This window comes from Neorhizobium petrolearium, assembly GCF_029854435.1.
Taxonomy (GTDB): domain Bacteria; phylum Pseudomonadota; class Alphaproteobacteria; order Rhizobiales; family Rhizobiaceae; genus Neorhizobium; species Neorhizobium petrolearium.
On the sequence record NZ_CP123001.1, the window covers coordinates 518,901 to 576,571 of the forward strand.

The 57,671-nt window shown below is 60.1% G+C and carries 48 protein-coding genes and 4 pseudogenes (1 of these 52 only partly in view); 41 read left to right on the forward strand and 11 right to left on the reverse strand.

Annotated features, from left to right (window positions below; all coding sequences use genetic code 11):
• The first annotated feature begins 73 nt into the window (after positions 1-73).
• The 5 genes and pseudogenes from QEO92_RS29315 to QEO92_RS29335 all read left to right on the forward strand — a co-directional run.
• The gene (locus QEO92_RS29315) at positions 74-1,651 is read left to right on the forward strand and encodes an AfsR/SARP family transcriptional regulator (protein ID WP_280107536.1); all 1,578 of its coding nucleotides are present in this window, start codon (positions 74-76) and stop codon (positions 1,649-1,651) included.
• A 75-nt stretch (positions 1,652-1,726) separates the two neighbouring features.
• Entirely contained in the window at positions 1,727-2,176 is a 450-nt protein-coding gene (locus tag QEO92_RS29320) for a hypothetical protein (protein WP_227705627.1), read from the forward strand.
• A gap of 222 nt (positions 2,177-2,398) precedes the next feature.
• Entirely contained in the window at positions 2,399-4,165 is a 1,767-nt protein-coding gene (locus QEO92_RS29325; RefSeq protein WP_227705628.1) for a hypothetical protein, read from the forward strand.
• Between the two features lie 8 nt (positions 4,166-4,173).
• Positions 4,174-5,592 (forward strand): hypothetical protein, encoded by a 1,419-nt coding sequence (locus QEO92_RS29330; protein ID WP_227705629.1) that lies wholly within the window; start codon positions 4,174-4,176, stop codon positions 5,590-5,592.
• Between the two features lie 236 nt (positions 5,593-5,828).
• Positions 5,829-6,447 (forward strand): annotated as a pseudogene (locus tag QEO92_RS29335) (IS21 family transposase); the annotation flags it as partial.
• 62 nt (positions 6,448-6,509) lie between these two features.
• On the opposite strand, the gene QEO92_RS29340 reads toward QEO92_RS29335, so the two are convergent.
• On the reverse strand, positions 6,510-7,403 hold the full coding sequence (locus tag QEO92_RS29340; RefSeq protein ID WP_227705630.1) for an SDR family oxidoreductase: 894 nt from the start codon (positions 7,401-7,403) through the stop codon (positions 6,510-6,512).
• A 94-nt stretch (positions 7,404-7,497) separates the two neighbouring features.
• On the opposite strand from QEO92_RS29340, the gene QEO92_RS29345 reads away from it, so the two are divergent.
• A complete protein-coding gene (locus tag QEO92_RS29345; RefSeq protein ID WP_227705631.1) occupies positions 7,498-8,328 on the forward strand; it encodes a helix-turn-helix transcriptional regulator in 831 nt (276 codons plus the stop codon).
• A gap of 233 nt (positions 8,329-8,561) precedes the next feature.
• Here QEO92_RS29345 and QEO92_RS29350 read toward each other — a convergent pair whose 3' ends face one another.
• Positions 8,562-9,863 (reverse strand): PQQ-dependent sugar dehydrogenase, encoded by a 1,302-nt coding sequence (locus tag QEO92_RS29350; RefSeq protein WP_227705632.1) that lies wholly within the window; start codon positions 9,861-9,863, stop codon positions 8,562-8,564.
• Between the two features lie 303 nt (positions 9,864-10,166).
• Between QEO92_RS29350 and QEO92_RS29355 the strand changes: the two genes are divergently transcribed.
• The gene (locus QEO92_RS29355; protein WP_280107538.1) at positions 10,167-10,409 is read left to right on the forward strand and encodes a hypothetical protein; all 243 of its coding nucleotides are present in this window, start codon (positions 10,167-10,169) and stop codon (positions 10,407-10,409) included.
• 71 nt (positions 10,410-10,480) lie between these two features.
• Here the strand turns inward: QEO92_RS29355 and QEO92_RS29360 are convergent, their stop codons facing one another.
• The 3 genes from QEO92_RS29360 to QEO92_RS29370 all read right to left on the reverse strand — a co-directional run bounded on the left by QEO92_RS29360 (position 10,481) and on the right by QEO92_RS29370 (position 13,331).
• Positions 10,481-11,326, reverse strand: coding sequence for a fumarylacetoacetate hydrolase family protein (locus QEO92_RS29360; protein ID WP_227705634.1), 846 nt, complete (start codon positions 11,324-11,326; stop codon positions 10,481-10,483).
• Between the two features lie 30 nt (positions 11,327-11,356).
• A complete protein-coding gene (locus QEO92_RS29365; RefSeq protein ID WP_227705635.1) occupies positions 11,357-12,100 on the reverse strand; it encodes an SDR family oxidoreductase in 744 nt (247 codons plus the stop codon).
• A gap of 88 nt (positions 12,101-12,188) precedes the next feature.
• Entirely contained in the window at positions 12,189-13,331 is a 1,143-nt protein-coding gene (locus QEO92_RS29370) for a mandelate racemase/muconate lactonizing enzyme family protein (protein ID WP_227705636.1), read from the reverse strand.
• A 63-nt stretch (positions 13,332-13,394) separates the two neighbouring features.
• Here QEO92_RS29370 and QEO92_RS29375 point away from each other — a divergent pair, with 63 nt between their 5' ends.
• The 5 genes from QEO92_RS29375 (at position 13,395) to QEO92_RS29395 (ending at position 18,374) form a co-directional block, all read left to right on the forward strand.
• Positions 13,395-14,093: a GntR family transcriptional regulator gene (locus tag QEO92_RS29375; RefSeq protein ID WP_227705637.1), complete on the forward strand. Its 699-nt coding sequence runs from the start codon at positions 13,395-13,397 to the stop codon at positions 14,091-14,093.
• 111 nt (positions 14,094-14,204) lie between these two features.
• Positions 14,205-15,443, forward strand: coding sequence for an ABC transporter substrate-binding protein (locus QEO92_RS29380; RefSeq protein WP_227705638.1), 1,239 nt, complete (start codon positions 14,205-14,207; stop codon positions 15,441-15,443).
• Positions 15,444-15,515: 72 nt separating this feature from the next.
• Positions 15,516-16,433, forward strand: coding sequence for a carbohydrate ABC transporter permease (locus QEO92_RS29385; protein WP_227705639.1), 918 nt, complete (start codon positions 15,516-15,518; stop codon positions 16,431-16,433).
• A 6-nt stretch (positions 16,434-16,439) separates the two neighbouring features.
• Positions 16,440-17,285, forward strand: coding sequence for a carbohydrate ABC transporter permease (locus QEO92_RS29390; protein ID WP_227705640.1), 846 nt, complete (start codon positions 16,440-16,442; stop codon positions 17,283-17,285).
• A 15-nt stretch (positions 17,286-17,300) separates the two neighbouring features.
• The gene (locus QEO92_RS29395) at positions 17,301-18,374 is read left to right on the forward strand and encodes an ABC transporter ATP-binding protein (protein ID WP_227705641.1); all 1,074 of its coding nucleotides are present in this window, start codon (positions 17,301-17,303) and stop codon (positions 18,372-18,374) included.
• A gap of 261 nt (positions 18,375-18,635) precedes the next feature.
• Here QEO92_RS29395 and QEO92_RS29400 read toward each other — a convergent pair.
• Positions 18,636-18,974: pseudogene (locus QEO92_RS29400) on the reverse strand (S1/P1 nuclease); the annotation flags it as partial.
• 370 nt (positions 18,975-19,344) lie between these two features.
• Between QEO92_RS29400 and QEO92_RS29405 the strand changes: the two are divergent.
• The gene (locus tag QEO92_RS29405) at positions 19,345-19,575 is read left to right on the forward strand and encodes a hypothetical protein (RefSeq protein WP_320443066.1); all 231 of its coding nucleotides are present in this window, start codon (positions 19,345-19,347) and stop codon (positions 19,573-19,575) included.
• Here the strand turns inward: QEO92_RS29405 and QEO92_RS29410 are convergent.
• Positions 19,568-20,500 carry a LysR substrate-binding domain-containing protein gene (locus tag QEO92_RS29410; RefSeq protein WP_227705642.1) on the reverse strand — a complete coding sequence of 311 codons (933 nt, stop codon included), beginning with the start codon at positions 20,498-20,500 and terminating at the stop codon, positions 19,568-19,570. The genes QEO92_RS29405 and QEO92_RS29410 overlap by 8 nt on opposite strands.
• A 202-nt stretch (positions 20,501-20,702) precedes the next feature.
• On the opposite strand from QEO92_RS29410, the gene QEO92_RS29415 reads away from it, so the two are divergent.
• From QEO92_RS29415 to QEO92_RS29455, 9 genes are all read left to right on the forward strand, one after another.
• Positions 20,703-21,413, forward strand: coding sequence for an isochorismatase family protein (locus QEO92_RS29415; RefSeq protein ID WP_227705643.1), 711 nt, complete (start codon positions 20,703-20,705; stop codon positions 21,411-21,413).
• 103 nt (positions 21,414-21,516) lie between these two features.
• Positions 21,517-23,055, forward strand: a complete 1,539-nt coding sequence (locus tag QEO92_RS29420) for an ABC transporter substrate-binding protein (RefSeq protein WP_227705644.1) — start codon at positions 21,517-21,519, stop codon at positions 23,053-23,055.
• 19 nt (positions 23,056-23,074) lie between these two features.
• Positions 23,075-24,022 carry an ABC transporter permease gene (locus tag QEO92_RS29425; RefSeq protein WP_227705645.1) on the forward strand — a complete coding sequence of 316 codons (948 nt, stop codon included), beginning with the start codon at positions 23,075-23,077 and terminating at the stop codon, positions 24,020-24,022.
• Between the two features lie 14 nt (positions 24,023-24,036).
• Positions 24,037-24,924 carry an ABC transporter permease gene (locus QEO92_RS29430; protein ID WP_227705646.1) on the forward strand — a complete coding sequence of 296 codons (888 nt, stop codon included), beginning with the start codon at positions 24,037-24,039 and terminating at the stop codon, positions 24,922-24,924.
• 30 nt (positions 24,925-24,954) lie between these two features.
• Positions 24,955-26,934, forward strand: a complete 1,980-nt coding sequence (locus tag QEO92_RS29435) for an ABC transporter ATP-binding protein (protein WP_227705647.1) — start codon at positions 24,955-24,957, stop codon at positions 26,932-26,934.
• A complete protein-coding gene (locus QEO92_RS29440; protein ID WP_227705648.1) occupies positions 26,924-28,174 on the forward strand; it encodes an MFS transporter in 1,251 nt (416 codons plus the stop codon). Before QEO92_RS29435 ends, QEO92_RS29440 begins: the two co-directional genes overlap by 11 nt.
• A 1-nt stretch (position 28,175) precedes the next feature.
• Positions 28,176-28,937 (forward strand): cysteine hydrolase family protein, encoded by a 762-nt coding sequence (locus QEO92_RS29445; protein ID WP_227705649.1) that lies wholly within the window; start codon positions 28,176-28,178, stop codon positions 28,935-28,937.
• A gap of 68 nt (positions 28,938-29,005) precedes the next feature.
• Positions 29,006-29,728, forward strand: a complete 723-nt coding sequence (locus tag QEO92_RS29450; RefSeq protein ID WP_227705650.1) for an isochorismatase family protein — start codon at positions 29,006-29,008, stop codon at positions 29,726-29,728.
• A 53-nt stretch (positions 29,729-29,781) separates the two neighbouring features.
• On the forward strand, positions 29,782-31,044 hold the full coding sequence (locus QEO92_RS29455; RefSeq protein ID WP_227705651.1) for an MFS transporter: 1,263 nt from the start codon (positions 29,782-29,784) through the stop codon (positions 31,042-31,044).
• 483 nt (positions 31,045-31,527) lie between these two features.
• Here QEO92_RS29455 and QEO92_RS29460 read toward each other — a convergent pair whose 3' ends face one another.
• Positions 31,528-32,652, reverse strand: a complete 1,125-nt coding sequence (locus tag QEO92_RS29460) for an IS110 family RNA-guided transposase (protein ID WP_210058967.1) — start codon at positions 32,650-32,652, stop codon at positions 31,528-31,530.
• Between the two features lie 130 nt (positions 32,653-32,782).
• Here QEO92_RS29460 and QEO92_RS29465 point away from each other — a divergent pair.
• The 4 genes and pseudogenes from QEO92_RS29465 to QEO92_RS29480 all read left to right on the forward strand — a co-directional run.
• Positions 32,783-33,248: pseudogene (locus QEO92_RS29465) on the forward strand (transposase); the annotation flags it as partial.
• Between the two features lie 529 nt (positions 33,249-33,777).
• Positions 33,778-35,037, forward strand: coding sequence for a group II intron reverse transcriptase/maturase (gene ltrA, locus QEO92_RS29470; RefSeq protein WP_210059127.1), 1,260 nt, complete (start codon positions 33,778-33,780; stop codon positions 35,035-35,037).
• 80 nt (positions 35,038-35,117) lie between these two features.
• Positions 35,118-35,405, forward strand: a pseudogene (locus QEO92_RS29475) (transposase); the annotation flags it as partial.
• Between the two features lie 53 nt (positions 35,406-35,458).
• Complete coding sequence (locus QEO92_RS29480) at positions 35,459-35,872, forward strand: hypothetical protein (RefSeq protein ID WP_227705652.1); 414 nt, start codon at positions 35,459-35,461, stop codon at positions 35,870-35,872.
• A gap of 678 nt (positions 35,873-36,550) precedes the next feature.
• On the opposite strand, the gene QEO92_RS29485 is transcribed toward QEO92_RS29480, so the two are convergent.
• Positions 36,551-37,255 (reverse strand): GntR family transcriptional regulator, encoded by a 705-nt coding sequence (locus QEO92_RS29485; protein ID WP_052182553.1) that lies wholly within the window; start codon positions 37,253-37,255, stop codon positions 36,551-36,553.
• 121 nt (positions 37,256-37,376) lie between these two features.
• Between QEO92_RS29485 and QEO92_RS29490 the strand changes: the two genes are divergently transcribed.
• Genes QEO92_RS29490 through QEO92_RS29525 form a run of 8 tightly spaced genes read left to right on the forward strand, consistent with a single transcriptional unit; the run spans position 37,377 to position 45,952 of the window.
• Positions 37,377-38,738 carry an acyclic terpene utilization AtuA family protein gene (locus tag QEO92_RS29490; RefSeq protein WP_227705653.1) on the forward strand — a complete coding sequence of 454 codons (1,362 nt, stop codon included), beginning with the start codon at positions 37,377-37,379 and terminating at the stop codon, positions 38,736-38,738.
• Positions 38,735-39,145: an AtuA-related protein gene (locus QEO92_RS29495; protein ID WP_227705654.1), complete on the forward strand. Its 411-nt coding sequence runs from the start codon at positions 38,735-38,737 to the stop codon at positions 39,143-39,145. Before QEO92_RS29490 ends, QEO92_RS29495 begins: the two co-directional genes overlap by 4 nt.
• A complete protein-coding gene (locus tag QEO92_RS29500) occupies positions 39,138-40,715 on the forward strand; it encodes an ABC transporter substrate-binding protein (RefSeq protein ID WP_037145016.1) in 1,578 nt (525 codons plus the stop codon). The genes QEO92_RS29495 and QEO92_RS29500 overlap by 8 nt, the downstream gene beginning before the upstream one ends.
• Positions 40,716-40,717: 2 nt before the next feature.
• Positions 40,718-41,620: an ABC transporter permease gene (locus QEO92_RS29505; protein ID WP_037145019.1), complete on the forward strand. Its 903-nt coding sequence runs from the start codon at positions 40,718-40,720 to the stop codon at positions 41,618-41,620.
• Complete coding sequence (locus tag QEO92_RS29510; RefSeq protein WP_037145022.1) at positions 41,621-42,565, forward strand: ABC transporter permease; 945 nt, start codon at positions 41,621-41,623, stop codon at positions 42,563-42,565.
• Entirely contained in the window at positions 42,562-43,587 is a 1,026-nt protein-coding gene (locus tag QEO92_RS29515) for an ABC transporter ATP-binding protein (protein ID WP_081952624.1), read from the forward strand. The genes QEO92_RS29510 and QEO92_RS29515 overlap by 4 nt, the downstream gene beginning before the upstream one ends.
• Positions 43,584-44,531, forward strand: a complete 948-nt coding sequence (locus QEO92_RS29520) for an ABC transporter ATP-binding protein (protein ID WP_227705655.1) — start codon at positions 43,584-43,586, stop codon at positions 44,529-44,531. The genes QEO92_RS29515 and QEO92_RS29520 overlap by 4 nt, the downstream gene beginning before the upstream one ends.
• On the forward strand, positions 44,528-45,952 hold the full coding sequence (locus tag QEO92_RS29525; protein ID WP_052182554.1) for a carboxylesterase/lipase family protein: 1,425 nt from the start codon (positions 44,528-44,530) through the stop codon (positions 45,950-45,952). The genes QEO92_RS29520 and QEO92_RS29525 overlap by 4 nt, the downstream gene beginning before the upstream one ends.
• A gap of 459 nt (positions 45,953-46,411) precedes the next feature.
• Here the strand turns inward: QEO92_RS29525 and QEO92_RS29530 are convergent, their stop codons facing one another.
• Positions 46,412-47,329, reverse strand: coding sequence for a ketopantoate reductase family protein (locus QEO92_RS29530; protein ID WP_037145033.1), 918 nt, complete (start codon positions 47,327-47,329; stop codon positions 46,412-46,414).
• 256 nt (positions 47,330-47,585) lie between these two features.
• Here QEO92_RS29530 and QEO92_RS29535 point away from each other — a divergent pair, with 256 nt between their 5' ends.
• The 7 genes from QEO92_RS29535 (at position 47,586) to QEO92_RS29565 (ending at position 55,525) form a co-directional block, all read left to right on the forward strand.
• Positions 47,586-49,034: an aldehyde dehydrogenase gene (locus QEO92_RS29535; RefSeq protein ID WP_227705656.1), complete on the forward strand. Its 1,449-nt coding sequence runs from the start codon at positions 47,586-47,588 to the stop codon at positions 49,032-49,034.
• 18 nt (positions 49,035-49,052) lie between these two features.
• Positions 49,053-49,544, forward strand: coding sequence for a MarR family winged helix-turn-helix transcriptional regulator (locus tag QEO92_RS29540; protein WP_227705657.1), 492 nt, complete (start codon positions 49,053-49,055; stop codon positions 49,542-49,544).
• A gap of 160 nt (positions 49,545-49,704) precedes the next feature.
• On the forward strand, positions 49,705-50,748 hold the full coding sequence (locus QEO92_RS29545) for a TRAP transporter substrate-binding protein (protein ID WP_227705658.1): 1,044 nt from the start codon (positions 49,705-49,707) through the stop codon (positions 50,746-50,748).
• Between the two features lie 130 nt (positions 50,749-50,878).
• Positions 50,879-51,376, forward strand: a complete 498-nt coding sequence (locus tag QEO92_RS29550; RefSeq protein ID WP_227705889.1) for a TRAP transporter small permease — start codon at positions 50,879-50,881, stop codon at positions 51,374-51,376.
• A gap of 4 nt (positions 51,377-51,380) precedes the next feature.
• Positions 51,381-52,679 (forward strand): TRAP transporter large permease, encoded by a 1,299-nt coding sequence (locus QEO92_RS29555; protein ID WP_227705659.1) that lies wholly within the window; start codon positions 51,381-51,383, stop codon positions 52,677-52,679.
• A 24-nt stretch (positions 52,680-52,703) separates the two neighbouring features.
• Positions 52,704-54,428, forward strand: a complete 1,725-nt coding sequence (locus tag QEO92_RS29560; RefSeq protein ID WP_227705660.1) for a thiamine pyrophosphate-requiring protein — start codon at positions 52,704-52,706, stop codon at positions 54,426-54,428.
• On the forward strand, positions 54,428-55,525 hold the full coding sequence (locus tag QEO92_RS29565; RefSeq protein WP_227705661.1) for an alpha-hydroxy-acid oxidizing protein: 1,098 nt from the start codon (positions 54,428-54,430) through the stop codon (positions 55,523-55,525). The genes QEO92_RS29560 and QEO92_RS29565 overlap by 1 nt, the downstream gene beginning before the upstream one ends.
• Before the next feature lie 245 nt (positions 55,526-55,770).
• Here the strand turns inward: QEO92_RS29565 and QEO92_RS29570 are convergent, their stop codons facing one another.
• Positions 55,771-57,671: the 3' portion of a tetratricopeptide repeat protein gene (locus tag QEO92_RS29570; RefSeq protein WP_407722186.1), read on the reverse strand. It continues 343 nt past the right edge of the window; 1,901 of the gene's 2,244 nt are visible here — the last part of the coding sequence; its start codon lies off the right edge, out of view — the gene reads right to left on this strand; its stop codon occupies positions 55,771-55,773.

Below are 57,671 nucleotides of genomic sequence, written 5' to 3' on the forward strand. Positions count from 1 at the left end.
AGGAGACGCGAGCCGGAGCTTTCCGAGCGGGCTTCGCCTCCATGCAAGCGAGACCCTGATCGAACATGCGGTCATGACGGGCAAGGCCGGCATTTTTGAACGGGCGGTGGATCATGTCCGCGGCGATATCGCGAAGCCCGATGTGCTTGCCTGGCACCTTGGCCTCTGGCTAGTTGCTTTCGGCGCGGCCAACGGTCGCTACTTTCGATATTCGAGGCGCGATTTTCCATACACGACAGCAGAGGAAGCTCTGCATGCCGCCATCGACATTGGTGAGCGGGAAGCGCTCAAAGGGGTGGAATTCGGAGCGCTTTATCATCTGCAACTGCAGATGAAACTACGCAATGACTTTTCGGCATTCAGCCGGCTGGTAATGCGGCTCGCCGAAATTGCTGACAGCCGCTACACGACACAAGTTGCCGTCGTCGCCGATTGCCGTGCGGCATTGCATACCTGGCAGAGGAACTTCACCGAGGCTTATCGCGATTGTGAACGCTTCATGGCGGCTATCGAAGAGGGCGATGAACCGCTCGTCGAGCGGCTGCCTCATTACATCACCAAGTTTCAGGTGCTCCTCGCGGATCGCCGATCGCAAGAAGCTGCCGACCTGCTCGTGGACCTGTTGCCACGACTGCAAGGCGGATCGTTACTTCGCGCGCGGCTATGCGTCATGGCCGCTGAGGCGCTTCGCGCGAAATGGCAGGGCAACCCGGCCTATGAAGACCGCTTGCGAACCCTTTTGACCGAACTGACTGTTGCCGATTGGCGCGCTGTTCTACTGAACCTGCCTGATCTGCTTTCGGATATTCTCGCCGATGCGATCGAAAGGGACATCGAGACCGAGTTTTGCTCGAGCCTGATCCGCGAGCGCCGTCTTGCGCCGCCGGCTCGCCGTCCAGCCAGCTGGCCGTGGCCTCTCAAGATACATGTGCTCGGCGGTTTCCGACTCGAGCGCAATGGCGCCACCATCGAGCTTGGTCGCAAGCCGCCGACGCGCGCGCTCGACATCCTACGCACCCTGGCCCTGTCGAAGGATCATGCCTGTTCGATCGAAACGCTGCAGGATTGGCTTTGGCCGGACCTCGACGGGGGACAATCAAACGCCGCTTTTGAGCAGGCGTTACACCGTCTGCGAAAACTGCTTGGTCAGGCAGATCTGATTACGCTGCGCGAAGGAATATTGCGGCTCGCGCCGGACAAAAGCTGGATTGATCTCGACGATTGGCAGTACCGGCTGAAGGCGGTCTTGGGTGAAGTCGGACAGATATCCGCAGAGAGAATGCGTGTGTTCTACAGCTTTCCCGGCCCGCTCTTCTTTCGGCAGGCCGAACCGGCCTGGGCAGTCGCAACGGCGGAAAGCGTTCGTGACACCTATATCGATCTTGCCATGCGCCTTGGCCAGCTGCGTGAGGCGGAGGACGACGGCGTTCAGGCCAGGGCAATCTATTTACGAGCGCTCGACTACTATCCCGAATCCGACCGGCTTCATGGAGCGCTGATTGAATCGCGGCTGGGAAGCGGCGATCTGGCCGGTGCGGTTGAGGACTACGAACGTTATTTGCGTCTGCGCAAAGCTGCCGGAGAGCTGGATCCTTCCCCGACGGTCCAGGCCATTGTCAGAAGATTCAAACTTTCGCCAAGCGGTGGCTGAGCCGTAAGCCATCCGTAAGGGCGGTTCGCCTAGCGTTCATGCGTGTAGTTGGTATCTACGCCAGGAGGAACGTCTATGTGGAAGGATCGCGCAAATCGGGGCTTGTATCTCTTCGAAGGAAGCAGTGACGACCCGGGAAACAGGACATGGCAGATTTTCAACCATGTCCTGGGTGAAAGCAATTCAGACACTTATATCAGCCGGGACTTTTACAACGTCCAGCAGACCGCCGGGGGACTTCCCGATGGTGTCAGCTTCGACCAATTCCTGGGAATGATCCAGGGGCATGTGCGTAGTGAGCTGGAAGGCAGCAGCTTTGACGACGACTTCAGCGACGAAGACTTTAAGCAGGCGGCGCTGACGTTTGACGACAACATTCGCCGCCATATCCGTTTCCTGAACGGTGTTGTTCATCAAGGCTCTCCCGGAGAGGTCCATGTCGCGCTTTGGAACCTGATCCTGGAAAGCCGCGGCGACAGCCGCAGCATCTACTCATGCTATAGCGACTATCTCGTCGACGCCTGACGACACCGCGCCGGATCGCCCCAGCGGCGGCAATGCTGTGATGCAAAGCGACAGGCGCGCACGGCGATCTGCGCAATTCGCGCAAGCAGCAAGCAATTCTCCGGCCTTGCAGGCCGCCCATACGGCATTCGTGCAGCGCGGGCGGCCATGCCTGATTTTGTCTCGCTGGTGGTCAGGCATCTGGCCGACAATGAACGCAACCATTTCCGAAGGAGCCTAAAAATGCCTGGAAACGAACTTCAGATCACAGGCGGTATTACCCAGGCGCTGCTTGATGCGCTGAACCAGATCCATATCGCCGTCGCGGCCCAACTCGTCAATCCGGACGGCTCGCCATCGAGATCGGCCGTCTACATGCATCTTCCGGTCGGCCAGCCGATCGATCCGAAAATGTACGCAAACCCCTGGACGCCGGCGGGCGGCAGCGCCTACGGTGCCGTATCCAACACAGGCGCCTTTACGGCGCCTACGCCACCACCGCTCCCGGAGGGGACGCCGGCAACGCCTGCCGGTCAGCTTACGGCAATGCCGCAGCCCAATCCGCAGCTGCAACTGGCGATCAACAGCGCATTCAACACCGCGCGACGCGTCGACGACATGCTGATGGTCACCGACAAGGGGGTTGCCGTCTCGTGGCCGCAGCGGACGGTCAGCATCGAATATTTCACGGCGTTGTCGGGCATGCAGGCCGAGCCGATACCGGAGCCCTCCGCCGACATCAAGAAGCGTATTGCCGACGCTCAGAAGACCCTCTACCTCATGGATGCAGACGGCAATTTCACCGGCTATACGCCGCGCCATACCGCCTATCGGCGCAATCAGAAAGCCCTGGCCGACGCGCGCAGCGAGTATGCGCTGGCCTATTCCCAAGCAATGTCCGATCCGGTCCAGGGACAGGCCTGGCCGGTGACCAGCGCCAGATACCAGAACGCCGTCGACCAGGCTTACAACGACTTCAGGGACATGGGCGGGCAGGAGATCGAGGACGCGATCGCAACGCTTCAATCGATCGGCGGCAGCGCCGCCGCAGCCCTGATCGCCAAGGCGCGCAAGATGTACGACGACTACAGTATCGGTCTTGGGGGTGCAATCGCCGTCAAGGTTCCGTGGTCGTATGTCGATCCGGTATCATGGTGGGACCACACCAATCGTGATTTCGGCGTCATGAAGGTCAAGGCGTCGTCGACCCAATACCAGACAAGCGGCGGCGGCGGACAGCACAGCTTCGGCCACAGCTTCTACACCAATGAATCGTCCTCGACGTCGGGCAGCGCAGGTTACCATGTCTTCGGCTTTGGCGCTTCGGCCAATGCGTCGCACAGTTCGACTAGCCACGACGACGGATGGAACACGGATCAATCGTCCTGGAACTGGCACCAGGACCAGAGTTCGTCCGCGACCGTGAGCTTCGAATGGTTCGTCGCGAGCATCGAACGCCCGTGGCTGCTGGGCGATCTCTTCCATATGGACGGCTGGTACCTTGCCGGGCAGAAGAAGAATTCGATCAGCGACGGTACGATAGAGGGCCAAATCGGCGACGTGCCGAAACTGCTGCCGATGATTCCGAAAGCCTTTCTGATCGTGCGGAACGTCACGATCACCGCCGACTCCTGGGGCAGCATGGGCTCGGTCTTCCAGAGCGCCACCGACAGCGCCAGCGGCCATACGGACAGCAGTTCCACGAGCTACGGCGGCAAGGTGGGCTGGTTCGGCCTCGGCGGCTCCGTGCAACACTCCAGTTCGGAAAGCAGCGGCGCGTTCAGCAACCAGCACGACGCTTACCAGGGCTTTTCGTTCACCAGCAGCGGGACCGGCGGGACGCTCGAACTCTTCGGTTCCCAGATCGTCGGCTGGATCGGCCAGATACAACCGGCCGCGCCACGCAAGGACGATCCTGCCTTGGCCAATGGCGGTTCGAACGACACGCCCGCCGATGCCGGCGGATCGCCGGCCGTGCCCGAAGACGCCAACGCCGCACCGCAAAACTGAGGTGCTCCATGAGCCACAATTCCGACCAACTCGCGATCCTCGGGCAGAAGGTCATCGACGCGCTGATCGCGACCTATAACCCGGCCAATGATCCGTCGATAGCGCTTGCCCTCCATCCGGGGCAAGCGCTGGCCGACGACATCGTCCAGAACGGCGTTACAAATCCCCTGCGGCTGTCGGAGTGGCTTGAGGACCAGTACGACTATCCGTTGTGGCTGAAACGCTCCGACGCCTCGTCCATCTCGACGGCGTCAGTGGGCGCCGTGTCGGCGAAGTCCACCTATCTCGCAATGGTCCCGTGGGCACAGCCGAGCGTGCCCGCGGATTCCCCGGCTTATGCCCGCCTCGCCGCCCTGATCGCCGGTGCGCGCCGGGATCTCGGCGACAATCCCAACGCTCTGCCTTTCAGTTGCGAACCGACCGATTTCGCTCAGGCCGACAGCACGGCCTGGCATGTCTTCGACCAGAGGATCACGGCTAGCAGCTCGACGACGACCACATCTTCTCCTCCTGTAAGGGCCAATCCCCAATTGTGGAAGATGCGTCGGGTTACGGATGATTTCCTGTCAACGCTGCCGTCGACTGTAGAGATTGCGGAAAGGCGCAGGGCGTTTACCGCGGAGCTGGCCGTCGAGCCGCGCACCGAAGTCGTCAGAAGGTTGCGCACGATGCCCAATCCGGCCGAACTCGCCGCCCAGCCAATCGAGTTGATGCGGGTGGCATCATCATCGCCATCTGCACCGGAGCCGGTCGCGTTGCGGGCGATCGGTGCTGCCAACCTTCGCGCGGCAACCGTGCGGCCGGTCACTCGCAGCCTGGTTTTCAACCGCAGGCACCTGATGAACATGGAGGAGCCGCCGCTCGTCGTAGAGGGTCATACCGGCGAGGCCGCGCCCGTCAGAACCTTCGACAGGAGGATGCTCGACAGGCTTTCGGCGGTACAGCTTCACGATCTGGTGCAGACACCGGCGGTCACGGAGGTGACGACATCGGACAGCGAGCTTCACGTCCATTTCGAATATTGCCTTGTCGCGATCACCCGTCGTCTAGCCGGTACCCCATGGTGGCGTTCCGATCTGATTTTGGAAGACGACTGGTACGTACCGGGCATGAGACGTGGCGATATGGTCAAGCCATCAACCGACGAAGCTTATGCGCACTGCTTGCCGCAGGGCCTGCTTCTGGTCCGCAATGTTCGGTTTAGTGGTTCATGGACAGCGGAAGCTCGCGCAACGATGGAGAATCCGGTGTCGTTCCTAGGACCTTTTCTGTTGCAGGCGCCCCGAACCGAGGCCGTCAGCACGTCCGATGTCGAGCAGGTGAGCGTGCTCGGGATCGGTACGCAGGTGATTGGCGAACTTTGTCTTCCGCTGCCGCCGTTACCGCCGGCGGACGACCCGGATCTGGCGGTCGCTCCCGCCGGCTAGGAAGGGGGAAGGCGTCCAGTCGGGACTCCCAGCGGCGCCCTCTTCCTTCTATGGGATCGTTTCCGGCGATATTTGTTTTGTGAATGACAACATCCTCGGTGAATGGCGGGGGGCGTGCGGCCGTCTGGCTGCTGAGTTTCGGCAGTCAGGCGGCTTCGGCATTTCGCATTCAAACAATCGCAGGAATCGTCGGTTGCGAGCCCCCTGAAACGCCTTGGCGCCGGGCACATCGATAGTCCCGGAAGGAGGTGTTCGAGATGGTACACGCCTTGAGCAAAGAAGGCCTGACCTGCTCGGGAATTGCGCGTCGCACGGGATATGGCCGCCGCAGCATCGCAAAATGGCTGACGTTCGAAACCCCACCCGACCGACGCAGGGGTGCGCTACAGCCGACATCTCCTCTATACTTCGAAGCCTTTCTCACCCAGTGTTGGAAGGACGGCAACCGTCGTGGGCGGCATCTGTTTCATGACATCAAGCACCGCGGATACACCGGCAGCTTTTCCAATCTTGAACGCCTCCTGGCAACCTGGCAACCTGGCGCCGCGCCGAGAGGCCGGAAACAGATAAGGATAAGGATGATACGGCGCCGGCTCGGATCGGACTCGCCGACAGAACATATGACAATGCGCCTGTGCGTGATCCGTAAACCGGTCATTGGATCTCACCGGTTGTCGCCACTACTCTCTGCATCAAGTCGCGCGGCGCGCTGACCATCAATCAAGCACGGAAGTAGATGCCCTCAAAAAGGAATCACAGACGTTTGCTGTTTTGCGCAGCTTCTCCATGCGATTTCGCGGAATATTTCATGGCCGAACTTCGGCGAAACTCGAAGAATGGATCGAGGATGCCATTCGAGGTGCCGATAGTATCCCGGCGGAGCTGCCTTTTTGCAGGGCGAGATGTGAGGCTCAGACCTACGTCGCCGAATAGTTCATGTCTCTCAGGTCGTCGAGCAAGCCGGGCCCCTCCGGCGCCCAACCCAGCTTCTTCCGCGTCAGTGTGCTCGAAGCCGTGATGTCCGCCGAAGCGAACATGGCGAACCAGCCGAAATGGGCTTCCGCCTCTTCTTTCGCAAGCGAGACAGTGGACAGCCCGAGCCCGGTGGCGACGACATTGGCGATATCGCACACGGCAACCCCTTCTTCCGCTACCGCATTGTAGCGGGCGCCAGGTTCGCCGCGAAGGAGTGCCAGAACGTAAAGCTTTGCCACATCGCTCACGTGACCTGCGGCCCAGCGGTTGGCGCCATGGTCGACATAGGCGACGACGCCCTTCTCGCGCGCCATTTCGATATAGGGCGAGATCAGACCTTGTTTGACAGTGTCGTGCACCTGCGGAAGCCGAACGACGCCCAGGTTGACGCCGGCTTCGAGCTGTTCCTGGCCAGCCAGTTCCGAGGCTATGCGTGGATTGACATGATGATCGTCGAACACATCCTCGCGTGCGGGTTCGCCATTGCCCGGGTCGCCGATGCCGACGCCCGAAGTGATGAGCAGCGGCCGGTCCGATCCCTTCAGGACGACCCCGAGCGCGGCAATGACGCGGCGATCCTTTTCGCAATTGGCCACGAAATTCGTAAAGTCATGGTCGAACGCCGTATGAATGACGGCGTCGGCATTCTCGGCTCCTTTCGCCAGGGCCGGAGGATCTTCCAATGTCCCGAGATAAGCGGATGCGCCGGCACTCATCAGTTCTTTCGCTCCAAGGCCGGAACGGGTGAGGCCGATCACCTCATGGCCTGAGGCCGCGAGTTCGCGAAGGATACGGGATCCTATGAACCCGGTGGCACCTGTTAGAAAAACACGCATGGGAATCTCCTGCATTGACGTATCAGGCGATCTCATGAAAAATTGTCCTGTTAAAGTAGTGACTTTATCCTAGTATAATAATCAATAGGATCGCATGAGCGAGAACACATCCGAAAATGCTCTTGGCACATTCCTGCGCGACCGGCGCATGCGCCTCGATCCAGCTACATTCGGCTTCCCCGCCGGACGCCGGCGTACGCCAGGCCTGCGCCGCGAAGAAGTCGCCCAGCGCGCCAATATAAGCTCGACCTGGTATACTTGGCTGGAGCAGGGGCGGGGCGGGTCACCGTCCGCCCATGTGCTCGATCGCATTGCAAAGGGACTGATGCTGACCGAGCCCGAGCGTGATCATCTGCATATTCTCGCCTTCGGCCATCCTCCGGAGCCGCGTTACCACCAGCGAGAAAGCATCACGCCGCGGCTGCAACACGTGCTGGACGCCATGCCCTTCAGTCCTGCCATCATCAGGACGGCGACATGGGATGTGGTGGCGTGGAACAAGGCTGCGACCGTAATTCTGACGGACTACGCCAAGCTGCCGAAGGAGCGGCGCAACATCCTTCGCATGATGTTCTCCGACGAACGCGTACGTGCTGCGCAGGACGATTGGCGCAACATCGCCCGTTACGTCGTTGGCGCATTCCGGGCCGATGCCGCGCGTGCCGGCGCAGGGGTGGAAATCCGCCAGTTGGTCGATGAACTCTCCGCTGGCAGCCCGGAATTCAGGGCGATGTGGGCCGACAACGAGATCACAGGCACGCGCGAAGGCATCAAGCGCCTTCACCACCCTGTTCTTGGAGTGATCGAGTTGGAGTTCTCGACCTTCGCGGTCGAAGGCCGGTCCGACCTCAACATGATGGTCTACAGTCCGGCAAACCCAGAGGTGATGGAGCAATTTCGCTCGCTGATTGCCAGGGCTCGCTGAGCCTACGATGACGAGATTAGTCGCACGAAAGAAGGTGCGGAATTCATAATGTGGGATGCGGTCGGCCATGAAGCTAACAGCCGCCTCTTCCGGCTGATGCACAGCCGCGACGTGCTTAGCAGCAATTCGTGAGAGGAATTCGACGGTGTCGAAGAATCCGTGGCGCCCGGCAGCTTTATCGGTCTGCCAGCTCAACAGCCGCCATTCCACGGAAACATCGGGGCGTCCCGTTTTCAGGCGCCGGTGACACGCCAGATGACGTCGCCCACATCGTCTGCCATCAATACGGCGCCGTCAGCCGCCAGCGCCACCCCGACCGGTCGGCCATAGGAATAGTTCTCGTCCGCCGACAGGAAATCAGTGAGAATTTCGCGCGGCAGTCCCACAGGTTTGCCTTTCTCGAAAGCGACGAACGCCAGCTTATAGCCCGAGAGCTTGGAGCGGTTCCACGACCCGTGCTGACCGATGGCCATGCCCGCAGGAAAGCCCGGCAGCGTCCCTTCGGGCAGCCAGCAAAGGCCGAGTGATGCCGTGTGGCCGCCCAAGGCATAATCCGGCTGCAGCGCAGAGGCCACCTTGGCGTCGTCCTGCGGCACACGATCATCCACCACCCGGTTCCAGTAGCAATAGGGCCAGCCATAAAACCCGCCATCGCGTACCGACGTCAGATAGTCGGGCGGCGTCTCATCGCCAAGCCCGTCACGCTCATTGACAACCGTCCAAAGCATTCCACTCTCGGGTTCCCAAGCCATGCCCACAGGATTGCGCAAGCCACTGGCAAAAATCCGGGATTGCCCCGATTTCAGGTCGTATTCGTGAATGCAGGCGCGGTTTTCTTCCGCGGCCATGCCTGCGTCGCCGATATTGCTCAGTGACCCGACAGCCACGTAAAGCTTGGTGCCATCCTTGCTGGCAATCAGATTACGCGTCCAATGTCCGCCAGGCACCAGATCCATCAGTTTTTTGGCCGGCTTGCTGATTCTCGTCGCGCCTGCCTCATAGGGATAGGCCAAAAGCGCGTCGCTGGTGCCGACAAAAAGCGTCTCCCCGACAAGGGCGATGCCGAAAGGCTGCCGCACGTTCTCGATGTAGGCGTAACGTTCTTCGGCCACTCCGTCGCCGTCGGTATCACGCAGCAGCGTTACGCGGTTGGGGCTGTCGCCGGAAGCGCCGGCCCGCCGCATCGTGGCTGACATGGCATGGTCGAACAAAGTGCGCGGATTTCCACGTTCGCCCATGGATTCCGCCACCAGCACATCGCCGTTGGGCAGCACATGCACATTGCGTGGATGCACCAGCCCCCGCGCAAAAGCATTGACCTTAAGCCCGGCGGCCGTTGTCGGTTTGTGCTCGCCCTCCCAGCCCTTGGCCGTCGGCATCTTCAACGTCGGTATCTTACCCTGCGGTTTGGCCACCGGAATGACTGGCGTCGTGCCATAAACAGGTTGCCTCGGGCCATCACCCGAATGACGAATGGCAATAGCGCCTCGGCCGACAAAGGCCACAAAGCGGGCGAAGAGAGAAGGATCGGCCATCGGTCGCCTCCGAAATAGTGAGGAAAAGTCAGGAGAGGCCCAGACGCTAAAGCGTTTGCGCGGCCAACACTAGAGGGCTGTGCGAAAATTTTAAAGGGAGGGAAAGTGTTCGGGCAAATCTGGACGACCGATGGTCGATCCTCGCATCGTCGATCTCGAGTGGGGTCTGTCGTACCTTTGTCTTCGGTGTGCCGGGACCGTTTCCCTCAGTGCGTTCTGTCCGCTGTGTGCGAAGCTTCTTTCTGGGATCGAGAGCGCGAATGAACTCCGCAACAGGCCCGTCGTCCCGCCGGCAGCAAAGGCATGGTCGATGAAGGGCAGTTCCTCCTCGATCAACCGGCTGACGATCGAGGTTCGCTTTTCTGGCGGCGCGAACAATCCAGCCTGCGCACGGGTGCGTTTGATGACCGTCTTGCTCTGCAGATAGCCGATGCCTTCCCGGATGAGGATGGTGGCGATAGCGTTGGCGGCACGCTCGATCGAATTCATGGTGGTTTACCAAATGATTTTCGGGAGGCAGATGCCCCCGCCCATAGAAAATGTTGATTGCGTCGCTCATATCCGCCTCAAATTCTTGACACCTTTTAGCTATCTGGCCGCCGAAGCCCGACAGGCTTTCAGGCTGCGTCAACGGTGAACTGCGTCTGTTCGCCCAGACCTTCGATGCCGAGTCTAATTGTCTGGCCGGCACTTAAGAACAGTGGCGGTTTCATTCCGAGGCCGACGCCGGGAGGTGTGCCCGTGGAGATGATGTCGCCCGGTTGCAGGCTCATGAATTGCGAGATGTAGTGGACGAGAAAGGCGACGCCGAAGATCATCGTTGTGGTGGAACCGTTCTGGCGCATCACGCCATCGACCGAAAGCCACATCTTCAGGTTCTGGGGATCGGTGATCTCGTCGCGCGTGACCATCCAGGGTCCGATCGGCCCAAAGCTGTCGGCCGATTTGCCCTTGGTCCACTGGCCCCCGTGTTCGGCCTGGAATTCGCGCTCCGACACATCGTTGATCAGACAATAACCCGCAACATGTTGCATGGCGTTGGCTTCCGAAACGTAGCGGGCTTCGTCGCCAATCACGATGCCGAGTTCGACTTCCCAGTCCGTCTTCCTCGACTTTCGCGGAATGATGATACCGTCATTCGGACCTGTGATGGCACTGGTTGCCTTGATGAACAGGATCGGCTCTTCAGGGATTGCAGCGCCCGTTTCGGCAGCATGGTCGGCATAGTTCAGGCCGACGCAGATGAACTTGCCTGTGCGCGAAACACAGGGCCCCAGACGGCCGGGTTCGGCGACGAGCGGCAGGCTCTCGACGTCGATCGCCGCGATCTTCGCCAGACCCGCCGCCGTCAGGTTGTTGCCGGCGATGTCGTCGATTTGACCGCTCAGATCCCGCACCTTGCCATTCCTGTCGAGGATGCCCGGTTTTTCGGAGCCGCGCTGGCCGTATCTCAAAAGCTTCATGTCGATTGTCCACTTGTCTTGGGATTGTCTTCAGGCGTTTGCCCAGCCGCCGTCGATGACGATGGCGTTGCCGGTCATGAAGGCAGATTCATCGCTGGCAAGATAAACCACGAGTTCAGCGACTTCTTCGGGCGTGCCGAGTCGTCCCATGGGTTGGCGGGCGACGAAGCTCGCGCGTGCCTGATCGTAATCGCCAAGCGCACGCATGCGATCTTGCAACGACGGACTTTCGATCGTGCCGGGGCATATTGCGTTGGCGCGGATGCCCTTGCCGACATAGTCAAGCGCTACCGATTTCGTCAGGCCGATGACCGCCGCTTTTGTCGTTCCGTAGATAAACCGGTTCGGAGCGGCGATGACGGTTGAGGCAACCGACGCCATGTTGACGATAGACCCGCCGCCGCGTTCGATCATGCCGGGCAGAAAAGCCCTGATCATCCGGTACATGGCACGGATATTCAAATTGACGGAGAAGTCGAAAGCCTCCTCGTCGCAGTCGAGAATAGCGCCGTTATGGACGAAGCCCGCGCAGTTGAAGAGGACGTCCGGAGCTTCGATTTGCCCGGAAAATTCATTGATTTGCGCTGGGCTCAGCACATCGAGCCTGCGCGTCGTGATGCCATCATGGCCGCCGAGCGTCTCAAGATTTTGCGGATCCATATCGGTTGCCCATACACGGGCGCCTTCCCGCACGAAGGCGAGTGCCGCGGCACGCCCCATCCCCTGTCCGGCGGCCGTGACGACAGCCGTCTTTCCTTCAAGTCTGCCAGTCATGTTATCTCCCATGCTGCGGGGATCCGCCGCATTGTTCACGGCCCGGCCCCGCCGCCCCAAAGTTGTGACACTTCCTGCGAGATGATGTTCAGGGCAGGAGAGGCAGTCGATCATTCTTCGGCGCGGACCCGAGTTGCGATCGTTCAAGGCGCTTGGGCCGCGCCCACTGACGCCTCGCCTCTTCTGAAAGCACGAGACCGTGACCGGGGCGGTTGGGCGCATAGGCGTAACCGTCGCGAATTTCGATCGGTGTCTCTACGAGATGATCGAAATTCTGGAACGAATACTCCAGCCATTCGACTTCCGGCATTGCCGCTGCCATGTGCACGCCGATCTCCAGGAAGGTGTTCCCCAGACTAACCGGAATGCCCAGTTCGGCAGCCAGCCAACCGATGCGCATGACGTCGGTAACCTGTCCGTGAACGTTGAGGATATCCGTGCCGAAATTGTCCATCAGAACACGTTTTCCGGAGAGGTCGAGATATTCGCCGCTGTTGATCTGGGTCCAGTTGACGGTGTGGCGCAGCGTGCGCAGTCCCTCGAAATCGTGCCGCAAGATCGGATCCTCGACCCACAGCAGATCGTGACCCGCATCCCGGATCGCCGTCAGTTTGACAAGCGCTTCCTTGGAGTTCCATGCTTCGTTGGGGTCAATCATCACCTGCGACCCGTCCGGCACAACCTTCTTCAGAAGATCGAGGCGGCGAAGGTCACGGGAAAAATCGGGATGGCCAACCTTAATCTTGAAGGTTGAATAGCCCATGCTGGCAGCATGCGCGAACAGGGCGCAAAACGCGTCATCGCTCAGATGGAAGTCAAGGCCGCTTGCATAGGCGCGAACCCGGTCGCGCCGGCTCCCAAGAAGTCGGTGCAGGGGCATGTCTGCCTGTTTGGCGGCCAAGTCCCAAAGAGCCACCTGCAGCGCCTCGTGGAATGGCAGGGAGTAAGCGCGCTGATTACCGCCGCGCGGCCTGTTCACCCGGTGCACGAGCCCAATCGCTCTTTCCCCCTTGATCGTCGGCCAGACCTCGTTGCTGAACACGGCTTCGATCTCATCCTGGTCGGGCAGGGGGTGGAAAAGTGTCTGAATGAACCCGAGCCCCACCTCCCCACTTTCGGAAATCAGCTCCAGAGCTGCGACGTTGACATCGTCGGCGCGGACCTGGCTATCGCCGATTACGCGGTCGCGGGCGAACTGAAAACGCGTTATACGAAATGTAGAGATGGGCATCCGGAGCTCATTGATCGCTTAAATAGTTGAATTGATCTATCAGAAGGGATAGATATCGTAGCCATGAAGAAACTACAAGAGCCCCGCAATTTAAAATCCGAGGCTGCCGATATCGGCATGCCCCGTCTCAGCGACGTCGCTTACGAACGTATCCTGGAAAGCCTGTTTGAGCGGAAGGTTCCGGTCGGCGCATTCATCTCGCAGAACGAGCTTTCGGCCATCGTCGACGTTCCCGTAGCGCCGCTTCGGGATGCTTTGCGGGTGCTGGAGGCAGAAGGCATCCTGACCATTCATCCACGTTCCGGCATTCAATTCGTCCGGCCGGGGTTGGAATTGACCCGCTCCACCTACCAGTTCCGTTCGATCGTCGAGCGTGCGGCAGTTCGTGTATTTGCGGAGGAAGCAGATGAGCAGGTGATGAATTCCCTTGAAGTCCGGCATTCTCGCCTTTTACGTCGCGTAGAGCGTGACGGAATTGGGCCGGAACAATTGCTGGAGATGGATTCGCTCGAGCTGGATCTGCACGGCCATATCATTCAGGCCTTGCGCAACCCCCTTATCGACAGCGCTTATCGGCGAATGCACAACTACCTGAGGCTTCTCAGGTTGGAGCGGAAGGTCACTGCGCCCATTCTTGTCCGTACCCTAAAGGAACACCTCGACATTCTCGAAGCCTGCAGCACAAGAAACGCGGATGCAGCCGAGAAAGCCTTGCAGGCGCATTTCCAGGCGGCCATGCAGCGGAACCTCGGCCTGGTTTGAGCATCTCGGTAAATTTGGCGCACGGCGGGATGGGATATTGCCGCGAGCGGAAAATGATGTTACCTCACACTGATCGATCAGAGAAGATATCTGATATCTTGAGAGGTTGCAATGCATCTGAGCAAACGTGAATTCCTGGCGGCAAGCGCCGTATTGACGCTCGCAGCGGGCTTGCGAAACGCCAACGCGGCCACCGCGATTAATTACTGGCATCATTTCGCCAGTCAGTCGGAGATGGCAGGGCTGGCAAAGATCATCCAGCTTTTTGCAGCCGCGAATCCCGATATTTCCGTGACGCAGGAGAGCATTCCAAATTCGGAATACATGGCGAAGGTTTCGTCGGCCGTGGTTGCCGGAGGTCGGCCCGATACCGGAATGGTGATTGCCGAGCGATTTGCGGATCTGACCGCAATGGGTGCGCTCATCGACCTTAGCGATCGCGTCAACAATTGGCCCGGCAAGGCCAATCTACCCGAGGGGCGCTGGGCCGGCATGTCTCAGGATGGCGCCGTCTACGCAGTCCCGGCCTATGCCTTCGTCGACTGGATGTATTACCGCAAGGACTATTTCGAGGAAGCCGGGCTCTCCGCCCCACCCGCGACATTCGAAGAGTTCCTCGTCGCCTGCCGCAAGCTGACGGACCCGTCCAAAAATCGATATGCTTTCGGGATGCGTGGCGGCGCTGGTGCATTCAAGTACGTCCTCGACGTCATGGAAGCTTTCGGCTCGCCGATCGTCAAGGACGGCCAGGCAGCGATCGACAAGCCGGCAGCCATCGAGGCCATCACCTTCTACGCCGACCTGTTCCGCAAGGAGAAGGTTGTTCCGCCCAGCGCTCCGAACGATAGCTACCGGCAGATCATGGAGGGCTTCCGGACCGGCCAGACTGCCATGATCTGGCATCATACCGGCTCGCTCATCGAAATCTCTGCTGCGCTGAAGCCCGGTGAGCAGTTCTCCACCGCGCCTATGCCTGCAGGACCCGAGGCACATATCGCCCGAGTAGCTTATGCCGGCAATGGCATCTTCAAGGACGACAATGTCGAGGCTGCGTGGAAGTGGATCAGTTTCTGGGGTGAGACCGATGCGGCAATCGCTCTTCTTGAGGCGACGGGCTATTTCCCTGCGTCGACTGCGGCGCTGAAGGACGAACGCATCACATCGAACCCTATCTATAGCGCGGCAACAGAAACGCTGGAGTTCGGGCGGCTTCCAAACAGCTTTGTGGGCGCAGCCGGTTGGTCGGAAAACGTCGTCAATCCGACATTCCAATCGGTTCTGACCGGCCAGTTGACGCCGGAACAGGCTGTGGATCGGATGATCGAAGGCCTCGAAGCAGCGCTTCGCTAACTCTCTCAGGCGCGATGCTCCCCTTGTGGTGTCGCGCCTCCAGCCGGGGACGGCGATATCGCCGAGGTTTGAATGACAGCAACCACACGCCGCAAGCCTTTCAGCCGCCTTGGCGAGGTCTCCGAGACCCGTTTTTGGGTCTATTTTCTTCTGCTGCCGAGCCTTCTTCTCCTGCTGCTTGTTGTTGCCTATCCGACGATCTACGGCTTTGTCATCAGCGCCCGAGAGATGCGCCTGACCAGGCCAGGCCTCAACGGCTGGGTAGGGATGAAACATTATGCCGCGATGATGTCGGACCGGGTGTTCTGGATTTCGTTGAAGAACACCGCGATATGGGTGAGTGCAGCCGTCGCAATCGAGATGACTCTGGGATTCATTGCAGCCGTGGCTCTCAACCGGAATCTGCCAGGCACAAAGATCTTCGGCGTGCTGATCCTGCTGCCGTATTTCCTGCCGAATGTCGTCGCTGGGCATATGTGGGCTTTGCTTCTCGACCCGCGTCTCGGCGTGATCAACGACATTCTCGTCCGTATCGGCATTCTGAACTCATACAAGGCGTGGTTCGCAGACCCGGCCACCGCTCTTGCGGCAACGATACTGGTGGAAGCATGGCACGGCTTCCCGTTCTTCGCGCTACTGTTTCTCGCCGGACTGAAAGGCATTCCTGAAGATCTATACAAGGCTGCCGCCGTCGATGGAGCAGGCTCCTTCACCAAGTTCAGACTGATCACAGTTCCGATGCTAAGGGCCGTGATCACGGCTGCGGTCATCCTTCGCGTCATCAGCCTTGTCAATTCTCCTGATCTCCTCCTGGTTCTGACTGGAGGCGGCCCCGGAAACGCCACGCAGGTCTTGTCGCTTTACGCTTTCCAGACCGCGTACCGCGATTTCAATTTCGGCTACGCAGGCGCGCTATCGGTGGTGATGTTCCTCATTCTGATGATCTTTGCCACGATCTACATTCGCCTGTCTCGCATTACGAAAGAATAACCCGCCATGTTCAAGTCTAAACGCAGCAGGCGCCTGGCAGCCGATATCCTGACCTACATCGCACTTTGCAGCCTCGGGATTTTCTGCATTGGCCCGATGGCATGGATGTTTCTGACGTCACTGAAGCCCGAGGCCGACATCGTCACCTCGCAGATGCAGTATATCCCGCGGCATGTCACATTCGAGAATTATGTCGCGATCTGGACCCAGTCGAACTTTCCCGTTTTGATCACCAACAGTCTGATTGTTACCACGATCACAGTGGCGATTTGCGTTGCTACCGGCACATTGGCCGCCTACGCCTTTGCGCGCATGGTCTTCCGCGGCCGCAACAGCCTCATGCTTGGCTACCTGCTCATCCGGATGTTTCCCGCGGTGATGATGATCATTCCGCTCTATGTGATGATGCGGACCGTCGGGCTGGTGGACAGCCGGTTCGGCCTGGCACTCGCCTATACCAGCTTCCTGCTGCCGCTGTTCGTATGGATGCTCAAGGGCTTCTTCGATGCTGCCCCCAAGGAACTGGAAAGTGCTGCCCGTATTGATGGTTCGACGCGTTTCGGCGCCATGGTTCGCATAGTTTTGCCGCTGGCGAGAAACGGTCTTGTTGCAAGTTCCGTCTTCATCGCCATCGCGGCGTGGAACGAGTTCATTTTTGCCCTGATGCTGACAACGGGGCAGGGCTCTCGCACCTGGCCAGTCGGGCTCCAGTTGATGGTTGGAGAGTTTCAACTCCCCTGGGGCGTCCTGGCAGCTGGCGGAATTCTCAGCATTCTACCGGTCATGCTTCTCTTTGCGATCGTTCAGCGGGCGATGGTCCAGGGTCTGACTGCGGGCGCTGTCAAAGGTTAAAGGAGACTATATTGCATGGCTACGCTTTCCCTCAAGAAGGTCCGCAAGTCCTACGGTGCACACAACGTTCTCCATGGCATAGACATCGAGCTGGAGGATGGCGGTTTCCTAGTGCTGCTCGGCCCGTCGGGCTGTGGCAAGTCGACATTGCTCAACATCATCGCCGGCCTTGATGATTCCTCCAGCGGCGACATTTCTATCGGCGGCCGCTCGGTGTCGGCTCTCCCGCCCAAGGACCGCAACATCGCGATGGTCTTCCAGTCCTATGCGCTGTATCCGACAATGTCGGTGGAGCGTAATATCGGCTTCGGCTTGGAAATGCGCGGTGTTGCTGTCGATAAGCGTCGCGAGGCGGTGGCTCGGGCTGCGGATATGCTGCAGGTTACGCATCTCCTTGACCGCAAACCGGCAAACCTTTCCGGCGGCCAGCGACAGCGGGTGGCCATGGGACGCGCCATCGTCCGTGACCCGGACCTGTTCCTGTTCGACGAACCGTTGTCGAACCTCGACGCGAAGCTCAGGGTGGAGATGAGGACCGAGATCAAGCGGCTCCATGAGCGGCTGGGCACGAGTATTGTCTACGTAACGCATGATCAGATCGAGGCGATGACACTCGCAACCAAGGTCGCCGTCATGAAGGGCGGCAATATTCAACAATTTGCCGATCCCCAGACGATCTATGAGCGCCCTGCAAATATGTTTGTGGCCAGTTTCATCGGGTCTCCGGCCATGAATTTTCTTGAGGGCCGTCTCGTGAAGAGCGGTTCTGGTTGGAAATTCCTGGCAGGGGGCGTGAGCCTGGATCTGGGAAGTGACTTCGCTGAGTTGAGCGAGGGTGACGTGACCCTGGGGCTGCGCCCGGAGGAACTCAAGGTGGTGGAAGGCCATGAGACCGGTGCCTTCGAAGGCATCATCGACGTCGTCGAACCTACCGGGCCGGATACGATGCTGACGACAATAATCGGGGGGCAAACGATTATTGCCCGTGTGGGGCCGCGGTTTGCTGGGAAAAGGGGAGAGCCGGTTACTTTTGCGGTCGATCCCGCGAGTGTCAATCTCTTCGATCCAAGGACTCAAATGAGGCTATAAGGATGACAGTGCAATGCGCTTTTGTAGTGATAGGCGCCGATTTCTGCATCAAAGCTATTGCGTGCGGGATGCGCCCTTGTCTTTGCGGCAGCCTACAATGATCTGGTGCGTTTCCCATAATTAATCTGTGAAACAGCACTGAAGGCTGACCCCGTACGAAAATGTAATAAGCGCCTGATTTTGCCTGCAAAATAGCAACAAGGGTGAGGTCATCGTCGGCGCCGATCGCGACCCCGCACGATCTCCACTTCTTGCAGTAAATCAAGGCTTTACGGTGGCTATAATAGAGGTCGGCCTTCGACGTTGATTCACAGTATAGGCGTCCCAGCTGAAACTATGGGCTCCGATCAGCGTCTCGTCCCGCAACTGGTAGAAACTGACATCGGCATTGCGTATTTTGCCGTCGGGACCTTTTCCCTGGAAGGTGACGGCAAGGCCGTTGCCGCCGCCGTCGCGCTCCGAGTAATGCAGCGGCTGGTGGATATCGCCGATAAGATGGACGACAAACTTCAAGGCATCGGCCCGCGCGCTCTTGCCCGCATGGTCGTCGGACAGCACCAGGATCTCGCGCTTCAGGGCTGCGGAAATGCAATCGCCTTCGGTCTGGTCGAGGGCGCAAGAACCGACCGGATCAGGTTTGGCATGTCGATATCAATGTAGTGCCAGACGCTTCGTCTTCGTGCCAGCGGGCGTGAACTTGAAATCGTCCAGAGCTGTTGCCAGGGCGCAAAAGATCCTGGCAGTTCGGTCGTATGGCAAGCCCCGTAGCCCAGCTCGCAGAGATCGGCGCAGGATGTAACGCCAACCGCTGAAGCTGAAGCAACGACCGCTCCGAAAAGGACTTCACGCGCGAAAAGACTGGCGCTGAGAAGGCCCCCGCGGCGGCAAAGTCGAAGAGCCGCGGACTGAGCGCTGAAGAAAAAAGCAGAAGACCGACCAGATAGAGGCGCAGGTTTCTGATGGCGCGACGCTGAAGGATGCGGTCAAGACCGCTGGAAGCTCCGACCAGAGATATTACGAATGGAAGAAAGCCGCCTCGCAACCAGCCGTCGCAAAACCGATCAGGCCTGCAACCGCGGATGACGAAGAATGGGCTGAGTTCATTGCGATCGAGGAAGAAAACCGCCGGCTGAGAAAGCTTCTTTCCGAGAAGCTTCGCATCGAAAACGCCGACCTTCGCAAACGGCTTGGTCTCAAATAATTCCGAGCCTGCATTGCCGATGAACTTCCGTGCATCCACCTGCCTTCTGGTCGAGAGAGCGTGTGTGCTCTGACAGCCAAGCTCGAAACTTCTGAATGGCTGGGCGACCAAAGCGACTGCGTGTGTAAGCTATGTGAAAATGATGCTCTGAGCCAACGACAATTGGCGAGACCGGTCGAAGTCGGCCTTGTGCAATGGCTTCGGCCACCAATTCGATTTCCGCCATGACGATTCCCAGGCCATGCTCTGCTGCAGCGTAGGACATACTGGAACTTTCGAAGGACCAGCCGTGGTCCAGCGGAACGGGAGGAATTCCCGCCGCTTCACACCAGACCTTCCAGTCGTTGTAACGTCGTAGGGTGTGGATGATCGGATAGCTCGACAATCTTTCGATGTCCACCGGACCGAACTCTGGCGCCGCCACAGGGCACAGCGCCGTCACGAACAGCGGTTCAATGATGAAATCCGAAAGTTCACTTTGTCGGGTGCTGGAGAGTACCACGGCATCACTGATATTGGCATCCAAGGAGTCCCCCGGATTGAGATAAAGAGAGGTAACGGAGATATCGGGATGTCGACGCGCTAGTTCCGGCATGCGCGGCATGAGCCAGTTGAGCGCGAACGACCGGGACAATCTCAGTACGACGGAATTGCGTCCGGTCATCGCTCTGAGGGCGGTGTGGCCTTCCTCCAGCGCTGCTATCGGCCCTCGCACTAACTCCAGATATACCCGACCGAAATCCGTCAATGACACCTGTCGGCCCACCCGCTGGAACAGCGGTGTGCCAACCTGCTGCTCCAACTGGCGAATCTGCTGGCTGACCGCCGACTGCGTCACGTTCAAGATCTCGGCAGCCTGCGAAAAGCTGCCCAGGCGCGCCGCCTCGGAGAAAGAGCGCAGAAGGTGGAGTTGGGGCACATGCATGATCCATTAGTACGCCTTATGCAAACCGGTGTGAATAGTCGTTTGACCATTTCGTGCTAAAATTATTAGCATAATATCTGCGTGATGCAAATTTAGGCAGACTTGCTGCGCACTGCAGCATTTTGGAGCAACCTCCCGAGGTTCGATGCTCGCGCCGACGCATTACGGCTGTGCCTCGACGAAAACCAAAAGGAGTTGGATCATGAAATACGGATGGGAGCCTTACCTGTCGGAGCGTGACAAGAAGCATTCTGAGCTCTGGGGAAAGAAGGAACTGAATGGCTTCGGCGAAAAGCCGGCACTGCTTCTGATCGATATCTACTACTCTGTGCTTGGGTTGAAGCGTGAAGACATTTTCGAGTCCATGAAGACCTGGCGCGGATCGACCGGTCTCGAAGGTTGGGAAGCGGTGGACAAGACCGCCGAGCTTCTCGCGGTGGCGCGGGCTGCCGGTATCCCGGTGATCCACGTCAAAGGCCTGCATTCGGGCGTGAATTCCTGGGGCCGTCGCAACCGCCCGAAGCCCACCATGCCGGAGGAAATGATAGAGAAGGGCCAGCAGATCGTCGACGAGGTGAAGCCGATTGCCGGGGAACTCGTGATCGAGAAGGCTGCACCCTCCGCATTCCAAGGCACGCCCCTGGCCTTCCAGCTACAAAGTCTCGGTATCGATACGCTGATCGTGTGCGGTGAAACTACCTCGGGCTGCGTACGGGCCTCCGTCGTTGATGGCGCCACGGCACGCTTCCGCATGGGCGTTGTCAAGGAGTGTGTCTTCGACCGCACCGAAGCCTCGCACTACATCAACCTCTACGACATGCACCACAAATATGCCGATGTGGTCAATCTGGACATGGCGAAGCAATACTTGGCCGGCTTGGCCGAAAAGACGCCGATGCTGAAGGCCAGCTGACCTCTGCTTCGTGCCTGCGCGTCAAGTCGCGCAGGCCATCCATTTCCACCGTTTGGCGCGGCCTTTTCCCAAGACAGATGCCGCGCACCGCAGGGAGACAGAGATGAAATTCCTCAGTCCATCATGGCTGTCCGCCGCTCTTATCGCCAGTGCCATGGCACTTGCCACACTATCGCTCGCCACACCGTCGAGCGCGGCAGAAGACAAGACCCTCGTCGTGCGCTTCTACGATGATCCGGCCGGCTTCGACCCCGCCAATATCTTCCGCATCGAAAACGAAAATATTGCCTTCAACATCTTCAGTGGTCTGACGACCTATGACGGCAAGACAGGCAAGATCGTTCCGGACCTCGCCGAGTCCTGGGAAACCAAGGACAACCTCACCTGGACCTTTCGGCTGCGCAAGGGTGTTCAATGGCAGAAGGGTTACGGCGAGTTCACCGCGGCCGATGTGCTCTATAGCTACAAGCGCATTCTCGATCCGGCCACGGCATCGCCCTACGTCTCGGAGTTGACCGGCATCGAAACAATGGATGCGCCTGACCCCTACACTGTCGTCATACGGCTCAAGGCCCCGAACGGAGGCTTCCTGCATACGGTGGCAAATTACCACCAGGGCCAGATCGTCAAGAAAGAGGCCATCGAAGCCGCAGGTGACCAGGTTCGCTGGAAGCCGGTTGGCACCGGTCCGTACTACCTGGACTCCATCGACGTCAGCTCGCGGATCGTGCTGAAGCGACATGATGGCTATTACAAGGGCCCGGCCCCCATCGCTACCCTGGACTTCCACATCATCAAGGATGATGCCACCGCCGCGATTGCACTGCGCAACGGCGAGATCGATCTGCTGATGCGACAGAGCAAGGAGGAACAGCTTCAGATACTCAAGGACGCCGGTTTCAAGATGAACCACGTCGACAACTATGCTTCGTCCCTGAAGGTCATGAACTTCTCCGATCCGATCCTCAAGGACGTTCGGGTCCGCCAGGCGATCGCCCATGCAATCGACTATCCTGCTATCACGGCCGCGATTGCGCCATCGCTCCAGGGGGCGGCCACCTCCATGCTGATGCCGTGGATGGATGTCTTCTCCAAGGATGCTCCCACCTACCCCTATGATCCGGAAAAGGCCAAGAAGCTTTTGGCCGAAGCGGGTTACCCTGATGGCTTCACCCTGAAAACTCTCGGTACCTCGGCGCAGGGCGTGACGGAGCAACAGCAGTTCGAGATCGACTACCTCAGCCAGGTCGGCATCAAGATGGAGCTCGAGTTGGTCGATACGCCGACCTTCAACCAGAGGCGCAACAAGGGCGAGTTCATGACGGCCAGCCGCCTTCTGCCGGCCATCAACCCGGACATGATCCTGTTCAGCTATCTGCATCCAGTCAATATCGCGCCGAAGGGCCTCAACGGCGCACGGTACAACAATCTGGAACTGACCACGACGATTGAGGCGGCGCGCGCCGAAGCTGATCCAGAGCGACGCATGGAGCTCTATGCCAAGGCGCAGAAAATCGTCATGGCGGATCTCCCCTACATTCCCGCCACATCGAGCAACGTCTTCTGGCCCAGCAAGACCAATGTTGAAGGCGTCAACATCAATTACCTGGCCCAGGTGAACTTCTGGGACGTCACCAAGTAACCTGAAGGGATTGCCGGCCATGCTGACCTACAGCTTCAAGCGCCTCGTTCAACTCCTGGTCACAGTTCTTGGCGTCGTGACCCTGGTCTTCTTCACCATGCGGCTGATCCCCGGGGATCCAATTTCAGCCATGGCCGGCGACAGCCTCTCCGGTGCCGCATTGGATCAGATGCGCAACCAGATGGGGCTGAACGATCCGCTCCTGGTTCAGTATCTCGGCTACCTGGCTCGGCTCGCCGTGCTTGATTTCGGCAGCACGGTCACCACCAAGCTGCCGATCATTGAGCTGATCGTCGGGGCGCTGCCCATCACCGTTTCCATCGCCATCGGAACCATCATTCTGACGGTCCTCATCTCAATCCCGCTGGGAACAGTTGCCGCCTATATGGCGCACAAGGGCAACCGGGTGCTGGACAATATCATCACCGGTATCGCCATGGTGCTGGACCTCATGCCGCCCTTCTGGACGTCACTGGTCTGTCTTCTCATCTTTTCCCTGACGCTCGGATGGTTTCCGGCAAGCGGTACGGTTTCCATCGATGACCCAGTTGCGCTCCTGCGCCGTGTCGCATTGCCAGTTCTCGTGCTGTCCATGGCACAAGTCGCCACCCTGGCTCGGATCACCCGCACCTCGGTACTGGAGGTTCTGAACGAGGACTATGTTCGCACGGCCCGCTCCATGGGCTGGTCGGAACTGCACGTGCTCTTTCGCCATGCTCTGAAGAACGCGGCATTGCCCATCGTCACCGTGATCGGGCTCAGCTTCGGCAATCTGTTGAACGGCACCGTCATCGTCGAGTTCATCTTCACCCTGCCGGGCATTGGCAACCTGCTCGTGGGCGGAATGAACAGCCGCGACTACCAGATGGTGCAAACCCTCATCGTCTTCTACGCCATGATCTTTGTCGTGATCAACTTCGCGACCGACCTGATCTACCGCGTGTTCGACCCCCGCGTGCAGTTCTGACCGGAGACAAAACGATGGCTCACATCTCGATTTCCCTGCCTGCCTTTCGCTCCTTCCAGCTGCAGGTGTCGGACATGCCTGGCCTGATGCGGCTCCTGTCCAATCGGAGGATACAAGCGGCATTGCTGATCCTCGTGCCGATCCTGTTGCTGACGGTGTTCCGGCCATTCCTCCCCATCCCGGGTCCTCTGGAAACCAACCTTCGCGCAATGACCAAACCACCCTCACTCGATCACCTGTTCGGCACCGACCGTATGGGGCGCGATCTTCTCAGCCGGACGCTTGCCGGTGTCCAGATTTCGATGTTCGTGGGCTTCGCCGTGGCGCTTCTGTCGCTCTGCGTCGGTCTTGTCATGGGAACGCTTGCCGGCTTTTTCGGCGGCGTTATCGACCGGCTGATGATGACCATCACGGACATCTTCCTTGCCTTCCCGTCGCTGCTGCTTGCCATCGGCCTGGTCTCGGTGATGGGGACGGGGATGCTTCCCGTCGTGCTGGCCATTTCGTTGTCGGACGTGCCACGCTTCATCCGCTTGCAGCGGTCGCTGGTACTCAGTCTTCGGTCCAGGGCCTATATTGATGCGGCGCGCACCGTGAGAGCCTCGCAGATGTGGTTGATGACCCGACACATCATCCCAAACACCATTGCGCCCCTGCTTGTCGCCGCCTCGATCGCTGCCGCGAATGCCATCCTCGTCGAGGCAGGCCTCAGTTTTCTGGGACTGGGGATCATGCCGCCCGCACCTTCGCTCGGCAACCTGATCCGCGACGGGCAGACCTATCTCGAACAGGCTTGGTGGATTTCCACTCTGCCGGGAACGGTCATCCTGCTGATCGCCATCAGCCTGCATTTCCTGTCGGACGGCATCCGGCAAGTCCTCGATCCACGTTCGCGCAAGTGACCATCGCAACAGCACACCGGATAAATCTCCATGAACGAACTGCGTCCCCTTCGGAATTCGCTGCTTGACGTGCGCAACTTGCACGCGCACTTCCTGACAGATGCCGGCACCGTTAAGGCGGTCAACGGCGTTTCCTTTCAGATCGGTCAGGGCGAGCGCGTGGCAATCGTCGGAGAGTCGGGCTCCGGAAAGAGCGCGATGGCAATGTCGTTGCTGCGCCTGCTTGCCTATCCCGGCAAGGTCGTTTCCGGGGAAATCAACCTGGACGGGCGCGATCTCAATCGCTTGAGCGAGCGTCAGCTCAACGAGATCCGCGGTCGCGAGGTCGGAACCATATTCCAGGATCCCATGTCGTCCCTTGATCCGGTGATGCGGATCTCCAAACAGATGATTCCGCCGATCATGCGTCATCTCGGGCTGCCCCAGGACAAGGCGAGAGCGGAGGCGATCAACTGGCTGGACCGCGTGGGCATTCCTGATGCCGCCCGCCGCATCGAATCCTATCCGTTCGAAATGTCGGGTGGCATGCGGCAGCGCGTAATGATCGCCATGGCCTTGTCTTGCCGACCGCGGCTGATCATCGCCGATGAGCCCACGACCGCCTTGGACGTGACGATCCAGGCGCAGATCGTCGAACTGCTGAAGGAGTTGACCGCTGAAACCGGCGCGGCCATGGTCTTCATCACCCATGACCTTGGCCTGGTTGCCCGCTTCGCCCACAAGGTCGGCGTCATGTATGCCGGCAAGCTAGTGGAGTTCGGCGCCGTGCGGGACATCTTCGCGCGTCCCCTGCATCCCTATACCCAGAGCCTCCTGGATACGATCCCGCCTGCCCATCAGCAGGAGCGTCGACGCCTCGTCCAAATCCCCGGGGTCCCGCCCGACATGAAGCAGGCGGTGCTGGGCTGCGCTTTCAAGGAGCGGTGTGCCGGGGCTCACCGGCATTGTTTCGAGACCGCGCCTGAATTGGATATGCGTCAGCCAGGTCATTCCGCCGCCTGCTGGTTACCCGATGGGCTGGGGCAGGATCGTTTTGTGGAGCAGGCACTCATACCGGCCATGGAACCGTCCGGAGAGCCGGGAGACTCAAGGGTGGTGGTGGAGATCAACAATCTGCACAAGCACTTTGTCTCCCGCAGCTCTTTGCCATGGCGGAAGCCTCCGGTCCTACGTGCGGTCAACGGCATTTCGTTGCGCATCAGCAAGGGCGAGGCCCTCGGTATCGTGGGCGAGTCCGGCTGCGGGAAAAGCACGGTCGCCCGTCTTCTGCTTGGTCTCGACCCCGCAACATCCGGCGAGATCTTTATCGACGGCATGGCGCAGATGGTGTTTCAGGACCCTTCGTCGTCCTTCAATCCCAAGATGACCCTCTCGAACATCATACAGGAACCCTTGGTGGTGACAGGCTGGGGCACCAGGACAGAACGGCAGGGCCGGGTGCGGGAGTTGCTGTCCCAGGTGGGACTCGATGAAAGCTACCTGCATCGCTATCCGAGCCAATTGTCCGGGGGGCAGCGCCAGCGCGTCGCCATCGCGCGGGCGTTGGCGCTCAAGCCTTCCGTCGTCGTCGCCGACGAACCGACATCAGCCCTCGATGTCTCGGTGCGCGCGCAGATCATAAACCTGCTGATGGATCTCAAGCAGAAGCTGAGGGTGAGTTTCGTCTTCATCTCTCACGACCTCCTGACAGTCAGCTATATCTCGGACAAGATCGCCGTCATGTATCTCGGCGAGGTCGTGGAGTACGGTCCCGCAGACGAGGTCTTTCACAATCCGGCACATCCTTACACACAGGCTCTGATCACCGCGGTGCCGATACCCGATCCGGAAGCCGAGGCAGCCCGGGCGCAGAAGCCGCTTTCGGGCGAGCTCCCGAGCCCGCTCAATCTGCCCACCGGTTGTTCTTTTGCGTCCCGTTGCCCGGAGGCCACGGATTACTGCCGCACCCATAAAATGGTGCTGAAGCCCTTTTCCAAAACACGAGAAACGGCGTGCCACTATGCAAGCTGATACATTCCGGCGCTTCGGTATCTTCGGCGGTGGACTTTTCTTCGCCATCACCGGAATGGCAGCCCCCTTTTTCACGCTTTACGCATCGGAAATGGGGGCATCGACACTCGCCATCGGTTTGATTGTGACCTCACGGGCTCTGCTGCCCATCATCATCGCCATGCCAACCGGTCAACTGATCGACAGCATCGGGTCTGTGAAGATGCTGCAGATCGGCTCGGCATTGCTGCTGATCTCGCTGCTCAACACCGTTTTCGCGACCAGCGTTCTCATGCTCACCGTCTCGCAGCTGTTCATGGGGGCCTGCATCATCATCATGGCAACCGCACTTCAGGTTCTGGTCTCGACCGGGGATCGGGAAACCCGCAACAAGGCCATCACCACCTATTCCATGTGGATGTCGGGGGGCAGCATGCTGGGTCCGCTGTTGGGCGGGCTAATCACCTTCGCCTTCGAGGCTCCTGCGGATGGGTACCGCTTTACATTCGTGGCGGCGGCGGCCGCCACCACCGTCTTCATGCTGCTGCTGGCCTGCCTCAGCCGCATTTATCCGCATCCGGTTCCGGCGGTTGGCGAGATCCGCTCGATCCTATCCTTCCGCGGCGTTACCACCAGCTATCGGCAAGGGATGGATCTTACGTCGCATAGGCCAGTGCAGTTCGGGCTCGTGGGCACGTTCGTCATCATGTACATACAGGCGCTCTACAGCGGTTTCCTGCCTGTCTACCTGGATCAATTCGGTTACTCGGCATTTCATATCGCCGCAATCCTGTCCTGGCAGGGCATGGCCGGAATGCTCAGCCGCTTCGTCATCAAGGCCCTGATGCGGCGCTTCTCACTGGAGCGTATCCTGAGCGTCGCAGGTCTGCTGGCCGCCATCTGTGTCGTGTTGACGCCGCTTGCGGCACCCAATGCGGTAGTGACCTATCTGCTGATCTTCACCCTTGGTGCGGCAGCCGGCGTCAACCTGCCTGTCAGCATGATGATCATGGTCGATGCCGTTGGCGAAAGCCAGCATGGCAAGCTGATGGGGTTGCGCCTGCTCGTCAACCGCTTCTCCCAGACGATCAGCCCGGCACTCTTCGGCCTGCTTGGCAGCTTCGTCGGACTAACCGCCGCCTTCCTCGCGGGCGGTGCGGTGCTGGTTGCGACCATGTTCGGCTTTTCGGCTTACGCCAGCCACATGGTGCGAACCAGCGTCGCGAATGCTGCGAGCAATCCTAGTCCAAAGGAGGACTGACATGACTGAACGTATATGGGACAAGTATCTCACAGAGCGCGACAAGGCGGTTTTCGCCGCATCCGGCTTCGGGGCGATGGCCGACTGGGGCAAAAGGCCCGCCCTCATCATCATCGACGTGAATTATGCATTCTGCGACGAGGAGCCGAAGCCTATCCTCGAAAGCATCAAGAAATGGCGCACTTCGTGCGGGGAGGACGCTTGGGAAGCCATCCCGGTTCTTCAGCAATTGATTGCTGTGTGCCGGGCCAAGGGGATACCGGTGATCTACACCACCGGCACCCGACGCGCCGATAACTGGGATTCCGGTTCCTGGAGCTGGAAATCGAGCCGCCGCGGAGAGACGCCGGTGACCGACGTTAGCAATCGTGACGGAAACGATATAGTCGATGAAATTGCACCAGGACCAAGCGACATTGTGGTGCGGAAGCAAAAGCCGTCCGGGTTCGCCGGTACCCCCCTTCAGTCCTACCTGCAGCTTCTTGGTTGTGACAGCCTGATCGTCACCGGTACGACGACATCCGGATGTGTTCGCGCCACGGTTCTCGACGCGTTTTCTCAAAACTTCCGGCTGACGGTGGTGGAGGATGGATGCTTCGACCGCAGCCAGGCCAGTCACGCGATCAACCTTTGCGATATGCACGCGAAATACGCCAACGTGCGCCCGAGCGGCGAGGTGCTGGACTACTTTGGCACGCTGGAAGACGGCCTGTTCGAGTTGCCGTCCGGCAAGGGCATGGCCACGCGCGTTGCCGCCGAATGATACTGTAGCCTCGCCCGGGACAGTGGGCGAGGCATCCCACTCCAACGATCCGCCAAGGGAAAGCAAGCATGTCACCCGACCGCTTCGAAGATCATGCATGGGCGGATATCATTCCCGCCGACCTGATCCAGCTCTATGCCCCATACCAACGTGAAACCTACGTCGGGCCGCGCCCGGCGCTCGTGCTGATCGATCTCTATAACCTGGCCTATCGCGGTGGACCGGTGCCGCCCTTGAGCCTGATGGACCAGTATCCCAGCAGTTGTGGGATCTACGCCCACAATGCGATCGAACCGACGAGACGGTTGATCGCCGCCGCGCGAACGGCCGGCGTGCCAATCTTCTACTGTACCTCCGACAACCGCCCAATGGCTGGTCTTCGGGGCGGTGGCGCCACGCGTCGCAGGACGTCAACCGCAGCAGTGCGTTTGCCGGACGACTTCGAGATCTGGTCTGATTTCGCGCCACAGCAAGGCGATGTAATCATTCGCAAGCAGCGTGCCAGTATCTTCCAAGGGACTCCGCTGTTGTCGCACCTGAATCTTCTTGGCGTACAGAGCCTGATAGTCTGTGGCGAAAGCACCAGCGGCTGCGTGCGGGCAAGCTGCATCGACGGCTATTCGAACGGGTTGCATGTTAGCCTGGTCGAAGAATGCACTTATGACAGGCATGAACTCGTCCACAAGATGAACCTGTTCGACCTCCATCACAAGTATGCCGACGTCATGCATGTAGAAGAAGTCGTCGCACATCTCGAGGCAAGCCATCCGACGAGGGCTGCTGCCGGATAGAACGACGCACAGCCGTGCCGTGACAGATCGATTCTCACCGCGAGCCTTTCCACATGACGTTACCTGACACTACGACGGCTCACGCCGCAAGCTCTTCCCCGATTATTCGGCGAGGTACGTTTGCGGCGCTCGGCTATCGCAACTATCGACTGTTCTGGTATGGCAACTCGATCTCCTTCGTCGGAGACTGGCTCGACCAGATCGCCTTGAACTGGTTGGTGATTTCGACGACGAACGACCCGGTCATGCTCGGCTTGGTCAATTTGTGTCGAGGGCTGCCGATCATGCTGTTTGCCATGTTCGGGGGCGTCGTTGCCGACCGTATTGATCGAAGAACGATGCTCATCTGGACGCAGGCACTTGCCATGTTCGTCGCAATCGGTTTGGCATGTGTCGTGGCCTTCTTCGACGCATCGATCTGGCTGATCCTGATCCTCGCGGTCTGCCGCGGTATGATCGTGTCGTTCAACCTGCCGGCCCGCCACTCACTCGTCTACCATCTGGTGCCACACGAGGCGATGGCGAGCGCAGTTTCGTTGAACTCGATGACACTGAATCTCGCAAAGATCATCGGACCTCTGGCGTCGGCCGCGATCATTTCCGGCTTTGGCATCACGGCCTGCTTCATAGCCAATGCGTTAAGCTTCACGGTGGTGATGGCGATGTTGCTGATGCTCGACTTGCCGCCGCAAAAGGTCACGCGCAAGCAGGAGAGCTTCATCGCCAGCCTGTTGGGTGGATTTGCCTACATGGGCCGCGAACCCATCTTGCTGATGCTGGTACTCGTCGCGCTGGTTCCGACATTTTTCTGCCAGCCCTATATCCAGTTCCTCGCGGTATTTGCCGCCCAGGTCTTTCATGCCGGCGCAAGCGGCCTCGGGTTGATGACTGCAGTCGCCGCGGCAGGGTCGATCTGCGGCGGCCTGCTTGCCAGCCGACTACAGCGGGATGCCAGGCGCGGCTCGACCATGCTGATCTTCATGGCGAGCTTCGGCCTCTCGCTGATCCTCTTCTCCATGGCGCCAACCATGTATTTGGCGATCCCGGTGCTGTTTGCGGCAGGCGCCATGCATATTGCTTATAATTCCTCCAACAACACGATTTTGCAGCTGACAGTGGACGACGCCTACAGGGGGCGAGTGTTGTCTTCGCTGTTCATGACGCGCGGCCTGATGCCGATGGGAACCGCCGCCATGGCCCTTCTATCGACTGCCACGGGACCACGGCTTGCCATGGCACTGATGGCCTTTGTCGTCGTGGCCTTCGCTGCTGTTTTGTGGATGCGGATGCCGCAGCTGCGCCAACTGAAAGTTTGAGTATCTTGCCCGTGAATCTTACAAGTCCCGATGGTGCCACATCGCTCATCACCTTCGCATAGCGTCGGATGAAAAAGAGACTGTCATTCGTGTAAGTCTAAGCGTGCTCAACGTTATTGCAGCGGTTCATTGCTTATCGGAATCGGGTCGGGATTCCCAAATCAGCCGAATTGTGATTCTCATGTCCGTTTTCAAGAGCTTGGGCATGGGTTTTTCGCGTCGCTTTTTCAGCGTCGACGAGGGACAAATATGCTGCCTATTGCAGGACGCGGCGGCATTGAGACGACGGTTGATCAGACTCTGATGCGCGGGTTGAATACCGCAGGACCGTGGTTCGTCTCGGGCCTTCCTCTGTCTCACGTGGCGCGTGTTGCCGTTTCAGGCTCGCAGAATCACAACGAGGGTTGCCCTGACCGGCCGCCACGCCCAGCAATAAGCAGCGTGATGTAATTAAACTCTCCTTTGTACTTGGCGCCCCCTTCGTCAGGCTGCCTTTGTGGGGGGAATGGGAACTGTTGTCGCAATCGCCCAGACGAAAGCAGCGAGTTCGCGCGCGATGGCGACGGTGACGATGTTGGTGGGGCGCCCGCTGGCCTGCATGCGTCGGTATCGCTGACATAGCCGTACCTGCGCCTTCCAGGCGATCGCCCTGATCGCTTCAGGCAGCCCCTCCGTTCGCTTCAAGATTTCCTGGCCGACACGGGCCGGCAATCTGTAGGTCCATGCACCTTCGACCAGCATGCGTCTTGCCCGGGTGTTGCCCGCCTTGGTGATCGAGCCGCGCGACACGCTGGCGCCTGTGGAATGTTCCCTGGGGACCAATCCCAGCCAGGCCATGAACTGGCGTGGGTTGCTGAAGCGTCTGAAGTCGCCGATCTCCGATACCAGTGTCACCGCCGAGATCTGTGCGACACCGCGCAGGGCCTGGATCGCTTCGACGACAGGGTTCAGCGACCAATCCGGCAAGAGCGCCAGCATCTGCCAGGTCAGCCGTTCCCGCCGTTCCTCGATCTGTTCGATGGCACGAATGTATTCTTCCATAGCGATCTGCTGCGCACGGTGATCAAAGCGCTGTGTCGCCAGCCAGTTTCGATGAGCTCTTGTCCAATGAGAGCGGCCTTCGAAGACCCGGCCGTGCCGGAGCAAAAGCGACAAGAGATGCTGGCGTGCCCGTCGTAAATCCGAGACGGCCGCTTCCCGTGCCCGGCAAAGATCGCGCATGGCCTCATGCGTCTCGTCGGGAACCCAGATGGACGATAGTTCACCTGCTCGCAACAACGCGGCAAGCGCGACAGCATCACGCCGATCTGTCTTGATCTGAAGTCCCGGCCGGGTCGGAACCAGCGATGGCGCAACGACAAGGCAGTCATAACCCAGTGCTGAAAGCTGACGATACAATCCATAGCCCGTCGGGCCGGCCTCATAGCAAAAGCACAGGCGTCCGTGACGTCCGGCAAGCTTGTCGACAAATTTGCGCACTGCATCGGCACGGTTGGCGATTTCGCCGTAATAACGAACCTCGCCTTTGCGGCCTGCTTCCGCCAGACCGATCGCGATTTTTTCCTTACTCACATCCAAACCAACGTAAAGTGCGATATCATCGACCACGGCTCGTCTCCTATGTTTGAGGCTCTGGCTCTGCAGCTAACCCTCGTTCTGAACATAATGCGAGACGAGCCACCCTGTCGGCCAAGGACATGGGGTCTCATCCTGGGTGCTGGGATGGAGGCCAGCATCGATGACGCGACCCTATTCGAATGATCTTCCTAAACGCGTGGCTGCAGTTGCGGGCGGTCAGAGCTGTCGGGTCGTCGCGAAGCGGTTCGACATCGCCGTCTCCTCAGTGGTGAAGTGGTCGCAGCGCCATCGGGTGACCGGCAGCGACTCGCCCGGCAAGATGGGCGGCCATCGCCGGCGGGTGCTGGAGTCGCATCGCGCCTTCATTGTCGAGCGGATCGAGCAGACCTCGCACCTGCCGCTGCATCGGCCGAAGGACGAACTGGCCGCCCGCGGCGTGGCCGTCCCCCATAATGCCATTTGGCAGTTCATGCGCCGTGAAGGTCTGAGCTTCAAAAAGAACGCTGTTCGTCCTTGAGCAGGGCCGAGCCGACATTGCCCGGAACAGACAGCGCTGGAAGACTTGGCAAGCCTGCTTCGATCCGAAGCGGCTCGTCTTTATCGACGAGAGTGTGCTGCAGAGCAGCGGAAGGAGTTCGACATGAACTGAGACCGTAGCGTAAAGCTGCGTGAATGATGGGGGACGGCCCTCCGGGATCGGCTTTCAGGAGCAGGTCTCAAACCAGTCCGAGCTGCTGCGGTAAAGAGCCGTGGTGGTGAGCGTCGGATGAAACGTTCGGACGAGATCCGAGCAGGTGCATGTTCAAAAGACGAACGAAAGTGAACCCTCCGAAGACGCGTCGTTATGAACGTAAGTGTTGTCGAAACCAGGACCGTTTCGTCATCCTGGGACAAGTCCGCCAGAAGCCTGATGACCGGGCGGGCGGCGACCGGCGTAGAGGGGGCGTGATTTGGACATAGGCGTTCACGCGGAACTGCAGGAACCAGGCTCCTGATGCCAAGGGAGAAGCTCAAGCGGCGCAAACCGCAAGGCGAGAGTACCGATGCGGGAGACTGGGGCGGACCGACCCGTAAGAGCGTCGAGGACCCTGTAATGGGGTCGGAGCAAAGGGGTCGGATCAGGTGGTCGTATTGTTTGAAACAACTGGAAACAGGATGACTTCGGAAAGTACGGCAGACAAGCCGTTTCGAATTGAGAAACGGCAGGTGTACGAAGCTTATAAAGCGGTCAAAGCCAACCATGGCGCAGCCGGGGTGGACGGCGAGACTTTGGAAATGTTCGAGAAAGACCTTGCAAGGAATCTCTACAAGATCTGGAATCGGATGTCGTCCGGAGCCTACTTTCCGCCACCGGTGCGTGCCGTCTCCATTCCAAAGAAGGCTGGAGGCGAGAGGGTTTTGGGTGTGCCCACGGTCAGCGATCGGATCGCGCAGATGGTGGTCAAACAGATGATTGAGCCGGATTTGGACTCCCTCTTTCTTCCAGACTCATACGGGTACAGGCCGGGGAAGTCGGCCTTGGATGCCGTCGGCGTGACGCGCCAGCGATGTTGGAAGTATGATTGGGTTTTGGAATTCGACATCAAAGGACTGTTCGACAATCTTCCACACGATCTCTTGCTGAAGGCGGTCAGGAAGCACGTCACATGCAAGTGGGCTCTGCTCTACATCGGAAGATGGCTCGCAGCGCCGATGGAGAAGAATGGTGAGGTTTTGGCGCGAACGTGCGGCACCCCGCAAGGCGGTGTCGTCAGCCCCTGCCTCGCAAATCTCTTCATGCACTATGCATTTGATTTGTGGATGACGCGAATGCATCCCGACCTACCATGGTGTCGATATGCCGACGATGGTCTTGTTCACTGCCAGAGCGAGCAGCAAGCCGAAGCCCTCAAGGTGGAGTTGAGTTCTCGCTTGGCAGCGTGCGGATTGCAGATGCATCCGACAAAGACCAAGATCGTTTACTGCAAGGATCAACGGCGCCGAGGAACGTATCCGAATGTCGCATTCGACTTTCTCGGATATCAGTTCCGGCCTCGACGGGTGGCGAATACACAGCGGGACGAGTTCTTCTGTGGCTACACGCCTGCGGTTAGTCCGACGGCGCTTAAATCGATGCGGGCAAAGATCAAAAGTTTGAACATCCCGCGGCAGACGCCGGGGACGCTGACCGAAATTGCCAAACAACTCAATCCACTCCTTCGGGGATGGATTGCCTATTATGGCCGGTTCAGCCGTTCGGCCCTGTCCACTCTGGCTGATTACGTTAACATGAAGCTCAGAGCCTGGATCAGGCGAAAGTTCAAACGCTTTCAGTCCCATAAGACACGAGCCAGTCTCTTCTTGCGAAAACTGGCGCGGGAAAATCCGGGACTGTTCGTACATTGGAAGGTGTTCGGAACGAACACGTTTACCTGATGGGAGCGGTGTGAATCGAGAGGTTCACGCACCGTTCTGCGAGAGGCCGGCTGGTGAAATCCCTCCGGCCTACTCACCCCTGGACGAAGACGAACATGGCGCCGCTGCGAGGCTGGGCGCCGCGCGGCGAACGGCTGTTCGGCCAGGCTCCCTTCGGCCACTGGAACACCATGACGTTCATTGCCGCCCTGCGCGTTGATCGCGTCAGCGCGCCCTGGGTCATCGACCGGCCGATCAACGCGACGAGCTTCCTCGTCTATGTCGAAAAGGTGCTGGTGCCGGAGCTCACGCCCGGCGACATCGTCGTGATGGACAATCTCGGCTCGCACAAGGCCAAGGCTGTCCGCGATGCCATCAGGGGGGTCGGCGGTTGCCGGAATTGCCGACCGCGGTCCGTTCGCGTATCACCGTGGCGCTTGATATGGGCGAGCAGCCCGAAGCCAATCCGATGAAGCTTGAGCCGAGCGACGAGGTTCTTGCCGGAAAGCCGGCCGGATCGGTTGCCCGTGTCGACGAAACCGGCCGCGTGTCCTGGACGATCCCTCTTGAGATTTCGGTGCAGATCCCTGCGCTCGCCACCACGCCGTCGGCGCCTCCAGGGCTTGCTGCAGCCATCGTCGAAGCGACGACATTCGCTGAACGCGCCGTCGCCGACGAATATCGAGACCGGAGCGGCTACAAGCGCGGCTTCCTGACCGGGTTCGATGTCTGCAACATCGACGGCGCAAATGCCAAGAGCATCGATCGCAAAAACAAGATCGTCACACCCCTGACGCCCGATTCAGCAGGCCTCGAGGTACTTGCAACGGACGCGGAAGCCGACAGCTGGCGGTGAGATCGTTCACGGGGCCGATCTTCACCGACGGAGACCGCAGTTTCCGTGGGATCAAGATTCCGGGCCGCTTCTTCAAGATTGCGGTCTGGGTCGAAGACACACGGCCACCAGCGTCCCAAGCATTCGCCATGTCGAGCACATCATCGGGTGGCTCGTCAGGATGTGATGTGGTGCAAAGGAATCGGCTTGGATTGCTGCCGTCACCAACAACGATCCAATCTACCTGATCTTCAAGCTTGGCTGCTCCAGGCCCGACGATCGCAAGCAGCGATACGCCTTCAGCGAGGCAGAGATCGGGCTGTGAAGGACTATTTTGCGAGCAAGGGCCATAGCAAAGATCTAAAGCAGAACCGAAGCGGCCGCGAATCTGAAGGTGGTCGGTTGTTTGACTACCGAGGAAGCTAAAGCCGAAGGTGAGCCTCATCACCCGCCCCCGCTCCGCCCTTGCGACCCGGCCCAGCAGGTCGGATCGGGGGCTGCCGCCAGCGCCAGTGGAGATGTCGCGTGTCGCATGTCTAACCGGCTGACCACGTCGCACCTCTAATCAGCTTTGACACTATTTAAGCTCGAAAAGACCGTATTATCGGACGCTTGGATAAAGGTCCTGCTGGATCGGCGGTTCGATCCTTTCAAGAGCGTGGGTTGTCGAGAGCGATACGGTTTATCACACGTGGCTGCCTAGAGTGCAGTGTCCTTGCTCGCTGCGCCCAGGTCTTCTTCAAAGGAAGCCTCTATGTTGGTCGCCTGTAGATAAAAGTCCTTTGGCCTACCGATATGGCGACGGATGATGTCGGCCAGATGGTTCCCATCTCCCTGTCGGATCGCCTCAATCATCGCAAAATGTTCTTCGATCGCCACTTCGCGCATCTCCTCGTTGGGGAAGGCACGAGTGCGGATTGGATGGGTCGAGAACGTATAATGTTGGATCGCTTCGGCCAGCCGTTTGTTGCCGGCGTGCTCATAAAGCGTTTCATGGAACGTATTGTTGAGCGTGAACACCTCGGAGAACCGCATGGCGCGCGAAGCCTCGCGATGCTTTTCGGCAATGTCTGTCAGGAAGGTGATGAACTGCGGTTCTGCCGGCCTTGAAAAATGCCGCGCTGCCTGCGTTTCGAGGCATTCGCGGATTTCGTAAAGTTCCTCCACCTCGCGAATAGAATAATCCCGAACCTGGACACCCTTGTTCGGCTGGCGAATGACGAGGCCGACCTTTTCCAGCTCGTCGAAAGCCCGCCGCACGCCATGGCGAGTCGCGCCGGTGCGGACCATGATTTCATCTTCGATCAACCGCTCCCGCGGCCGGCAGGCGCCGGAAATGATCTTGCGCTGCAGGTCCTTGTATACCGCTTCCCAGCTGCCGCTTTTCTCTGCAGTTTCATCCATTTATTTGCGACTCTCGCACGCTACCGATGTTCGAAAGCAATAACTCATCTTGGGGCTCAAAACAATCATCGTTGACATTATCGATAATATTACCTATGAAATTTTCGACGGAGGAAATCGGGTGTATCGCATCGGCAGTGGAGCGGGATTTTCGGGAGATCGCATCGACGCGGCGCAGCCTGTCGTCGAGGCGATTGCTGCGACAGGTGAGGGTGGCGCGATCATTTTCGAGACGATTGGCGAGCGTACGCTGGCGCTTGGCCAGATCGCCAAGCGGCGCGATCCGAAAGCCGGTTACGAGCCGTTGCTCGAACAGTTCCTGCCGCCGATCCTAAAGACCTGTGTGGAAAACCGTATCGTTATTGTCGGCAATTTCGGCTGCGCCAACCCTCGCGCTGCGGCCGATACAATCCGTGCGATGGCTGAGGCGCAGGGCTTTGCCGGCGCCCGCATAGCGGTGGTCGAGGGCGATGATCTGGTCGGGCGGGTCGATATCAGTGCGACTGAGCGCTGGGAAGGCGATCGCCATCTGCCGGCCCCGTCGGGGGACGTGATCGCCGTTAATGCCTATATAGGGGCGCGTCCGATCGCCGAAGCAATCCGTGCTGGCGCGCAGGTCGTTGTAACAGGGCGCGTGGCCGATCCGGCACTGGCACTCGGGCCGCTGGTGGCTCATTTCGGCTGGGACTGGAATGATCTCGATCTACTGGCTGCCGGCACGCTGGCAGGGCACCTGCTCGAATGCGGCTCGCAGGTCTCGGGCGGCTTCTTTGCCGATCCGGGCTATAAGGATGTACCAGATCCCGCCAATATCGGCTTTCCGATCGCCGAGGTGGAGGCCGATGGCACTTTCGTCCTCACCAAGGCGGAAGGTACCGGTGGCTGCGTTGACACGCGCACTGTCAAAGAACAGCTTCTTTACGAAATTCATGATCCTGCAGCCTATCTGACACCGGACGTGACGCTCGACCTAACCGAGGTTGAGGTCGTTGCTGTGGGTCGTGATCGGGTTCGGGTCACGGGCGCCCGCGGGCATGCAGCGCCGACAACGTTGAAGGCGACGGTTGGATATTACGGCGACTGGCTGGGAGAGGCAGAGATTTCGTATGCTGGGCCGAACGCTCTTCAACGCGCGCGGCTTGCTGTTTCGATCATGCGCGACCGGCTGGCAAAGCGGGCGCTCGATGTGGCATCGCGGGCCGACGTGATCGGTACGACCAGCGTTTTCGATGACGACAGCGGCACGCTGTTTGAGGGATTTCGCGGCGAAAACGATGGCGATTATCGCGTCCGTTTCGCCTTCGGCGGCGAGGCAGGCGCCGTTGAGGCGGCGGTGCAGGAGGTCAACGCGCTCTATTGCTGCGGACCGGCGGGCGGCGGCGGAGTGCGCCAGAGCGTGCGCCCGCGGGTGCGGACGGTTTCACATCTCGTCCCCCGTTCGCTCGTATCGGTCTCGCATTCCTTTATCGGAGAGACGTCATGACACGGGACCGCATCACCGTACCGCTGCATGCGATCGCCCATGGCCGCGCCGGCGACAAGGGCAATCGGCTGAACGTCAACGTCATCGCCTACCGCACGGAATTCTGGCCGATCCTGCTTGAACAGGTAACAGAAGCGCGCATCGCAGCGCTCTTCGCGCATCGGGGCGTTACGCGTGTCGTGCGCTATGAACTGCCGAAGCTGCAGGCGCTCAATTTTGTCATCGACGACGCTTTGGAAGGCGGGGTCAATTCCAGCCTTAGCCTCGACACGCACGGAAAGACCCTGTCTTTCCTGGTGCTCGACCTCCCGGTCGAGCTTCCGTCGCACATTCAATCATCTGCTGCGGCCGTCCGGTCGCGAACGCCAAATTTTGATCCAGTCATGGGAGGAGTGGACAATGAATAAGAAGAGGACCCTGACGCTTTTGCCGGCTCTGTTGGCCGGCATTTCTGCGGCAGCAATGATCGCCGCGCCAGCGGGCGCGCAGGAAATCAAGCGCGGTGGCAACCTTCGCATCGGCATCTCACAGATGGCACCATCGCCCGACCCGGTTGTTACGACATTCGGCGTCAACTGGGGAACGTCCTATATCGTCTGCGAAGGCCTTTTCGGGCTGGATGAAAAATGGACGCCTCAGCCGATGCTGGCGGATTCATTCAAATACAGCGACGACGGGCTGAAGCTCACCGTTGTGCTGCGCTCGGGACTGAAATTCCATTCCGGCGCGCCGCTGACCTCGGCCGACGTCGTCGCGTCGCTTAACCGCTTCCGCGAATCCGCCGGTATCGGCGCATCGCTGAAAGCGACGACCAAGTCGATCAAGGCGGTGGATGACAAGACCGTCGAATTCGAGCTGGCGAGTCCGAGCCCGATCCTGCCAGGTCTGCTGGCTGGCGCGCAATCGGCCATCATGTCGGCCAAGTCTCTTGAAGGAGCATCCGCCACGGTCGGCACAAAGGGGTTGGATTGCACCGGTCCCTATACGCTGACCAGCTACCAGCCCGACCAGGGCGCCAAACTCACCCGGTGGGACGATTACCAGAGCCGGAAGGAGCCTGCATCGGCAATGTCCGGCGCAAAATATGCCTACGCCGACGAGATCGATCTACGTCTGATGCCGGAGCCTTCCGTGCGTCGCGATGCGCTAATCACGGGGCAGATCGATATCGCCCGCGAGCTGCCGTCCGACTTCTATGACGCATTGAAGAACAACTCCGGCACCGAACCGGTCGTCGTGCCGAACAACCAGTCGCTGACGGTGGTGTTCAATACCAAGGAAGGCGTTCTGGCTGACGTCAACCTGCGCCGCGCCATCTATTACGCGCTGGAGATGGAACCGATCATGCAGGCGTCTGTCGGCAAGAAGGAATTCTATACGCTCGATCCAAGCTGGATCCCCGATCCGAATTCCTTCTGGTACACCAAGGCCGGCGTTCCGGATGGCTTCGGCAAGCCGAATGCGGCCAAGGTAAAGGAATATCTCGGCAAGTCGAACTACAATGGCCAGCCGATTCGCTGGCTGGTCGCAAGCGAACAGTACCAGAAGCACTATCTGACGGCGATCACCGCCAGTCAGCAGCTCGAAGAGTTCGGCATCAAGGTGGATATCATTCAGTCCCCTATGGCGAATTATATCCAGACCCGCGCCAATGCGGCGCAGATGGACGCCTTCTCCAGCTTCCTGCCGACTTATGTCGACCCGACCTCGATCGCTTATCTCAACCCGACCTATCCGGGCTTCTGGGATAATCCGGAAAAGACCGGGCTGATGAAGCAGATCGCGACGACGATCGACCCGACGGAGCGCAAGGCGATCTTCGAAAAGATCCATGCGCTTGCCTATGATCAGTTCCCGTTCATCAAATACGGGACGGAGTCCAACATGTATGGCATGCGCAAGGGTGTGGGTAATCCGCAGAGGATTCCGGCCCGCTCGGACGACTTCTACAACGTGGCGCCGCCGCCGGCGAATTGAGGATGAGCACGATCGAGCAAAGCCTGTCCGAGAGCCCGGCCACCGGAGAGGAGGCGACCCTCGTTTCTAGCCACCGGCCGCTATGGCAAAGATTGGTCCGCAACCCCGCGGCCGTCTTTTCCATCGCCGTGCTCGTTCTTATGGCGCTGGGAGCAATCCTGGCGCCGGTGATCGCACCCGGCAATCCCATGCGGGTGAGCCCCGCCCTGCGGTTTACCCCGCCGGGCCCCGAACATCTTTTCGGCACCGACAATCTCGGTCGCGACATATTCAAAATGGTGCTGCATGGCTCGCGTACCTCACTGCTCGTCGGCCTTATCGTCACGCTGGTCTCCATGTCCGTGGCGATCGTGCTGGGGGTGATTTCCGGCTTTTATCGCAAGGTGGACGTCGTCTTGATGCGCTTCGTCGACGGGATGATGGCTTTCCCGGGCATCGTGCTGGCAACGGCAGCCGCCGGCATCATGGGGCCGAGCGTCACGACAGTCATTACGTCGTTGTCGATCGTGCTGATAGCGCCTTCGCTACGCATTGTCCGCGGCCAGGTGCTTGTCGTCCGCGAGCTGCAAATGATCGAGGCGGCGCGCGCCGTCGGCGTGCCGACGCTACGCATCCTCTCCCGCTACGTGCTGCCGGCCGTCAGCTCGCCGATCCTCGTCCAAACCTCGTTCATCTTCTCCGCAGCCGTACTTGGCGAAGCTGGACTGAGCTTCATCGGCGTCGGTATTGGCCCTAGGGATCTGAGTTGGGGTAACGCGCTGACCGAAGCGCGAAATTACATCAGCCAGGCGCCTTGGATCGTGCTGTTTCCGGGTTTGGCGCTGATGCTGACCATTCTTTCGCTCAACCTGCTGGGTGACGCATTGCGCGATGTGCTTGATCCCCGGCTTGCAAGGAGACGCTAGATGCTGACCTATCTCGGCAGGCGCTTCCTGCTCATTCTTCCAACGATCTTCGTGCCGTTGATCCTGGTCTTCCTGCTGCTGCGTCTGTCGCCGGGCGATCCCGCCGGCATGATGCTGGGTGATCAGGCGACTGCCGACCAGATTGCCGCGCTGAGAACCGAACTCGGGCTCGATCAACCGATCTACGTCCAGTTCTTCATCTGGCTCAAGGACATCGTGACGCTGGATCTCGGCCAGTCGATCTTTTTCCGCGAGACGGTGATGAAAATCATCCCTGAATATGCCGGCGTCACCATCCTGCTCGCGCTGGTGGCTCTTTCGCTGACGGTCGTCATCGGCGTGACGCTTGGCCTGATTTCTGCGATGAACCGCAACAAGCCAATCGACCGGGGGGTTATCGTCGGCGCAGTGCTCGGCATATCGGTACCGGAATTCTGGTTCGCGTTACTGCTGATTTTCCTGTTTGCAGTGACGTTGCGCTGGTTTCCCGTCGCGGGCTACAATCCTCCGTCAGCCGGCATCGTCGCCTTTGCTGCGACCATCTTTCTTCCGGCGCTGGCGCTTGGCGTGCGCCAGTCGGCACTGATGACACGGATGATGCGCTCCTCCATGCTTGACGTGCTGAACGAGCCATATATCACGACCGCGCGGGCTCAAGGACTGCCGGAGCGCAAGGTGATCGGCAGCTACGCGCTGCGGACGGCCTCCATTCCGGTCATCACCGTTGTCGGGCTTGCGGCTGGCCATATGCTGGGCGGCGCCGTCGCGATCGAGATCATCTTCGCCTTGCCGGGCCTCGGCCGCATGCTGGTGGAAGCGGTTGCCCGCCGCGATTATCCGCTCGTCGAAGGCGGGGTTCTGACCATTTCGTTGATCCTTGCCGTGCTCAATCTAGCGATCGACATCGTCTACGCACTCCTTGATCCCCGGATACGCTACCAATGAACACGCATATTCCATCGGAAGCGCTTGGCCTACCGCAGGAGGCCGTGAAGACCGTCCCGGTTCTGGAGGTCGAGGAACTGTCCCTGTCATTCCGCGACGAAGGCGCCTTGCTGCCGATCGTTACCGACATTTCGTTCTCGATCGGTCGTGGCGAGGCAGTGGCGCTGGTCGGCGAATCCGGCTGCGGCAAGTCGATCACCGCCAGCGCGATCATGGGGCTTGCGCCGGATAATGCGGTCGTCACCGGTGAAATCCGGCTGAACGGGCAACGCATTTCCGATCTTTCCCCGAGAGAGCGCCGCAAGCTCTGCGGTCGCCATATGGGCTTTATCTTTCAGGAGCCGATGACGGCCCTGCACCCGACGCTGACAATCGGCCGGCAGATGACCGATACGCTGAGCCACAATCTCGGGCTCGGCCAGCGGGCGGCGATGGACCGCGCTGCCGAACTGCTGGTGAAGGTCGGAATTCCCCGCGCAAAGGATATCCTCAAAGGGTATGTCCACGAACTTTCCGGCGGCATGCGCCAACGCGTGATGATCGCGCTCGCCATTTCCTGCGGGCCATCGCTGATCATCGCCGACGAGCCGACTACCGCGCTCGACGTGACGATCCAGGCCCAGGTTCTTGACCTTCTGGAAGACATGCGCCGTGAGCTCGATCTCGCCATGCTCTTCATCACCCACGATCTGGAAGTGGTCGGCGACTTCTGCGACCGGGCTGTCGTCATGTATGCCGGCGACGTGGTGGAGCGGGCGACGAGCCGGGAGATCGTCGAGACACCGCGCCATCCCTATACACGCGGCCTGATCGACGCCATTCCGGCGCATGGCGAAACCCGCAATCGACTGACACCGATCCCCGGCACGGTACCGCCGGTCGGGGCGTGGCCCGAGGGCTGTCGGTTCGCACCCCGTTGCCAGCACGCGGATGAACAATGTCGCACCCATCCCGGTCTTGACGCTGTCGGCAGTTCCACGGTCCGCTGCTGGCACCCGGTCGAGGAGGTCTCGGCATCATGAATACCGTTTCGCCCGTGCTCGAAGTGCGCGGCCTTTCGAAATCCTTCAAGGCGGTCAAGGCCGTCCGAAATGTCTCCTTTTCCATCACCAGGGGCAAAACCTTCGGCATCGTCGGCGAATCCGGCAGCGGCAAGTCGACGACCGCCCGCCTAGTGCTGCGGCTCATCGATCCGACGTCCGGCGACATCCGCTTCCGGGGAACGGATCTTTCCGCCATGAAGCAGGAAGAGTTACGCCGCGAGCGGCGCCACATGCAGATGATCTTTCAGGATCCCTTCGGATCGCTGAACGGCCGCATGACTGTACGCGAGACGCTGACCGAACCACAGATGGTCCATGGTATAGGCACGCCCGCTTCGCGGCTAGAAGCTGCCCGCAGCCTGCTTGCCGAAGTCGGACTGCCGGCGGCCGCGCTAGACCGGTTTCCACATGAGTTCTCCGGCGGCCAGCGCCAGCGCATCGCGATCGCCCGTGCGCTTGCCACCAATCCGGACCTGATCGTTGCCGACGAGCCGGTCAGCGCGCTGGACGTTTCTGTGCAGGCGCAGGTGTTGAACCTGTTGCGCGATTTGCAGGAGCGGCATGGCACGACCATGCTGTTCATCTCGCATGATCTCAGGGTCGTGCAATTCATGTGCGATGAGATCGCGGTCATGTATCTTGGCGAGATCGTTGAACAGGGACCGCGCGAGCGGATATACGGCGCTCCGGCGCATCCCTATACCCAGGCGCTGCTCGCTTCCGCACCGGGCAGGGGAGCGGGCAAACGCGCCCGGCTCTCCGGTGAAATCCCAAGCGCCCATGCCGCACCGAGCGGCTGCGCCTTTCGCACCCGCTGTCCGCATGCTCATGAACGCTGTGTCCTCGAAGCGCCGGGAATGCGTGAGCTCGGTTGCGGCCAGCGGGCGGCCTGCCATCTGCTGGAGAAGGCTCCAAGCGCATGAAGACGATCGATGTTTCGAGCTGCGAGGCGATCTATCGCGGCGTCGTCTCCGAGAGTGGCCTTAGCTTTTTCGGCATCCCCTATGGCGAGCCACCGGTCGGCGCCCTGCGCTTTCAGCCGGCGAAAGCGGTCGTGGCCAAAGGCCTTGTCGATGCGACGCAGCCGGGCAACGCGCCGCCACAGATCCGTCGACCGGTACCCGTATGGACGCCGCGCAATACGGGTTTCTTGACCGGCGAGGACTGCCTCAACCTCAACGTCTTCACGCCGGCAGCCAATGGCGGCAAGCGGCCGGTCGTAGTGCACGTGTTCGGTGGCGGTTTCCAGACCGGGTCCGTCAATGGCGGTTATCAGGATGAACTCGGTTTCGTCGAACGTGGGGACCTCGTTTATGTCCGGCCAAATTTCCGTACCGGCGCGCTGGGTTTTCTGCATCTTGGCGAGGTGATGGGCGATGGATCGCCTGCCAATCGCGGCATGCTCGATCTCGTTCTGGCGCTGGAATGGGTCCAGGCGAATATCGGAGCCTTCGGCGGCGATCGGGACAATGTCACGCTTGTCGGCCTGTCATCTGGCGGTTTCACTATCGGTGCGTTGTTCGGTATGGATGGCATTGCCCATCTTTTTCGGCGGGCCTGGATGATGAGTGGTTCGGCAAGCCGGATCATCGATCCGCGGACGGCAAGCTCCATGGCCCTCGATTTTCTGGACCGCACCGGCATCCGCCCCGGCGATCACGATGCCCTGCAGGCCCTGCCGGTCGAGCGCATTCTCACCGTGCAGGAAGAGATCATCGCCACCGACCTTGGCGAACGCAATTCACCCGGGGGCAGGACGATGGGCATCGTGCTCGACGGCGCGAGCCTGAAGCGCCATCCGCTCGACGGCCTTGCCGCAGGAACCTTCCGCGACAAGCAGATGGTCGTCGGCTGGACGAGAGACGAGGCAAGCATGTGGTATGCCTTGGGCATCATGCCGGCGCCGAAGGGCCGAGAGCGCGTACTTTCAACTGTTGCACGCTTTTTTCCCGACAAATCGGAAACGGTATTATCTGAAATTGAAAGGGCTTACCCAAAAGCCGGCCTGGCCGAATTGGAGGAACGTTTCCTATCGGCAACCATCTACCGCGATACCGCCCAGCGGACCGCCGAGACTCACGGGAACGCGGGCGGCAAAGCCTTCGCCTACGAATTCGGCTGGGTGCCGGAGTTCGAGGGCGGCAGGCTGGGTTCCTCGCACTCCTTCGATGAACCGTTCGTATTCGGAAACGTGGAGGCAGAACGGGTGCCGCTTGCCGGTGGCAAGCCCCATGCGGTGAAGCTTGCCAACGAGATGTCGGACGCTTTGCAAACCTTCGCCCACACCGGGACGGCGCCTTGGCAGGATTTTCAAAAAAACCGCTTCATCAAACGGTTCGAGTGAATTCTCTTGCCACCATTATGGCAGTATCGATCTCCAAGTATACTCCACCGTGCGACAGGAGATTGGCGCATGGTTCTGAGTCGGCGGTTCAAATTGCTTCAAGGGTTGTGAGCAGACCGCACAAATTCAAGTTTCTATCGCACCAGAACTGTCCGAAACGTTGACATTCGGGCCGGTAGGTCCGGTCATGAATACATCTGCTGAGCTGAAGCAAAAGTACGAACTTCAGCGTGAGAAGTGAGGTACCGTAGGTTCGGATCTGTTCGCGAACCCTGGGGTCACCGATGCCAATGTGTCTCTCACCACGCCGATGCACCGTAATGTTTTCCAGCCGACGTATTCAGCGCATGGTGAGTTTAGCAACAACTGCTTTCCAGCCAGCAGTCAACGCAGCTACGTCGCAGTGGTCGGAGCAGTAATCATCAGCCTCGCCCATGCCATATGGATGGACAGACCGCTTTATACATTCTTCCGCTCGAAGAGCGATAGAAGGTTTGCAAATGCTGCCGTCACGGGCGTGGATACGCCCTGCCGGAGACCTTCCCGGGCAACCGCACCGGTGATTGTGCCGATCTCCATTGGCCGGCCGGCGAGGCGGTCCTGGAGCATCGAGGGCTTGTGAGGGCGATGGTGCGCAAAGGCATGTTCCACCGATTGCCGCGTCCGCTCCACATCGACATCGAGGCCACGGGCCTTCGCGACGGCTAGCGCTTCCGACAGGATGGCGAAGACGATCTGCCTTGCTTCCTGCCGGTCCGCCATCTCGCCGACGGTCAGGTCGGTCGCCGCCGCGAGCGAATTCAAGGCCGCGTTGAAGGCGAGCTTTTCCCAGATCGCGACCTCCACCGCTGGGTCCAGTTCGCAGTTCAGCCCGGCGTTTTCCAGCATATTGCAAAGATCCTGCAGCCCGGGTGAGGGGACGCCGTTCGCCGCCCAGATCCGGATCTGTCCGTCGCCCGGCACGCGAATGTGCCCGGGTGCGACGAGCGTCGAAGGCCAGTTGGTCATGCCCATGGCGATGCGTTCCCGCGGAATGAAAGCCTCGATCGTCTCGACATTGCCGATGCCGTTCTGCACCGTGAGCGCAAGCGTTTGCGGCCCGATCAGATGCCGAGCGGCTGCCATCGCCGCTTCGGTGTGCATGCCCTTGGTGAACACGATCAGCAGATCGAAGGCACCCGTATACCGTTCCGCCGCTCCGATCGGTAGGGAATAGGTCTTTTCTCCATCGTCGCCGGTCAACCGCAGGCCGTTCGCTTTGATGGCTTCGATCTGCGCCGGAGCGACGTCGATCAACGAAACATCTTGCCCGCTTCCCGCAAGCCGGGCGGCGAACAGGCCGCCCATGGCGCCGGCCCCGATGACGGCAATTCTCATGGTTTTGTCCCTTCCCGATGCTCCTCCGCATCGTCTCCGGATTATCCCGGAAAACCGTTTTTGCCGCAAGATAGTTTGACGTCAAAAATTTTGTTATCAAACTATCTTGCAGCGAGAAAGCCTTTTGGCTACGGTTCACAACAAGAGCAAGGCAGGCCGCAGCGCTTGCCGTCGGAGGAAAAAGCGACCTAATACGGAGAAGCCGGACAGTGTGCTGTCACGCGGCTATTTGGGTTCACAAGAAAGGGAGGATATCGTGGATAGCATTCAGTTTCTGATCGATAACGACGATCGCGCTGCGCAGTCGGGTGCCGTTTTCGAGCGTATCGATCCGGTAACGGGCGAGGTCGCCACCAAGGCGCCGGCGGGCGGTCCTGCCGATGCGCGTGCCGCAGCCGACGCCGCTGCCGCCGCTTTTCCGCAATGGTCGGCGATCGGCCCGGGTGAGCGCCGCAAGCTGCTTCTCAAAGCCGCCGACATCATGGATTCCAAGGCCGGTGAATTTATCCGGCTGATGACCGCTGAAACCGGCTCGACCGGCCCATGGGGCGGCTTCAACACGATGTTCGCCGCCAATGTCCTGCGCGAAGCGGCCTCCATGACGACCCAGGTCTCCGGCGAGATCATTCCGTCCGACAAGCCCGGCAATATGGCGATGGCCATCCGCCAGCCGGCTGGTGTCTGCGTCGGCATCGCGCCGTGGAATGCACCAGTCATTCTCGGTACCCGCGCCATCGCCATGCCGCTCGCTTGTGGCAATACGGTCGTGCTGAAGGCGTCGGAAATGTGCCCGGCGACCCACCGCCTCATTGGCCAGGTAATGCGCGAGGCCGGTTTCCCGAAGGGCGTCGTCAACGTCGTCACCAACGCACCCGCCGATGCCGCAGAGGTCGTCGAGGCTCTGGTCGCTCATCCTGCCGTCAAGCGCATCAATTTCACCGGCTCGACGCGCGTCGGCAAGATCATCGCCAAGCTGGCGGCGGAACACCTGAAGCCGGTCCTGCTCGAGCTCGGCGGCAAGGCCCCGCTGATCGTCCTGGACGATGCGGACCTCGATGCCGCCGTCAACGCGGCAGCTTTCGGCGCCTATATGAACCAAGGCCAGATCTGCATGTCTACGGAGCGGATCATCGTCGACGAGAAGGTCGCCGACACCTTCGTCGAAAAGCTCGCCGCCAAGGCAAAGGGCCTTCCATCGGGTGATCCGCGCGGGCATGTCGTCCTGGGCTCTCTGGTCAGCCTCCAAGCGGCCGAGCGGGTCGAGGAAATGGTTCAGGATGCTGTTGCCAAGGGTGCGGCCCTGGTGGCCGGCGGCAATCGCAATGGTGCCATCATGGAAGCGACGCTGGTCGACAAGGTGACGCGGGACATGCGCATCTATTCGGAAGAGTCCTTCGGTCCGGCCAAGAGCGTCATCCGCGTCAAGGGCGACGATGAAGCGATCAGGATCGCCAACGATACCGAATACGGCCTCTCCTCGGCGGTCTTCAGCCGCGATATCCAGCGCGCCATGGCGGTTGCGCGCCGCATCGAAAGCGGCATTTGCCATATCAACGGCCCGACTGTCCATGACGAGGCGCAGATGCCTTTCGGCGGCGTCAAGGCATCCGGTTACGGCCGGTTCGGCGGCCGTGCGGCGATCGCGGAATTCACGGACCTGCGCTGGATCACCGTCGAGGATCCGCATCAGCACTACCCGTTCTGACGGCGAGGCGGAAGGGCGATGGCGAAATCATCGGCAAAACCGAAACTGGAAGCTTCCCGGCCGGAAGAGAGCGACGTGCTCATTCCGGCGGCCTTCCGGAACGTTCTCGGATATCACCTCCGGGTCGCTCAGGAGGCGTCCTTCCAGGCTTTCAGCACGGCCGTTGACAAGGCGGATCTGAAGCCCGGCTGGTACTCCATTCTGACCATCCTGTCGGAATATGACGGCCTGACGCCGTCGGAACTCAGTAGGGTCTGCGGCCGGGACCGATCGACGCTGACGGCGACTCTGAAGGGGCTTTCGATCCGTGGCATGATCGAGCGGCAGCAGAACCCGGACGACCAGCGCAGCTACAGCGTCCGGCTGACCGATGAAGGACGGAAGATGCAGGCGCGCCTGCATGCCATCGCCCGCAAGCATGACCGGCGGCTAGATGAGATCGTCGGCGAGGACAAGGCCGCGCTGATCGCGATCCTGGCCAGAATTGTGAATTCGCTCGGCAACGGCTGAGCGATGGCTGTCGCCTCGTGCCTGACTGCAGGTTCAGGCTGGGCGGCAAGCATCTGAAGACATAGACAATCGGCGGGACCCGTCCCGCGGACTTCGGCTTCCGTGGAGGATGCCGAAAACGAACGCGGTTTGCCTGCCGCAGCTAACCAAGGAGGAGCACATGTCGAAACACAAAGTAATCAAGGGTCTGGTCGCCGCGACTGTCGGCGCCATGGCCGTATTGGCGTCGGGAGCCCTGCCGGCATCCGCACAGGACAAGCAGATCAATCTCAAGATTTCCCTCTGGGTGCCGCCGGTGCATCCGCTGGTGAAATCCACCCAGGAATGGGCCGACAGCATAGCCAAGGCGTCGGGTGGCACGATCACCGCGTCCGTTTTCCCGGCCGAACAGCTCGGCAAGGCGTTCGACCACTACGATATGGTCCGCGACGGTATCGCCGACGTCGGTTATGTAAGTCCCGGATATCAGCCCGGCCGCTTCCCGGTCATCAATGCTGCTCAGCTTCCGTTTATCGTTGCCGATGCCAAGGGGGGCACGGCAGCGATCGATAGCTGGTACAGAAAATATGCTCCGAAGGAGATGGCCGACACGCATTTCTGCCTCGCCTTCGTCCATGATCCGGGCGCGCTGCATTCCCGCAAGAAGATCACCCTGCCGTCCGACGTCAAGGGCCTCAAGGTCCGTCCGGCGCAGCAGACGATGGGCGAACTGGTGACGACGCTCGGCGGTACCAATGTCCAGGCTTCCGCGCCGGAATCGCGGGATGCGCTGGAGCGCGGCATCGCCGATGCGATCACCTTCCCCTGGAACTCGATCTTCCTGTTCGGCATCGACAAGGTGACCAAGTACACGCTCGACGTTCCGCTCTACACCACGGCCTACACGTGGACGATGAACAAGGACGTCTACGACAACGCCTCCGCCGCGCAGAAGAAGGTGCTGGACGACCATTGCAGCACCGCATGGGCAGTGAAGCTTTCCTCCGCCTGGACCGACTTCGAGCATGCCGGCCGAGATAAGATGAAGGCTGCCCCGGGCCACGAGGTTGTGGAACTGACGCCGGAACAGGTCGCCGAATGGCGCAAGGCCGTGTCTCCGCTGCAGGCGAACTGGGAAAAGCAGGTCACGGCCAAGGGTTATGACCCGGCCGAGATTCTGGGCGATCTGAAGAAGAGCCTGGCGGACAACAAGGCCGCGTTCTGATCCTCGATCCGGCCGAAGCTGATCGCAGCATCGGCCGGGTTCCTTCACGACAAGAGAGGAGGGGCTCATGACGCCCGAAACAGCAGGCGGAGCGGCCCCGCCTGTGCGGCCGCAGCCGCCCAAGAACGCCATGGACCGTTTCATCGAGGGGATCGAGTGGATCGCGGCGGGCTTTGTGGGTCTCGTCGCCGCCGATATCTTCATCTCGGTGATGCTGCGTTACTTTTTCTCCTACGCCATCCCCGACGGTTATGATTTCGGCCGCCTGTTCCTCGGCATTCTCATCTTCTGGGGAATTGCCGCGACCAGCTATCGCGGCGCGCACATCACCGTGGATCTCGTCTGGGAAGGCGCCAGCCGGAGATACAAGCGTTACATCGACGTCTTCGCGACACTGGTACTGTTGCTCGTCGTGACGGTCCAGACCATCATGCTGTTCGACAAGGTCGTCCAGACCAGGGCGCAGAACGTCTTGACCTACGACCTGCAGCTTCCCACCTGGCCCTTTTTTCTCGTGGCATGGCTCGGCGATGTTGCCGCTGTGATCTTGATCGCCGTGCGCACTTTCCGCCTCGTCTTCAATCCCCAGAGTGTGAACAGAGAACACACCACAGATCCGGTGGAATAATCCCATGACACAGAATTTGGTTGCCGTATCGGGATTCGTCCTGCTGTTTGTCCTGATGCTGCTGCGCGTGCCGGTTGGTATGGCCATGGGTCTCGTCGGCGTCACCGGTTTCGGTCTCCTGGCCGGTTTCGGTCCGGCGCTGAAGCTGATCGGCCAAACCTCCATGCGCACTGTCACCGACTATACGTTCGGCGTCATCCCGATGTTCCTGCTGATGGGCGCCTTCGTCACCAATTCCGGCATGAGCCGGGAGCTGTTCCGTGCGGCCAACACGTTCATCGGGCATTTGCGCGGCGGCCTTGGGCTTGCCACCATCGTTGCCTGCGCTGGCTTCGCCGCAATTTCCGGTTCGTCGGTTGCCACCGCCGCGACCTTCTCGACCGTCGCCTATCCCGAAATGCGGCGCTTCAACTATCCGCAATCCTTCGCTGCCGGGACGATCGCCGCCGGCGGCACGCTGGGGGCCATGTTCCCGCCGTCCACCGTACTCGTCGTCTATGGCATCCTTACCGAACAGGACATCAGCCGGCTGTTTATGGCAGGAATCGTGCCCGGCATTCTCGCCGTGCTGATGTACATGATCACCATCATCATCATCGGACGCCTGCGCCCCGACATGCTGAGTGCTGGTCAGAGGAGCAGTTGGAACGAACGCCTACATGCTCTCAAGGATGTCTGGGCGCCGCTGCTTCTGTTTTTCTTCGTCATCGGTGGCCTTTACGGAGGCCTGTTCACGCCGACGGAAGCCGGCGGTGTCGGAGCGGGTGGGGCCTTCATCATCGGCCTGCTGCGCGGCAAGCTCGACAGGCTGAAGATCCTGACCTCGCTTCTGCAGGCAACCCGTACGGCGGCGGCAGTCTTCACCGTCCTCATCGGCGCCCTACTGTTCGGCTATTTCCTGACGATCACCGGCACACCGCAAAAGGTGACGGCCTTTCTCGGCGGACTTGGCATCGGGTCCTATGGTGTCCTGCTGCTGATCATCCTGATGTATCTCGTTCTCGGTTGCATCATGGACGCCATGGCGATGGTCATCCTGACGGTTCCGATCGTCTATCCAGTGATCCTCGCGCTCGGTTTCGACCCGATCTGGTTTGCCGTGATCGTCGTGATGACGGTCGAACTCGGACTGATTTCTCCGCCCGTCGGCATGAATGTCTTTGTCATCAAGAGCGTCGTGCCTGAATTGAGTTTTGCCAGGATCTTCAAGGGCGTCGCTCCCTTCATCGTCACCGATGTTGTGCGGCTTGCGCTGCTGATCGCATTCCCGGTGATCGTTACCTGGCTGCCAAGCCACCTTTGACCCTACATGCAAGAGAGACTTTCCATGACCGATGCAAAGGCCACTTCAAGGGCTGACACGATCACCGCCGGCGGCGCCATCCTGGCGCGCCTGAAGGCGGTCGGAGTGGACTATATCTTCGCCAATTCCGGCACGGACTTCCCGCCGATCATCGAAGGGCTGGCGGAAGCCTCGGCAAAGCAGATCCCCCTGCCGAAGGCAATCGTCATCCCGCATGAAAATGCCGCGATGGGCATGGCCCACGGCTATTATCTCGCGACCGGAAAGGCGCAGGCCGTTATGGCCCATACCAATGTCGGCCTCGCCAATTGCGCCATCGGGGCGATCAATGCCGCGACGGAACATATTCCGATGCTGATCTTCTCCGGCCGCACGCCCGTCGTCGAAAAGGGCCGCCTCGGTGCCCGCACCGTGCCGATCAGCTGGGGTCAGGAAATGCGTGACCAGGCCGCGATGATCCGCGAAACGGTGAAGTGGGACTACGAACTTAGGTTCCCCGAACAGGCGGTGGATATCATCGATCGCGCCCATGCGATCGCCAATTCGACACCTCGCGGGCCCGTCTATCTCAGCCTGCCGCGCGAAGTGCTCTGTGAACAATGCCCGTCCGATGAACTGGATAATCCGGGCCGCATCGCGCCGGCGATAGCGGCACCCCGCTCCGCCGATATCGAGGCGGCGGCAAGACTTCTGAGTGAGGCGAAGCGCCCCCTGATCATCTCCCAGCGCGGTGCCGGCTCACAGGAAGGCTTCGAAACGCTGTCGAAGCTGGCGCTCGACTGGGGCATTCCGGTCTGCCAGTACTGGGCGATCCAGCTCGGCGTGCCGACCGACCATCCGATGGCCGTCGGGGTCGATCCGGCCAAATGGCTGGCGGAAGCGGATCTCGTGCTGGTGATTGATTGCCTTGCACCCTGGTCGCCGGACATCCACCCTCTGGGCGAGGGCTGCAAGGTCGTGCATATCGGCCAGGATCCGCTTTATTCCCGCTTCCCGGTCCGCAATTTTCCCTCCGACGTGGCGCTGACCGGCGATACCGCGGAGGTAATCCTTCAGCTCGAAAAGGCCGCCGGCGTCTATCTTGATGCGACGTCCAAGGAGCGCAGCACTCGCCGGGCAAGCGTGGAGAAGGCGTCCAGCAAGCGTCGTGCCGAGGTGCAGGCGCAGGCCAAAGCCGGCAATGGCGAACTGATGACCAAAGCCTTTGTGAGCTTTACCCTCTCGAAGGCGATCGAGGGCAGGAAGGCGACGGTCCTGTCCGAACTCGGCGCCCCACTCGAGCCGCTGACATTGCGCGATCACGGATCCTGGTATCAGGAACCGCATTCGGGCGGTCTCGGATGGTCCTTCCCGACCGGTCTCGGCATGAAGCTTGCCGATCCGGGCAAGCTGGTGATCGCGACGATGGGTGACGGCTCGTACATGTTCTCGAACCCCGTCGCCTGCCACCAGATCGCTGAGGCTATGGAAATCCCGCTTCTCGTTCTGGTGTTGAATAATGTCGAATGGGGCGCGGTGCGCCAGTCCGTACTCGGTGTCTATCCGGACGGGTTTGCGGCTAAAACGAACTCCATGCCGCTCGTCTCGCTTGTCCCGACGCCTGACTTTACCCAGGTCGCGGCCGCAAGCCGCGCCTGGACGGCCAAGGTCGAGCGTGCCGAGGATCTCGGCGCGGTGCTGGAAGCCGCCATCGAGCACGTCACGGTCAAGAAGACGCAAGCGTTGGTCGAAATCCGGATCGCGCCCTGATGGCCTTGCTGAACGTCGAGGATTATCGGCAGGAGGCGCGGCGGCTATTGCCGCGCTTCGTCTTCGATTATCTGGACGGCGGTTCGGAAGACGAGGTGGCGGTGAAGGAAAACCGCGCGGCCTTCGAACAGATCAGACTGACGCCCCGGCTGCTCAACGATGTCTCGGTGCGCGACCAGAGCGTCGACTGGTTCGGTCGGCGCCTGCCGACCCCGATCGTCATCGCGCCGACCGGGCTGAACGGTCTCTACCGCAAAGACGGCGACATCCTGCTTGCGAGAGCGGCGGCACGACTCGGCATACCATTCGCACTGTCGACGGCCTCCAACAATTCCATCGAACAGGTCGCCAATGCCTCGAATGGCGATCTCTGGTTCCAGCTCTATGTCATGAACCGCGATTTCGCCGATCAACTCGTGGACCGGGCACTGGCGGCCAGTTTCAGCCATCTGGTTCTGACGGTCGACGTGCCGATGGGCGGCAAACGGGAGCGGGACGAGCGCAACAACTTCATCATGCCGTTCCACTTCCGGCCGAAGACGATTGCGGATGTGCTTTGCCATCCGCGATGGCTCTGGAACGTTGGTCGGCATGGTGCGCCGGCCATGGCCAATCTTGCGACCGCCACGATCACCGATCCGAACACCCAGGCGGCACTGCTTTCCCGTAAGATGGATGCGAGTTTCGACTGGGACGACCTGAAGCGCCTGCGCGACCGCTGGCCGCGCCGCCTGCTGGTCAAGGGACTGCTGCATCCGGCCGATGCGGAACGCGCCGTTTCCCTCGGCGTTGATGCGGTTGTCGTCTCCAACCACGGCGGACGCCAGCTCGATGCCGCTCCTGCGCCGATCGAGGTTCTGCCCGGCTTCTCAGCCGTCAAGGCGCCGATCGTTGTCGACAGCGGCATCCGTCGCGGCAGCGATATCGTCAAGGCGATGTCGCTGGGTGCAAGTGCGGTGATGATCGGCAGGGCGGCTCTTTTCGGCCTTGCCACCGGTGGCGAGAAGGGCGTCGTAGACGTCGTCGGTCTGCTGCAGGTTGAAATAGACCGGACGTTGGCGCTGATGGGCCAGCGCACCTTCAATTCCCGATCTTAATGACTTGACGGTGCCCGAACGCTTCATGCAGTGCGATCATCTGGACACGGGCGTGCGGGCGCACGTTGACGCCCGCCGGTCCGTTCCATCTGATGGTCTGGACCTTCGAGCACTTGCGGGACTGCCCGCCGAGTTCGGCGGTGTTGACCGCAAAGGAGTGTGAAGTGGCGCGCTAAATCGTCAACGGCAGCCGGCCTATATCTGCCTGCGAGCACATCCTTCAACAGGGCGCAGCGGATGCAGCATCAGGTGCCACCTCCCAGCTGTAGCATTGCCCGCACGTCCGCCATGCCGCGGCTTGCGTCCCGATTGCCGGTTGCCGCCACCGCCTCGAAAATTCTCAACGCGTCCCGAGGCCTGTCGAGATTCATGTAGCTGTAGCCGCGCAGGATCGTCAGGTCAGCCGATTCCGGCCGCAGTTCGGACCGCTGATCGAGATAGATGAGGGCCTCCCTGTAACGTCCGGCATCGAAGGCGGAAATTGCGTAATCGGCCAGGATCGCGACCTGAAGCTCCACAGCCCTTTGCGAACTCTGCGGAGCCTTTGTGGCAGCCACTGCAGCTTTGCTTGTGAGACCGAGCCTGAGATAAGCCAGGCTCTGCCCATAGGCGGCGTCCTCGCGGACGCGCTGCGTGCGACTTTGAAGTGCGACCTCAAATGCCGCAGCTGCCTCGATCGGCCGGTTGAGGTCCATGAGACACCATCCGCGCGCAAGCGCCTGATCGGAGGAAAGACCTGTTATCTGCGCGGTCGTCGAACAGCCGATCGACCTGCGCGTCTCGGCCGGCCCTGCTTCCCTGCCGGCGACTACCGCTTTCGGCGAGGGACCGTCTGGGCTGGCCGAAGGGCGGGCTTGTATTGATGTTCCGCTGGAAACGGGCGGTCTTGTGGGGGCGGAGGAGGGCGTGCGGGCCGTCAACAGAGCCAGATTGGCTATGCGTTCGGAACGACCGGCCCAGGCACGCTGAAGCGCCTGTACTCCGGCCCTGTCATTGATCTGCTGTTTCGTGATGGCGAGCCCGTAGGCCGATGGTTCGTCATCCGGTTTCCACTGTAAAGCCGTCTCGAACCAGCGTATGGCCGTTTGCGGCTGGTCCAGCGCACGGGCATACCAGCCCAGTTGTTGAGCAGTCGGCACATATTTTTCCTGGAGTACCGCCACAGCCATGCGTTGTAAGACAGGCTCCGGGATAGAAGGCAACGGATCACCGGAAAGGAGATTGGCGGTTGCAGCCAGATAGGTCGCCGTCGCTTCCTCGGAGTCGCTCCTCCAACCGTACATAACCTCTTCGGCTTCGGCCGCAGCATTTCGGGCAATCAGCGCAACGGCAAGCCCTTGCGACGCTGCGGCAGAATTTTCCTTCTCTCGTGAGGCGCGAAACCATCGCTCGGCTTCCGCCATATTGTTGCGGCGAAGATAGTACCAGCCCAGCAGTAGAGAGTCCGAAGCGCGCTGCTCCCGAGCAGCCAGCCCTCGGATGCGCTCCAAATATTGCGAGTCGATTGTAAGCTCTGGTTTTTCGCCGGCTTCGCCCACGAACCGACGAGCCAGCTCGTTGCGAATTCCGTCGAACTCGCGACTGCCGGATTGACCGGTCTGTTCAAGCGCAAGGAGAGCCTGAACGGAACCATAGGGCAGGAGCTCGGCTGCCTTCTCGATCGTCGCAGATCGTTCCTGAGAATTAGTGCAGTTCTTCAGGATATAGGTATAGGCATCAACGCCTCTTTGTCGGCGATCCGTCCGGATGAAGGCTTCGGCAATACGCCACAGCACGTCCACGTCGCCGCAATTGAGGAGGCTCGAAGTGGCAGCTCCAATCTCGATGACGGTTGAATATTGCTTGAGATTCGACGCGTTCACCAGCCGGACACGCGATTCCGCGACCTGGAGCCTTTCCAGAAGATCGGGGGGCGGCTGCCATCCGCTCTCCCTTGCCAGCCTTTCGGCAATCGCTTTGCGGACTTCCGCGTAATGCCCTTCCGAATAAAGCTGCCACATGTCTTCCAGTTGCCGGTCGCGATTTTCCGGAACGGCAAGCGGATCTGGGGGAGGCGTCCAGTTCGGATAAAGCGTACGCAAGCGGGCGATCTCCGCTTCGAGCCTGGCCCGATCCCCCCGTGCCGCAAAATACCGCAGAGCGCTTT

Bases quoted from the DNA above. Each gene is read 5' to 3' on its own strand.
- QEO92_RS29315 (WP_280107536.1), top strand. From the start codon at position 74: ATGACGGGCAAGGCCGGCATTTTTGAACGGGCGGTGGATCATGTCCGC.
- QEO92_RS29320 (WP_227705627.1), top strand. From the start codon at position 1,727: ATGTGGAAGGATCGCGCAAATCGGGGCTTGTATCTCTTCGAAGGAAGC.
- QEO92_RS29325 (WP_227705628.1), top strand. From the start codon at position 2,399: ATGCCTGGAAACGAACTTCAGATCACAGGCGGTATTACCCAGGCGCTG.
- QEO92_RS29330 (WP_227705629.1), top strand. From the start codon at position 4,174: ATGAGCCACAATTCCGACCAACTCGCGATCCTCGGGCAGAAGGTCATC.
- QEO92_RS29340 (WP_227705630.1), bottom strand. From the start codon at position 7,403: ATGCGTGTTTTTCTAACAGGTGCCACCGGGTTCATAGGATCCCGTATC.
- QEO92_RS29345 (WP_227705631.1), top strand. From the start codon at position 7,498: ATGAGCGAGAACACATCCGAAAATGCTCTTGGCACATTCCTGCGCGAC.
- QEO92_RS29350 (WP_227705632.1), bottom strand. From the start codon at position 9,863: ATGGCCGATCCTTCTCTCTTCGCCCGCTTTGTGGCCTTTGTCGGCCGA.
- QEO92_RS29355 (WP_280107538.1), top strand. From the start codon at position 10,167: ATGGTCGATGAAGGGCAGTTCCTCCTCGATCAACCGGCTGACGATCGA.
- QEO92_RS29360 (WP_227705634.1), bottom strand. From the start codon at position 11,326: ATGAAGCTTTTGAGATACGGCCAGCGCGGCTCCGAAAAACCGGGCATC.
- QEO92_RS29365 (WP_227705635.1), bottom strand. From the start codon at position 12,100: ATGACTGGCAGACTTGAAGGAAAGACGGCTGTCGTCACGGCCGCCGGA.
- QEO92_RS29370 (WP_227705636.1), bottom strand. From the start codon at position 13,331: ATGCCCATCTCTACATTTCGTATAACGCGTTTTCAGTTCGCCCGCGAC.
- QEO92_RS29375 (WP_227705637.1), top strand. From the start codon at position 13,395: ATGAAGAAACTACAAGAGCCCCGCAATTTAAAATCCGAGGCTGCCGAT.
- QEO92_RS29380 (WP_227705638.1), top strand. From the start codon at position 14,205: ATGCATCTGAGCAAACGTGAATTCCTGGCGGCAAGCGCCGTATTGACG.
- QEO92_RS29385 (WP_227705639.1), top strand. From the start codon at position 15,516: ATGACAGCAACCACACGCCGCAAGCCTTTCAGCCGCCTTGGCGAGGTC.
- QEO92_RS29390 (WP_227705640.1), top strand. From the start codon at position 16,440: ATGTTCAAGTCTAAACGCAGCAGGCGCCTGGCAGCCGATATCCTGACC.
- QEO92_RS29395 (WP_227705641.1), top strand. From the start codon at position 17,301: ATGGCTACGCTTTCCCTCAAGAAGGTCCGCAAGTCCTACGGTGCACAC.
- QEO92_RS29410 (WP_227705642.1), bottom strand. From the start codon at position 20,500: ATGCATGTGCCCCAACTCCACCTTCTGCGCTCTTTCTCCGAGGCGGCG.
- QEO92_RS29415 (WP_227705643.1), top strand. From the start codon at position 20,703: ATGAAATACGGATGGGAGCCTTACCTGTCGGAGCGTGACAAGAAGCAT.
- QEO92_RS29420 (WP_227705644.1), top strand. From the start codon at position 21,517: ATGAAATTCCTCAGTCCATCATGGCTGTCCGCCGCTCTTATCGCCAGT.
- QEO92_RS29425 (WP_227705645.1), top strand. From the start codon at position 23,075: ATGCTGACCTACAGCTTCAAGCGCCTCGTTCAACTCCTGGTCACAGTT.
- QEO92_RS29430 (WP_227705646.1), top strand. From the start codon at position 24,037: ATGGCTCACATCTCGATTTCCCTGCCTGCCTTTCGCTCCTTCCAGCTG.
- QEO92_RS29435 (WP_227705647.1), top strand. From the start codon at position 24,955: ATGAACGAACTGCGTCCCCTTCGGAATTCGCTGCTTGACGTGCGCAAC.
- QEO92_RS29440 (WP_227705648.1), top strand. From the start codon at position 26,924: ATGCAAGCTGATACATTCCGGCGCTTCGGTATCTTCGGCGGTGGACTT.
- QEO92_RS29445 (WP_227705649.1), top strand. From the start codon at position 28,176: ATGACTGAACGTATATGGGACAAGTATCTCACAGAGCGCGACAAGGCG.
- QEO92_RS29450 (WP_227705650.1), top strand. From the start codon at position 29,006: ATGTCACCCGACCGCTTCGAAGATCATGCATGGGCGGATATCATTCCC.
- QEO92_RS29455 (WP_227705651.1), top strand. From the start codon at position 29,782: ATGACGTTACCTGACACTACGACGGCTCACGCCGCAAGCTCTTCCCCG.
- ltrA (WP_210059127.1), top strand. From the start codon at position 33,778: ATGACTTCGGAAAGTACGGCAGACAAGCCGTTTCGAATTGAGAAACGG.
- QEO92_RS29480 (WP_227705652.1), top strand. From the start codon at position 35,459: ATGGGCGAGCAGCCCGAAGCCAATCCGATGAAGCTTGAGCCGAGCGAC.
- QEO92_RS29485 (WP_052182553.1), bottom strand. From the start codon at position 37,255: ATGGATGAAACTGCAGAGAAAAGCGGCAGCTGGGAAGCGGTATACAAG.
- QEO92_RS29495 (WP_227705654.1), top strand. From the start codon at position 38,735: ATGACACGGGACCGCATCACCGTACCGCTGCATGCGATCGCCCATGGC.
- QEO92_RS29500 (WP_037145016.1), top strand. From the start codon at position 39,138: ATGAATAAGAAGAGGACCCTGACGCTTTTGCCGGCTCTGTTGGCCGGC.
- QEO92_RS29505 (WP_037145019.1), top strand. From the start codon at position 40,718: ATGAGCACGATCGAGCAAAGCCTGTCCGAGAGCCCGGCCACCGGAGAG.
- QEO92_RS29510 (WP_037145022.1), top strand. From the start codon at position 41,621: ATGCTGACCTATCTCGGCAGGCGCTTCCTGCTCATTCTTCCAACGATC.
- QEO92_RS29515 (WP_081952624.1), top strand. From the start codon at position 42,562: ATGAACACGCATATTCCATCGGAAGCGCTTGGCCTACCGCAGGAGGCC.
- QEO92_RS29520 (WP_227705655.1), top strand. From the start codon at position 43,584: ATGAATACCGTTTCGCCCGTGCTCGAAGTGCGCGGCCTTTCGAAATCC.
- QEO92_RS29525 (WP_052182554.1), top strand. From the start codon at position 44,528: ATGAAGACGATCGATGTTTCGAGCTGCGAGGCGATCTATCGCGGCGTC.
- QEO92_RS29530 (WP_037145033.1), bottom strand. From the start codon at position 47,329: ATGAGAATTGCCGTCATCGGGGCCGGCGCCATGGGCGGCCTGTTCGCC.
- QEO92_RS29540 (WP_227705657.1), top strand. From the start codon at position 49,053: ATGGCGAAATCATCGGCAAAACCGAAACTGGAAGCTTCCCGGCCGGAA.
- QEO92_RS29545 (WP_227705658.1), top strand. From the start codon at position 49,705: ATGTCGAAACACAAAGTAATCAAGGGTCTGGTCGCCGCGACTGTCGGC.
- QEO92_RS29550 (WP_227705889.1), top strand. From the start codon at position 50,879: ATGGACCGTTTCATCGAGGGGATCGAGTGGATCGCGGCGGGCTTTGTG.
- QEO92_RS29555 (WP_227705659.1), top strand. From the start codon at position 51,381: ATGACACAGAATTTGGTTGCCGTATCGGGATTCGTCCTGCTGTTTGTC.
- QEO92_RS29560 (WP_227705660.1), top strand. From the start codon at position 52,704: ATGACCGATGCAAAGGCCACTTCAAGGGCTGACACGATCACCGCCGGC.
- QEO92_RS29565 (WP_227705661.1), top strand. From the start codon at position 54,428: ATGGCCTTGCTGAACGTCGAGGATTATCGGCAGGAGGCGCGGCGGCTA.